The following is a 57,671-nucleotide window of genomic DNA, read 5'->3' as shown; positions in this document are numbered from 1 at the left end:
TAAAATGCAAGAAAGCATAAAAAAACTACAAAATGCAGGGATTGAAGTTTCACTTTTTATCAATCCCTATTTAGAAGATATACAAAAATCTTATGAGTTAAAAGCTACATTTATAGAACTTCACACAGGATATTATGCCAATTTATATAATGCTCTTTTTAGCAATATTTCACACACAGCCTTTGCCCTTAAAGAATTTGCTTTAACCAAAACACAATTACAAGACCTGTTCGAAAAAGAATTACAAAATATACAATCATGCGCTAAAAAAGGCGTAGAACTTGGCTTAAAGGTTTGTGCAGGACATGGATTAAACTATAAAAATGTCACTAAAATAGCAAAAATCAAAGAAATTAGCGAACTTAATATAGGACAAAGCATCATAGCAAGATCAATTTTTACAGGACTTCAAAATGCCATTTTAGAAATGAAAGAACTCATTAAAAGATGAAAAAATTAGCTATTAGTATAGGGGATATAAATGGCATAGGTCTTGAAATTTTAATACGCTCTCATGAAAAGCTTTCCCAAATTTGCACGCCTTATTATTTTATCCATGAAAGCTTATTACAAAAGGCCTTAAAAGCTTTAGATTTAAAGCTTTTCAATGCTAAGCTTGTAAGCTTTAAAGATGATAAAAACCATGAATTTAAATATGAAAAAAGTCAAAATTCCTTAGAAATTTACTCTTTTTGTGCACCTTTAGGATTAAAAGTGGATGAAAATTTTAATATCCAAGCAGGGAAAATAGATGCAAAAAGCGGACTTTATAGTTTTTTAAGTTTTAAGGCAGCAAGCTATTTTGTCTATGAAAAACACGCTCATGCTTTACTAACTTTACCCGTACATAAAAAAGCCTGGGAACAAGCTAAACTTGATTATAAAGGACACACTGATGCTTTAAGGGATTTTTTTAAACAAAATGCCATTATGATGCTAGGCTGTAAAAAGCTTTTTATAGGACTTTTTAGCGAACATATACCCTTATCTAAAGTAAGTCAAAAAATCACTTTTAAAAATTTAAGCATTTTTCTAAAAGACTTCTATAAAGAAACAGGTTTTAAAAAAATCGGGGTTTTAGGGTTTAATCCTCATGCAGGAGATTATGGGGTTATAGGAGGCAAAGAAGAAAAAATCATGCAAAAAGCCATTGCTTTTGTTAATGCTTTTTTATATTCTCAAAAAGATGAGAATTTTTTCAAAAAAGCCTTAAAAGATGAAAATTTACAAAATGACTTACTTTTCAATTTTAAAGGCAAAGGCATATATTTACCCTACCCTTTAGTAGCCGATAGCGCTTTTACCAAAGAAAGTTTAAAATCATGCAAACGTTTAGTGGCTATGTATCATGATCTAGGTTTAACTCCTTTAAAAGCTTTATATTTTGATCAAAGCATCAATGTAAGCTTAAATTTACCCATCATCCGAGTCAGTGTTGATCACGGCACTGCTTTTGATAAGGCCTATAAAAATGCTAAAATCAACACAAAAAGCTATTTTGAAGCAGCCAAATTCGCCTTAGAATTGCCTCCTAAAACTTAAAATAAAAATTTCTAAACACTATAAAATCAAATATCGTAAAATTATAAACTTTCACAACCATCCCTATTTATGGGATAAAAAAATAGCTATTTATTTTTTTTCTGTTATAATTTCCCAAAAACAAAGGAAAATTAATGATTTTTATTGATGCTTGCTTTAAAAAACCTACGCCTTATACCCCTGTTTGGATGATGCGACAAGCAGGAAGATACTTAGCACAATACATGCAAGTAAGACAAGAAGCAGGAGATTTTCTTTCTTTATGCAAAGATTATAAAAAAGCTTCAGAAGTTTCCTTACAACCTGTTGATATTTTAGACGTTGATGCAGCAATTATCTTTTCAGATATTTTAGTAGTTCCGCTTGAAATGGGTATGGATTTGCGTTTTGAAAAAGGAGAAGGGCCCGTTTTTACCAAAGCCATTTCAACCTTACAAGACTTAGAAAGGCTTGAAGATCAAAACGCTCACAAAAAATTATCTTATGTCTATGATGCTTTAAAACTTACACGAGAAAAATTGCCTCAAGATAAAGCTTTAATAGGTTTTTGCGGCAGTCCTTGGACCATAGCTACTTATATAATAGAAGGAAAAGGTAGTAAAAATTATGCAAAATGCAAAAAAATGCTTTATCAAAACCCAGAATTTTTACACCAAATCCTAAATAAACTCACCCAAGTTTTAAAACTTTATCTTCAAGAACAAATCAAAGCGGGTGCAAATGCAATCCAAATTTTTGACAGTTGGGCAAATGCTTTAGAATATGATAAATTTTTTGAATTTTCTTTTGATTATATGCTTGAAATTTCTCATTTCATCAAAACCAAATATCCTTATATACCTGTGATTTTATTCCCTAAAGGCATTAGCGGATATTTAGACAAAATAGATGGTAATTTTGATGTTTTTGGTGTTGATTGGAGCACTCCTCTTGATTTAGCACGTGATAAACTATCACACAAATACGCCCTTCAGGGTAATATGGAACCTTGTAGACTTTATAGCAAACAAGCCATAGAAGAAAGCGTGAAAAATATTGTAAAAACTATGCAAAACAAAGCGCATATTTTCAATCTAGGCCATGGGATTTTACCAGATATTCCTGTTGAAAATGCAAAATATTTTATCAAACTTGTAAAACAAAGTTCATTAAAATGAAAATTCTTTTTGGCCCTGTAAATTCTAGACGCTTTGGAAGATCTTTAGGTATAGATTTAAGCCCTAGTAAAAAACAATGCAATTTTGATTGTGTATACTGCGAGCTTGAAGCTCAAAAACCACAAGCAACACAAGATCAAATCATAGATACAAAACAAATCCTTTTAGAAGTGCAAACCATGCTGAAAAAAAACATAGAATTTGACTTTCTAACCTTTACAGCCAATGGCGAACCTAGCCTTTATCCACATTTAGATGAGTTAATACTATCTTTACGCCAAGTTATAAAGGACAAAAAATTCCTTATCTTAAGCAATGGCACAGCTGTATTAGATCAAAACAAATTCCAAACTTTACTAAAATTAGATGTAGTCAAATTCAGCCTAGACAGTGCTATTGCTAAGACATTTTACCGAATTGATAAAGCTTTGAAAAATATTAATTTAGAAGAAATGATAGAAAAAATGGCAGAATTTAGAGCTGAATTTCAAGGCGATTTAATCATGGAAATTCTTGTAGTTAAAGATCTTAATGATAATGAAGAAGAATTTAAAGCACTCAATCAAGCCTTAAAAAAAATCGCCCCTTTAAGAGTGGATTTAAGCACCATAGACAGACCTCCAGCCTATGCAGTAAAAAAAATAAATGAAGAAAAACTATTAAAGCTTTCTAAGCTTATAGACTCTACGCCCGTATTTTTAACTCAAAGACATTATGAAAACAAAAAACTAAACTTTAACAAAGAAGAATTACTAAAAACCCTTCATTTACGCCCTCAAAGCCACATGGATGTACAAATGACTTTTGATCAAGCTTCTAAAAATCTATTAAATCAACTTATCAAAGAAAAAAAAGTAAAAATCCTTGATTTAGCAGGGGTTCAATTTTATAAAGCTTAAACTTTTGGCAAATATTTCTTAAGCAAATGAACAAAGTCTTTTTTACTCACATCACTTAAAACCTCACTCGCACAATCAAAATCTTTCACATCTTCTTTAGCAAAAAAGACAATATGGCTTTGTGGATACTGCTTTTTATAAGCATGAAGAAAATTTTTCATTCTTTGATAATCTAATTGGACTAAATCATAATCTAATAAAATCAAACGATAAGCCTTTTTGCTTAATTCTTGCTTTAGCTGAACAAAAGAATTAATACATATATTTTTATCACATTGTTTTTGTATGATATTAAAAAACAAAGTTGTATCAAAATCCTTTTGTTTAAAAAGCAATACATTGTTTTCATAAAGCGTTTTAAATTCTAAAATACAAGTTTTATCAAGTTTATTTTGTAAAATATTTTCAAGATCTTTTCTTTCAAAAGGCAAACTTAAAAAATCCTCATAAGAAGCATTGTTACAACGACTCATAATTACAAAATTATAATTTTTCTTTACATTCTCATTTAAAATCTTATCCTTAATAAAAACCAAATGAAAATCATTAACATTAAAGCTCAAATCCTTAAAATATACACTTTCAATCCCAAAATAAGAAAGCGCATTAGCAAGCAAAAAAGCCTCAAGCTCATCATCATTAACTATAGCCACACTCGCTTGAAATTGAAAAATCTTATCATGATTCATACTTTTAGCATATTTAGGCATTTGATGCAGTGCTAAAGCAATTTGCTCACTTTGGAAATTTAAAACATTTAAAATTAAAGTATTGATTTTTTTATCATAATTTTCATCCAAACAAAGCATGGCATGGAATATATTTTTAAACTGGTATAAATTTTCTTCTAATAAATGCAAATAACTTTCTTTTTCATCAGAAATCTTTGCTAAAACTTGTATGGTATTGTCAAATTTTTCTTTTAACAAATCAAGGGTATCTTGTACATTTAATTTTTTTTCAAAATCTAAAAAAGAATTTTGCATAAAAAAAATTTTTTGGTGTATTTTTTCTCTTTGTCTTTTTTGTACAAAAGCTAAGATAAAAAGGCTTAAAGATATAATAAAAACACTAGCAAACATAACTATTTTAAATTGCTCCATGCTATCATCAAGTCTTGAAAAATCAATGCTTAAATACGCTAAAATTATATTAAAAATAAAAATCATTCCTGCTAATAACAATCAATTTTCCTTTATTTTCTGTGTTGCTTTTTTGCCCACAAGCATTACAAGTTCATCAAAATCGGCTTTATATATGGTTTCAAAATTTCCATAATAAGCTAAAAGTTTTTGTATAGTTCCTGCATTAAGCCCTAAATTCATTAGCTTAGAACTTGATAAATCTTGTTTTTTCTTAGTATTTTGATGAAAAGTGATAGCAAAACGGTGCGCTTCATCTCTTAGCTTTTGTAAAAATTGTAATTTCTTATCGTTAATATTTAAAATAAATTCTCCTTTTATAGAATGAATTTTATCCTTAGCTCCCCCTTTAGCTCTATGGGCTTTTGCATCAACTTTTTCTTTAGAAATAGCTAAAACATCAACATTTGCTCCACTACTTGCTAAAATTTCCTTTGCCAAATCAAGCAAAGCCTTTCCCCCATCTATAAGCCATAAATCAGGAGGCGACATTTTATCAAAATCTAAAGCCCTACGCGTTAAAACTTCGCGCATTTGCTCATAATCGTTTTTATATTTTAAATGAAATTTACGGTATTTTGACTTATCACAAACACCTCTTTTATAAGCGACCATAGCTCCCACATTTGCTACACCTTGTAAATGAGAATTATCAAAAATTTCTATATAATTTGGTAAATTTTCAAGTTCAAAATAAGATTTTAATTCTTCTTGTATATTAAAATCACTATTTTTATGTTCTTTTTCTATATTTAAAAGTGCATTTTGAAAAGCTAAATCACAAATTTTCCTTTTCTCTCCTATTTTTGGTATTTTAATGCTGATTTTTTTATCAAACCTTTGGCTTAAAATTTCTTCTAAAAGCATTCTGTCTTCAAACGCTTCATACACATAAATCTTAGAGCTTATCCAAGGGATATCTATGCTAAAATTTTCTAAAATAAGTTGTTTATAAATTTCATTTTTATCCCCTTCTATATTGTTTTTAACGGGAAGGATTTTAGAATTTACGCTAATAATTTTTCCATTTTGTACTACAAAACGCAGGGTAGAAAGCATGGATTTTTCAAAAGCTAAGGCAAAAACTTCAAAATCCTCCAATTTTGCAATATCTATTTCTATTTTAACTTCTAAATCCTTAATCGTAGCAATTTGATCCCTTAACTTAGCTGCTTCTTCATAATTTTCATTCTGAGCTAAAAAAAGCATTTGTTTTTCTAGATTTTTCACTAAAATATTAGGATTTAAAAGTGCGTGTATGGCTTGAGTTAAAATCTCATGATATTTTTCTTTGCTTACACCTTTATTACAAGGTGCAAGACAGCGTGAAATCTGATAAAAAGTACAAGGACTCTTACAGCTTGACTTTTGCTTTAAAGGATAATATAAATAAAGCGCATCCAAAAGTTCTCTAGCACCTTTAAAAAAAGGACCAAAATATTTAATTTTACTTTTTTTTACTAATTTCCTAGTAATTTCAAAACGCGGAAATTCCTCATCAAAATCCACATAAATATAAGGATAAGTTTTATCATCTCTTAATAAAATATTATATTTAGGATGCAATTGTTTTATAAAAGAATTTTCTAAAATCAAAGCATCTGCTTCTGAATTCGTGCTGATAAATTCCAAATGCACAGTTTCTTCTATCATTTTTTGTATTCTTAAAGAATTTCTTGTATTAGCATGCAAATGAGGAGTAAAAGAAAAATAAGATCTTACGCGATTTTTAAGATTTTTAGCCTTACCTATGTATAAAAGCTTTCCTTCTTTATCAAAATACTGATACACGCCTGCACTATTAGGAAGAGTTTTTAATTCATTTTCTAAAGTATTTTTAAGCAAAATTCAGCCTTTTTTATAATCTGTCTTAATTCTTCAAATTTTTGTGCTAAATGAGTCTTTTTAAAAGCATTTTTAAAATTACCATTAGAAAGTTCTAAATAAGCTTCTTGCAACATTTTTGCATTTTGAGTATTTTTATGCATTGCACTAGTATATTTTTGAGAAAAAATTTTCACCTCTTTAATATTAGAAAATCCGCTTAAAGGATATTTTTGTCCGTATGCTTTTATGAGAAATTTAATATAAATTTTGCTATCATCATGATTTAATTCTTGATAAGCTGCTGAATGTAAAGCTATGATGTTTAAAATATGGTTTTTTACATAGATGCGAGCAATTAATTTTTGCTTAGCAAGCGGAAAAGAACTTAAAAAATCTTTACAAAAAAATAAGGTTTTTAAAGGCTTATAATGAGATTTATTCATCAATTCATTAATCACAGCATTAGTGTTTTTAATCATCTTAATGTTATTCATACTTTTCATAAAATGATTTTAACATTTCTTTTCTTAATTTTCTTGTGTGCTTGCGGCTATAAAGGCAATCCTCAATATACAAACTACGAACAAAATGGTTTTTAAAGGCTTATAATGAGATTTATTCATCAATTCATTAATCACAGCATTAGTGTTTTTAATCATCTTAATGTTATTCATACTTTTCATAAAATGATTTTAACATTTCTTTTCTTAATTTTCTTGTGTGCTTGCGGCTATAAAGGCAATCCTCAATATACAAACTACGAACAAAATGGTTCTATAAAAAGCATTAAAAAATACGAACAATTGCACAGGTGGTAAAAATGAAAAAAGCAGATATTTTAGTTTTAGATTTTGGATCTCAATACACTCAACTCATTGCAAGGCGTTTAAGAGAGCAAGGCGTTTATGCTGAAATTTTACCTTTTAATGTCAGTTTAACAGATATTAGGGCAAAAGAACCCAAGGGCATTATTTTAAGCGGGGGACCTGCAAGTGTTTATGCCACAGATGCTTATTTTTGTGATAAAGGGGTGTTTGATTTAGACTTGCCTATTCTTGGAATTTGTTATGGCATGCAGCTTATGGCACACTATTATAAAGCCACAGTAGCACCTGCAGGACATAAAGAATACGGCAAAGCAAGCATACAAATAAAAAAAGATAGCGATTTGTTTAAAAATCTTCCTAAAAAACAAACCGTTTGGATGAGCCATTCAGACAAGGTTGAAAATTTACCTCAAGGCTTTGAAGTTTTAGCCACAAGTGAAAATAGCCCTTTTTGTGTTTTTGGCAACGAAGAAAAAAAATTCTTTGCCCTACAATTTCATCCTGAGGTACAACACAGCGAATTTGGCAAAAATATCTTAAAAAATTTCGCCAAATATGCTTGTAATTGCGAAAGTGTTTGGAATATGGGCTCTTTTGCAAAAACCCAAGCAGAAAAAATTCGCGAAGAAGTGAAAAATGATAAAGTCCTTTGTGCAGTAAGCGGTGGGGTAGATAGTAGCGTAGTTGCTGCACTTTTAGCAAGTGCTATAAAAGATCAAGTTATTGTTGTTTTTGTAGACAATGGCCTTTTAAGAAGTGGAGAAAAAGAACAAGTGCAGTTCATGTTTAAAAATACCTTAGGCATCGATCTTATCAGTATAGATGCAAGTGAAATTTTTTTAAACCGTCTTGCTAATGTCACTGATCCTGAACAAAAAAGAAAGATCATAGGCAATACTTTTATAGAAGTTTTTGAAGAAGAAGCAAAAAAACACAAAGATGTCAAATATCTAGCTCAAGGTACACTTTATACAGATATCATAGAAAGTTCTGTCATAGGAGCTAGCAAAACCATTAAAAGCCATCATAATGTAGGCGGTTTACCTGAAAAAATGAATCTTAAATTAATAGAACCTTTAAAAGAAATTTTCAAAGATGAAGTACGAACTTTAGGACTAGAATTAGGGCTTAATAAAGAAGTTGTATACCGCCATCCTTTCCCTGGACCAGGACTTGCTATACGCATTATGGGTGAAGTTAACTCTACTAATTTAGATCTCTTGCGAAAAGCCGATACGATCTTACTTGAAGAGCTTAGAAGCACAGGTTGGTATGATAAAACTTGGCAAGCCTTTTGCGTACTTTTAAATGTCAAAAGCGTAGGTGTAATGGGAGATAACCGTACCTATGATAATGCAATTTGCATACGCGTTGTAGATGCAAGTGATGGAATGACAGCGACTTTTTCTCACCTTCCTTATGAAGTTTTAGAAAATATTTCGCGTAGAATCATCAATGAAGTAGCAGGGATTAATCGCGTTGTTTATGATATCTCAAGCAAACCGCCTGCAACTATAGAATGGGAATAATGTATGATTTTTTTATAAAAGCTTAGAATTGATTTAAAAGAAAGTTCAAGGAAGAAATATGCATGGAAAAATAGCTATTTATATGGATTCTACAGGACGTGGAACTGTCGCAAACTCTGCTAATACTTTTTTTGATTTCAATCGTCAAATTTGGAATGATAAAAAAAGTATGCCTAGTGTAGGTATGCTTGTAGAATTTAGAACTCTTCTAAGCGAGAATAAATCAGAAGATGGCAAAGCCAATCAAACAAGCAAAACCATTACAAGCATAAAGCCTTCAAAATTTCAAGAATTTAAAGAAGGGGATTTTATCACAGAACATGATTTTTGGAAGACTGATAATGATGATGAATTAGAAGACTTACAAAACTCAAGAAGAAGTGCTTATATAACAGAACTTTATCGAAGCACAGACTTTGATACTATAGAAAAAATTCCCCTTTCTTTTACCATACCTCAAGCCATACAAAAATATTTTGCCCATGAAATTTTGTCTGTAGAAACACTACAAGCTAATCTTCAAGATGAAAAAGAAATTCCTTGCATACTTGATTATTTAATACTAAAAAGATTTTTATTTAAAGCTTATGATACTTTGATTTTTATGGATAATAGTATAGATCAAACCCAATTTAATGTTCTAAAAAGCATTATGATGCATTTAGAAAATTCCTACAAACAAATGACAGCTGACAGAAAGCCTAATATCACGAAAATTTTCCATGAAACCTTTTTATCCTTACAATGCCATTATCAAGCCTTAGTAGCTACTATAGACACTCGCAATAACCGTCTAGCTTCGCTTGAAGCACAAATGAAAACCTTACAATCTGAAATCAATCTTAAAAGCAATGCAAGCAACACCGATCCTGAAAAACTCAAAGCACGCCAAGAAAAACTAGCCAAATTGCAAAAAGAAGCCCAATATTATAAAACAAGTCTTAAAAGACTTAGTGCTATACGGGAAGACTTTTATAAAAAAAATTACAATATTTTTGAAAATGCTTTTAAGCTTTCACGCGAAAAACTCTTTAAAAAAATTGTTACAGGTTTGAATTTATGCGCAACAATAATGGATGTGAAAATTTGGCATTTATCTTTAAAATCTTCAGGCGTGAAAAATTCTTATTTTACTATGAGTAATATAGAAAATTCCTTTTGTTCTATTTCTTTTGCAGAACATTATTTAAGTCGCTTAAATAAATCCTCTTTAAATCCTTTTGATCAAAAACTTTTAGTATATATCCAAAAAATCACAAAAGAACAAAGAAAAAAATTTCTAGTTGTAACTTCAGATCTTAATTTACTTTGTAAATTAAAAATTGAAAACTTTACCCAAAACCCTTACTATCTTGTAAAATACGCACCTAAAAAAGTCAACTATCAATCCTTAATGCGCGATAATACCTTCGATATGGTTTATATTGATGAAAAACATGTTTGGGAAAATGTAGCAGATATTATTTTGCAAGGAAAGCATTTTGATAAATCAGGAAAAACCAAATTTAAACTGATTTAAGACATAGAAATTTAAGCTAAATTAAGTTATAATTTAAAGGCCTAAACAGTTTGTAATTAAAGTGATTCAACACATTTTTATTAACCGCGATCGTGCGATTTACTGTGTTCTGTGGCATCGTTTGAGCTTTGAAAAAAGCGAGAAGTTGCAGCCTTTAAAAATCGCCTAGGGGTTTTCTTTGACTTTTTGGAGTCGATCTTTATAAACGGCTGTTTGGGTTTACAAAGGAGATGTAAATGAAAATAATGATTTTAGGTAGCGGTGCAAGAGAATATTCTATTGCCTTAGCCTTAAAAAGAGTAGATAATAATTTAGAGCTTTACTTCGCTCCTGGTAATGGCGCTACCAAAAGTCTTGGAACCAATTTAAATTTAAAAGATCCCGTAGTTTTAGCAACCTATGCAAAAGAAAAAAATTTCGATCTTTGCATTGTAGGAAGTGAAAGCTTCCTAGCTGAAGGTATTGTAGACATTTTCAAACAACAAGGACTTGCGATTTTTGGACCAAGCAAAGCTGCAGCCATGCTTGAAACTTCAAAATCTTTTATGAAAAGCTTTCTTAAAAAATACCGCATTAAAACAGCCAAATTTTTAAATACCAATGATCTTAACAAAGCAAAAGCCTTTATATACAGCCTCACACCCCCTATAGTAGTCAAAGCTGATGGACTTTGTGCAGGAAAAGGTGTGATTATAGCAAAAACCCATGAAGAAGCTATAGAACAAACCGCTAAAATGCTTAGCGGTGAAAGCTTTGGCGATGCTGGGAAACTCGTTATCATTGAAGAATTTTTAGAGGGATTTGAATTAAGCATTTTTGCCGTTTGTGATGGGAATGACTTTGTTTTACTTCCTGTAGCACAAGATCATAAAAAATTACTTGATAATGATCAAGGACCAAATACAGGTGGAATGGGAGCTTACGCCCCTAGTTCTTTGGCTAATGAAAGTTTACTAAGAAAAATTCAAAAAGACATTATTTTACCGACTTTAGCCGGGATGAAAAAAGAAGGATCTGAATTTTGCGGGGTTTTATTTATAGGCGCTATGATTGTTGGAAATAAACCTTATGTTTTAGAATTTAATGTCCGTTTTGGAGATCCAGAATGTGAAGTTTTAATGCCTTTGATTGAAAATCCTTTAGAACTTATTTTAGCCGCTACACAAAGACGGTTACGACACGCAAAAATCATAATTAAAAAAGAATATGCTGTAGGCGTGGTTTGTGCGAGTAAAAATTATCCTTATGAAAGCTCACCAAAAAGTGAAATCACTATAAATAACATTCCTAAAAACACTCATATTTCTTATGCAGGGGTGAGTTTAGAAGATGAAAAATTAATGGCTGATGGAGGAAGGGTTTTAGTTTGCGTTGGTACAGGCAAAAGCATCAAAGAAGCACAAGAAAATGCTTATAAACTTTGTGATAATGTACACTTTGAGGGAAAACAATTTAGAAAAGATATTGCATATCAGGTTCTTAAATGAAAGAAAATTTGCAAAAGCGTCTTGAACGCGAAAATCTAAAAATAGCAAGCTTTAACAAAAGAGTATTAGCTTTTTTAGTTGATGATATGATGATTTCTTTAATTGTATTTATTATTTTTTATGATCGTTTCATCCAAGCAAAGGATTTATTTGAAACAACTCAAATTATAGGCAATTTTTACCTTGGCTTTATCATACTTCACTTTAGCTATCAAACAATTTTTACTTATCTTTATGGTGCAAGTTTGGGAAAAATATTATGCAAAATCATCATCTTAGATGAGAATCTTTTAGATCAGCCCACTTTGATTCAAAGCTGCATTAGATCAGCCGTAAGACAAGTAAGTTCCATGGTTTTTATGCTAGGGTTTGCTTGGGCTTTAAGCAATGATTTACGCAAGACCTGGGAGGATTATTTAGCAAGGACAATAGTAGTTGATGTGGCGTAAATTTTCTTTACTCTTAGGTTCTAGCATATTCTTAAATGCCGCACAAGTTGATATTTATGCACTAGATGCGAAAAAAGAAGGTGATATTCTTAAAGCAAACAATGATGTTGTTATTTTTTCTGATTTTTATTTCATTACTGCTAATAAAGCGATCTATAATGAAAAAACAGGTGATATTGAGCTGTTTGGTGATGTAAATATTTTAAGAGGACAAAATGAAAGATCCCATTCTGATTATGCTAAAATTAATTTAAATTCCAACCAAGCTTATTTTAAAAATTTCTTTTTTTCTAATAACAATCTTGAAGTATGGTTCCAAAGCAAAAAAAGCCATTTAAACGACAAAATCTTTAAAAGTAAAATTTCAGCAGTTTCAAGCTGCAATGTAGAAGATCCTGACTGGGAAATTCGTTTTTCAGAAGGCTGGCTTAATAGAGAAACTAATTTTGTGCATTTATACAATGCAAAATTATATGTAAAAAATGTCCCCGTTTTTTATCTTCCTTATTTTGGTTTTAGTGCTGATACTCATAGGCGAAGCGGTCTTTTAATCCCAAAAATTGTTTTAAAAAGCAGCGAAGGTTTATACTATGAACAGCCCATTTACATAACCACTAATGAAAATTGGGATCTAGAACTTAACCCTCAAATTAGAACCAATCGTGGCTTTGGGCTTTATTCAACTTTAAGATTCCTTGATTCTCCTTATTCCACGGGGGAATTGAATTTTGGTACTTTTAGGGAAAACACCTCTTATTATCGCGATGAAAATTTAAAAAATCAAACCCATTATGGCATAGAGTTAAAATACTCAAGAGACAATTTAATCAAATCCTTGCTAAGTGATAATTTTCAAGAAGGCTTATGGATAGATGCAAGCTATCTTAATGATGTTGATTACTTAAATCTTGGCAATAGAGATTATCGCGATCTTAACTCGCTTGTAAGTTCTAAAATCAATTATTTCTTAGCTGATGAAAATAATTTTTATGGAGCTTATGCAAGATATTATATTGACACCTCTAAATTAAGCAATAAATCCACCTTACAAGAATACCCTAGCTTTCAATACCATAGATTTTTAAATAATCTTTTTGATGAGCGTTTAAGATATTCTTTTGATGCTTCATTTCATAATTTTTACCGATCAAGTGGAGCTTACGCAAATGAACTTAATTTAGATTTGCCCATATCTTATCATAATGCTTTTTTGGGCGGTTTTTTGCATTTTACCTTTACAGAGAGGTTTTACACTTCTTTTGTAAATTATACTCATGATCCTGAGAAAAATCATGAACATTATTTTAGAAATATCCATGATTTTAATATTTATACTAATCTTTCCAAAGCTTATGATAATTTTTTTCATACTCTAAATCTAGGGATAAATTATGTCTTACCTGGTGCAAAATCAGGTCAAATCACCCAAGATTATCTTGAACAATACGAAAAAGAAAACGAACACACTGATCTTTACGCTGTGCAGTATTTTTATAATAATGAAGGACAAAAAAAGATCAAACACCGAATTTCTCTTGATTATCTAAATAAACAAAATAAATTTTATAAATTTGAAAATCTTTTAACCTATTATCTTAATGAAAATATTAATTTTAATAGCGAAGTACTTTATTCTTATGAACAAGGGCGTTTTACTAATGTCATCAGCCAAATAGAAGCAAATCTTAATTCCAAATTCAACTGGATATTTTCCCACGCTTATCAAAACGATACCTATGGAAAATACAGCTTCATTGGTACACGTGCAAATTATATCGCCACACCTAATTACCATTTATTTGGTGGCATTTGGTTTGATACTCAAAGAGCTCATGCAAATATGTGGGAATTAGGCTATACTTACCAAAGAAAATGCTGGAATTATTCTTTAATGTATAGAGAAAGAATAGATCCACAACTTACAAGTGGAGGTATCACAGCTAAAAACCAAAGCGGAGTTTATTTTATTTTCAACTTCTATCCTTTAGGAGGGGTAAAATATGATTTCTCTTTAACAGAAAATGAAAACAAAATTTAAATTAAGGATGGAAGTTGATAAATATTTTAAAAAATTTTACAAATCTATTATCTGGAAAAAAAGGAAAAACGATGCAATATAGCATAGAAATCAATCGCAATTTAGAAATATTTGACATAGATAAGGTTGCAAAACAAGCCTCAGGTGCTGTTTTAATGAAACAAGGCAAAAGCGTTGTCTTAGCCACAGTTGCAAGAGAAGAAAAACAAGTAGAAGAAGACTTTTTACCCCTAACAGTACAATACATTGAAAAAACCTATGCTGCAGGAAAAATCCCTGGAGGCTATGTCAAAAGAGAAACCAAGCCTAGCGAGATGGAAACCCTAACAGCACGCATTATAGATAGAAGTTTACGCCCTCTTTTTCCAAAAGGCTATGCTTATCCCACACAAATTGTTGTTTTAATCCTTTCTGCTGATCCTAAAGTAGATTTGCAAGTGATGAGCCTAAATGCTGCAAGCATTGCACTCTATCTTAGCGATATTCTTATAAAAGCACCAGTATGTGCCGTTCGCATAGGAAAAATAGATGGCAATTTAATCCTTAATCCAAACAATGAAGAATTTAAAAAAAGCACATTAGATCTCTATGTAGCGGGTATTAAAGATGAACTTTTAATGATAGAAATGAGATCTTTACCTGATCAAAAAAAAGATAATTTAACCATCCAAAACCCTTATGAAAATCAAATCAATTTACAAAACATGAACGAACTTGATGAAGAAGAAATTTTACAAGCCTTAAATTTAGCCCAAAAAGCTATATTAAATGGATCAAATATTTATGAAAAAACCTTTAAAGATCACAGAAAAAATTCTCAAATTGAACTTAAAAATGAAGAAGAATATCCTGAAATTTTAGCCTTCATACAAAATAATTTTCATAAGCAAATCAAAAATGCTATTAACCAAATGGCAAAAAGCGAAAGAGCTAGCGAGCTTAATAAAATCGCTAAAGACATTTTAAAACTTGAAATTGCCAAAGAATGGAACGAAGAAAATGTCTTAAATATTTTAAACAAAATCAAGCGTAATATCATTCGTGCCCAAATTCTTAATGAACAAAAAAGAGCTGATGGCAGATCATTAAACCAAGTGCGTCCTATCAGCATAGAAACAAACATCTTGCCAAATGCCCATGGATCTTGTCTTTTTACTCGCGGACAAACCCAGGCCCTAGTCGTAGCCACTCTAGGCACAGACAATGATGCGCAAATGATAGATTTACTCACAGAAAAAAACCCTATTAGCGAACGCTTCATGGTAAATTACAATTTCCCTAGTTTTTCAGTAGGAGAGGCAAGTCCTATTAAAGCACCTGGGAGAAGGGAATTAGGCCATGGGAATTTAGCCAAAAGAGCACTCTATCCAAGTATAGATGAAAACTGCCCTTATGTTATCCGTTTAGTAAGCGAAATTTTAGAAAGCAATGGATCAAGTTCTATGGCAACTGTTTGCGGTGGATCACTGGCTTTAAGAGCTGCAGGAATTACAAGCTTAAAACTCATAGCAGGTGTGGCTATGGGCTTGGTATTTGAAGACGATAAACACGCTATTTTAACTGATATCATAGGCCTTGAAGATCATGATGGAGATATGGATTTTAAGGTTGCTGGAAGTAAAGATGGCGTGACTGCTTTACAAATGGATATAAAATTAGGCGGAATCGATCAAGAAACACTTAAACAAGCCTTATATCAAGCTAAAGAAGCAAGAATTCATATCCTTAATATCATGGAAAAAGCTGCACAAGAAATCATTGTCAATAAAGAAATATTACCAAAACTTGAACTTTTTAATGTAGATCCTTCAAAAATCGTTGATATCATAGGTCAAGCAGGAAAAACTATAAAAGAAATCATAGAAAAATTCGGAGTTTGCATAGATTTAGATCGCGAAAAAGGCGAAGTAAAAATCACAAGCAATGAAACTGAACAAATAAAAGCAGCAAAAAACTACATTCTAAGCATTACAAATTCTTACAAAAACAATAAAAAGAATTCCAAAGAAAAAGACTTATCCGATTTTGAACTCGGACAAGAATACGAAGGTGCGATTAAAAAAATCACTTCTTTTGGAAGCTTTGTAGAACTTAAAAATGGCATTGATGGTTTATTACATCATTCAAAAACAAAAAATCTCAACCTAAATGAGAATCAAATCTTAAAAGTCAAAATTAGTGAAATTAAAAATGGTAAAATTTCTGTGGATTTATGCGAGTGAGTGATTTTTTAACCCATCCTTTTAAACCTTTTTTCGATAAAGATTCTAAAATTTTAATTTTAGGATCATTTCCTTCTGTTAAATCACGACAAGATGGCTTTTACTACCAGCATCCAAGAAACCGCTTTTGGCCTTTATTAGAAATTCTCTTTGATGTAAAATTAGACAATATTTTTAAACAACAATCTTTTCTTAAAGAAAAAAATATTGCTCTTTGGGATGTGCTTGCAAGCTGTAAAATTAAAAAATCTAACGACAAAACAATAAGCTATGCAAAAGCTAATGACTTAAACCTCATCTTTGATCAAGCAAAAATCAAATCCATCTTTACCACAGGGCAAAGTGCCTATAAATTTTTTCAAAAATTCCATCCTAATTTAAAAGCCACTCCCCTTCCTTCAACTTCGCCTGCAAATTTAAATTTTTCTTTTGAAAAACTTTTACAAAGCTACAAAACACTCAAAGACTCTTTAGAAAAATACTAAAAACATTCTAAAATTTTTAAAAGCTAAAATAAACCATGCAAAGAAATTTTATTGCAATTTTTTACACATTTTATTGTATGATAATTTTACAATTTTAAAAGCACAATTTTCTTTAAGGATAAACAATGAAAAAAATAAGCTTCATATGCTTAGGAAACATATGCCGCTCACCCATGGCAGAATTTATCATGAAAGATCTCATAAAAAAAGCCAATTTACAAAAAGAATTTTTTATAACAAGTGCGGGAACCTCAGGCGAACACGACGGAGAAAGCATGCATCCTGGCACTAAAAACAAACTCCTAGCTTTTAATATCGATCATCAAGGTTTTATAAGCAAAAAACTCACTCAAAAACTTTGTGATGAAAGTGATTTTTTAATCACTATGGATAATTCTAATTTTAAAAATGTTCAAACAAATTTCAATAACACTCAAAACAAACTCTTAAAAATCACTGATTTTACCCCTGATTTAGCTTACAATGAAGTACCTGATCCTTGGTATAGTGGAAATTTCGATGAAACTTATGAAATTTTATCTTTAGCTTGCAAAAACTTGCTAGCTTTTTTACAAAAATAAATTCAAGCTAGACTTTTCAATTACTTCTTGTTTACTTTTTAAGCTTATACTTCTTCATGAACCAAAATAAAACATTCATAAGAAAAACTCCTTAAAATTATAGCCTAGCTTTAATCCCTTTAGCTAGGTTTTATTTAAACATTGTTTAAGATTTAAAATTTTTATCATTTTAAGTACCTCTTAAGAAAAAACTCTGAATTTATGTGCTACAATTACGATGTTTTATTAATTTTTAACAAGGAGAATTCTCATGAAACTAGTTAAACTTAGTTTAGTAGCAGCTCTTGCTGCAAGTACTTTTTCAGTAGTAAATGCTACTCCACTTGAAGAAATAATCAAAGATATTGATGTATCAGGAGTATTAAGATACAGATATGATACAAGTAACGCCTGGAGCAAGGAAAACTATGGTTCTGGTATATCTGGAAAACAAGATCATAAATACAAAGCACAAGTAAACTTCAATGCTGCTATAGCTGATAACTTCAAAGCTTTTATTCAATTTGACTACAGCTCGCAAGATGGTGGGTATGGTGAAGATAGCATTAGTAATACAAGCGATACTTTACAAGTTCGTCAATTATATTTAACTTATACCAATGAAGATGTGGCTACACAATTAATCGCAGGTAAACAACAACTCAATACCATTTGGACTGACAATGGTGTTAGCGGTTTAGTAGGAACTGGCGTTAAAGTAATAAATAATAGTATTGATGGTTTAACTTTAACGGCTTTTGCAATAGACAGCTTCAATGAACAAATACCAGATACAATTACAATTAAAAAAGATAGTGCATCATCAGGCGGTACATTTAATATCAGTAAAGGAAATGTAAATGGTGATAGCGATATCAGTCCTGTTTTAAATTGGGATAAAAACATTTACGGTGGTGCAGCTATTGCTTCTTATGATTTCTTAGGTGGACAATTTAATTCACAATTATGGTTAGCCTATATGAATGATAATGCTTTTTTATATGCTTTAGATCTAGCCTATAATACAACTATTTTTGATGGAATTAACTGGACTCTTGAAGGTGCTTATTTAGGAAACTCTTTAGATAATAAACTTAAAAAATTCCAAAACAATGAAGCAGCAAATGGTAACTTCTTTGCTTTGCGTGGCACTATTGAAATAAATGGCTGGGATGCAAGTCTTGGGGGTTTATACTATGGTGATAAAGATAAAGGTACCATAACCACAATAGAAGATCAAGGTAATCTTGGTTCTTTATTAGCAGGTGAAGAAATCTTCTATACTCAAGGATCTAATTTAAACGGTGATCTTGGTAGAAATATTTTTGGTTATGTAACAGCTGGCTATACTTTTGATGAAACTGTTCGTGTAGGTGCTGATTTTGTATACGGTGGAACAAAAACTACTGATAATAGTGGTGGTACAAAATTAGAAGCAGTTGCAAGAATTGATTATAAATATTCTCCAAAACTAAACTTCTCAGCATTTTATTCTTATGTAAATATCGATATGGATCCTCAAGATACTCATAAAGATGCTGTAAGACTTCAAGCTCTTTACAAATTCTAAGAGTTATTTAACTTCAAAGCGGGATAAATATCCCGCTTTACTTTTTATACCATATAAATTATAATCAAATTAAGACTTAAACCAATTAGCAATCTTTTCAAAAAGGCCTTTTTGTTCTTGATGCATGCCGTCTTTTATACCAAAACTTTCACTAAGTTTTTCCAAAAGATCTTTTTGCTCTTCATTTAAAGAATTAGGGAATTTGATAGCAATTTGAACAATCTGATTTCCTATGCGAGAATTATGTATGTCTTTAACTCCTTCTTTTTCAAGCACAAATCTTTGTCCGTCTTTTACTCCTTTAGGTAAATTTAAAGTCGCCTCTCCTCTTATAGTAGGGACTTTAATACTTTGTCCTAAAATGGCTTGGGTAAAGAAAACTGGAAATTCTATATAAATATCATCATTATCTCTTATAAAAGTATCATCTTCTCCAGCAATGATTTTAACATACATATCACCCCTACTTGCATTTTTTAAAATATTGCCTTTATTATTCACACGAAGCTTCATGCCTGTATCCACACCTTCAGGGATATTAAGCTCTATGCTATCTTTATTTTCATTATAACCTAAACCTTTGCAAACATCGCATTTTTCACTCGCACTTTCTCCGCTTCCTTGACAATCAGGACAAGTTTGTGCAAAGGTAATAAAACCTTGAGAAACGCCAATTTGACCTCTACCTTTACATTTTGGACAAGTTTGCATTTTTGCATCTTTAGCACCTGTTCCATTACAAGCTTTACAAGAACACTTATAACTAAACTCTACATTTTTTTTACAGCCAAAAATTGCTTCTTTAAAACTCAATTTTAAATTTATTATAAAGTCTGAAGGGATTTTTTCATCATTTGATTTTCTTTTGCGACGCGATGATGAACCAAAACCATCACCAAAAAAGCTAGAAAATAAATCTCCTAGATCTTCAAAACCATCAAAGCTTGAGTGATGAGATCCAAATCCACCGCCTTTTAAAGCATCCTTGCCATATCTATCATAAATAGCACGCTTTTCATCATCACTTAAAACCTCATAAGCTTCATTGATAAGTTTAAATTTATTTTCAGCTTCTTTATTGCCTTGATTTCTATCAGGATGGTATTTTAAAGCCATTTTTCTATAAGCTTTTTTTATGGTTTCTTTATCAGCACTTTGTGTGATTTCTAAAATTTCATAATAACTTATTTCCACATTATTCCTTTAAAAATTTAAAAATTTCACATTAGAATTTTAATTTTAAAAATTCAAAAACCTAATTTTAGCAAAAATATAACCAATAATTTATCAAATTTTAAATAAAATTATGTAAAGATTATAAAATTACCTAATTTTATAAGGATAGCAAAATGATTAACGTGTTGATGATAGAAGATAATCCTGATTTTGCGCAATTATTGTCTGAGTATTTAGCTCAATTTAATATTAAAATTACAAATTTTGAAGATCCTAAAACTGCCCTAAATGTAGGCGTACAAGGCTATGGGTGTTTAATACTAGATTTAACTTTACCAGGAATTGACGGTCTTGAAGTTTGTAGAGAAATCAGACAAAAAAGTAATATTCCTATTATTATCTCATCAGCTAGAGGTGATTTAAGTGATAAAGTCGTAGGACTTCAAATCGGCGCTGATGATTATTTGCCAAAACCTTATGATCCAAAAGAAATGTATGCAAGAATTATGAGTCTTATTCGTCGTACCAAAAGAATCGAACATTCTAGTAATGAAAATATTAATTCTGCTTTTAAGATCGATGAAAGAAGACATGAAATCACTTATCAAGATAAAGTCTTAACACTCACTCCTGCTGAGTATGAAATTCTAGAATACCTCATCCAACAGCACGGATATAGTGTTTCAAGAGAGCAATTAGTAAGTCGCTGTAAAAATTTAAAAGATAAAGATTCTAAAAGCCTTGATGTTATCATTGGACGTTTAAGAGTTAAAATTGGCGACAGTTCAAAATCTCCAAAACATATCTTTTCTGTTCGAGGTATAGGTTATAAACTCATAGGATGACAAAAAATTATTCTATTTATACTAAATTAGTCATTCTACTTATCATTATCTTCTTAGTTTGTGTACTTTTTATCGTGCTTTTGAAAATAGAAGGGAACACTTACAATGAAGAAGAAAGATTAAAACAAGAAAGTCTCATAAAAGCCTTGTCTTTATCCTATGAAAATAATATCTCTACCCAAATGGAAACTTATCTTAATGATAATGACTTTGATATCTTGCAAAATCCTAATTTCATACAAATCATAAGGAATAATGGGCAATTACTCTTTAAAGAAGAGAAAAAATCATGTATTTTCTCTTCTTTAAAATATCACAGTAATCTTTATCTTGATATTCAATGTCAAAACTTTAACGCCCTATATAAAAAAAATGCTAGCAATCAATTTTACAATCTTTTGTTGATTGGTTTTTTTTCCTTTTCTTTACTAGTTATATTTATGTATTTTTCTATATTAAAATCTCTAGAATTACTAAAAAAACTAAAAAAACAAGTCACAGAAGTTGAAAACGGCAAACAAATCGACTTTTTAGACTATCAAGAAGATGAAATAGGCAAAATCGCTTTTGAATTTCAAAAAGCCTTCAAAAAAAATCAAGAATTAATAGAATCAAGACAGCTTTTTTTGCGTACCATTATGCATGAGCTTAAAACGCCCATAGGCAAAGGAAGAATCATCTCTGAAATGGTAAAAGGAGACAAGCAAAAAGAACGCTTGATTAATATATTTTTACGTATGGATTCTTTAATCAATGAAATCGCTAAAATTGAAAATTTATTCTCAAAAAATTATAATCTAAACTTTAAACCCAGTCGTTTTAGTGCTATACTTCAAGAGGCCAAAGAACACCTTATGAGAGATGATTTAAACAAAATAGTAAAAGTTGATTTAAAATATGATGCATTGATCAATGTTGATATGGAAATTTTCTCTGTCATTTTAAAAAATTTGATCGATAATGCATTAAAATACTCAAACAATGGCACTTGTGAACTTTTTTGCTGCAAAGAGTGCTTTACAGTAAAAAATCCAGGAGAACCCCTAGAACAACCTATAGAATATTATCTTGAAGCATTCACACGAGAAAAACACACTCAAGTAAAGGGTATGGGATTGGGGCTTTATATAGTTTCAGAAGTGTGCAAATTGCATAATTTTGATTTAATTTATTTTTACGATGAAGGCAAACATTGTTTTAAAATTTTTTTTGGAGATAAAGAAAAATAATGCTAGGCAAAGGATTAGAAAAATTTAATGAACTGGTTGAAAGCTTTGCAAATTTACCTACTATAGGTAAGAAAACTGCGATAAGACTTGCCTATCACCTTTGTATTAATAACCCAAGCCATGGCATGAAACTCGCACATAATATAGAAAATGCCCTACGCTTTACAAAACTTTGTGATCAATGCGGTGCTTTAAGTGAGAATGAACTTTGTGAAATTTGTAGCGATGATCAAAGAAATAAAAATATCTTATGCATAGTTGAAAGCCCTAAAGACATACTAACACTTGAAGAAAGCAAAAGCTACAATGGACTTTATTTTGTCCTAGATGAACTTAAAGAAGAAAAACTTGAAAAATTAAAGCAAATCATACTTAAATTACAGATAGCAGAACTCATTTTCGCACTAACACACAGTATTAATTCTGATGCGACTATATTTTTTATAGAAGATCGTTTTAAAGATTTGAATTTATCATTTAGCAAAATCGCACAAGGAATCCCTAGTGGAGTAAACTTAGAAAATGTAGATTTAATTTCTTTAAATAAAGCTATGAATTTTAGAACTAAAATTTAATTATTTTTATACGAAATATCTGCTAATTCTTGCAAAGAAAAATGAGCTATTCTTTCATAAGAAAAACCCTGCTTACCCAAAAAATCAAGCAAAGTTTTTTCCATCAAAGCAGCACCCTTTATAATCTCATCTGAAAGCTTAAAACTCATTGCTTCAATGCGTTTTGGCACACAGGCTAAAATATGTGTTTTTGGTAAATCTCCGGCAAGTTCCATGTATTGCAAAGTTTGAAGCATTTCTATTTCATGAGCACTCCCACTCCAAGTGATTTTATTAGGCATAGCATCATAAGGAAAGAAAAAAACATCTCCTATATTTGCATCATATGCATCAATACAATCTAAAACTACAAGTCTATCATATTTAGCAATGATATAGCTAAGCTGTAAAGCTAAAGTACCTCCATCGACAAAATCTAGAGTAAAACTAGCATGTGTGAATTTATAATTTTGTTGAATTTGTTTGCAAAGATGAACACCTAAGCCTTCATCTGCAAACATGATATTACCTATTCCAAGGATTAAAAATTTCAATGTTTTTCTTCTTTGACAAATTTATATCCGCTAATGATAGCATCCATAGCACCATCTTTGCCTTTAACAGCATTAAAAATTGCCATATAAATATGTACTGGCACAAAAATCATCACCACCCACATTAAAATTCTATGATAAGTCCTCACATCAGCCAAACCACCCATAGCTACCTCAAGGGGTCTTAAAACAGAGTATAAAAGTCCACCCAAACCCTCATGGTAAGTATGAGTATAAAGAATAAGTCCTGTTAAAATAATACCCAACATTACAAGATAAAAGAAAAAATAAGTCATAAATTGCAAAGGATTATAAACCCCTTTTAAATGCGGATGCTTTCCTAAAAACATATAAAATTTGATTTGTTTTATCCATAATGAAATATTAAAAATATCCCATACGCTTCTACGTTCTTTTACACTCACTTTGTCGCAAAAAAACAAATAAATTTTAAAAACAATACAAGCTATTAAAACAAATCCCACCGCCTGATGCACCAAACGGTATTTTGCTTGCATGAAATTAACAGGTTCACCATTGCTAATAGGGCTTTGAAACACATAAGAAAGATAATATCCTGTCCCGATTAAAATCACTATAGCAACAGCTCTTATCCAATGTGTCAAGCGCAAACCTATGCTAAATTCATACTCAGCTTTTCTTTGCAATTTTTTTTCCTCATTTTGCATGAAAGCCTCCTTATAAATTGACATTTACTTTATATTCACTTAGATTATTACCCCTTGTATCCATTACATGCACCGCACAAGCAATACAAGGATCATAAGAGTGAATTTTTCTAATGATTTCAAGAGGCTGTTTGACATCAAAGATTTTAAGACCTATCAAACATTGCTCATAGCTTCCGCCTATCCCTTTAGCGTCTTTTGGACTAGCATTCCAAGTAGAAGGCACAACAGCCTGCCAGTTTTTAATCACTCCATCTTTAATCCTACACCAATGACTAAGCGTTCCGCGTGGGACATGTCCCATATAACGACCTTTATATTCTTTAGAATTATCAATCACATAAGGTGCACAAGTACTCTGATCTATTTTTAAATTTTCTACCAGATTATGAAAAGCTCTTAAAGTATTATTAGCTACGATTTTAGCTTCTATACAGCGTGCAGCTGTTCTTCCAAGTGTACTAAAAATAGCATTTAAAGGAAGTTGGGTTTGACTTAAAAACTCCTCTACTACAGGCACAACATTTTTATTATTTTTAGCATAATTTACAACAATATTAGCCAAAGGTCCTACTTGCATAGGATTTCCCTCATAACGTGGAGCTTTAATCCAACTATATTTGCCTTTGGTATCAAAAACCTTAGAATGCACTGTATTTCCATGATGATCTATGCTATCACCCTCTATAAGTCCTGTATAATTTGGATTTGTTTTACCATCATAAGGATGAAGAGGTTCATTATCAGCATACCAAGAATGCGTTGCTTCCTCAGTAATCTTATCTTCTTGTACCTCATGAACTTTACTTAAATCTCCATTTTTAATAATACCGCTTTCAAAAAGCCATTCATCTCTTCCTAATTGGAATTCTTTAAAAGTATAAAGATTATTTACTCCAATATCATTTAAAACACTTGCTTCTTGAGCATAGGCTCTACCTGCCATTACAAGATCAGGGTAATAAGCACGGTTAACAAAGTCTTGCACTTCTTGAAATTTCACCATATACTCACCCATTCTTGCAGGATCAAGCAAATCCATAACACAAGTTACCCCGCCCACAGTCAAACTCTGAGGATGAGGGTTTTTAGCACCAAAAATTGCCATACATTGAGCAATAATTCTTTGAATTCTTAAACACTCAAGATAATGCGAAAGAATAATTAAATTTTGTTCTGGAGTAAAACAATAAGTTGGATGCCCATAATAAGCATTTGCAAAAGGTCCCAAATTACCCTTATCAACAAAAATTTTAAGTCTTTGTTGCACTTCAAGCAATTTATCTGCACCTGTTGCATAAGGATTAGCAATGTATTTAAAAGCCTCATCGCTTGCTTTTTTAACATCTGCACTTAAAGCACTTACAACATCCGCCCAATCAAGTCCATGAAGCTGATAAAAATGTACTATATGATCGTGTAAAAAAAGTGCTGCATTCATCAAAGTTCTAGTTAAAAGTGCATTAAGAGGAGGGGTAATGCCCAAAGCGTTTTCAACTGCAACTATACCTGCTTTATAATGTGAAAAAGTACAAACTCCACAAATTCTTTGCGTCATAAAACCAGCATCTCTTGGATCGCGTCCTTTAACGATAGTCTCAATACCACGCCACAAAGTAGAACCCGCATAAGCTTCTTTAACTACATTATTATCATCAACAACTACTTCAACCCTTAAATGTCCCTCAATTCTTGTAATGGGATCTACGATAATTTTTTGACTCATTTTATTCCTTATCTTTTTGCATCGAAGATATAACTGCGTGTGCTGCAATAGCAACCCCTGTAAGGGTCAGTACTCCTATGCCGATTTTATCTGAGACACTGTCTGCACCTAGCCCAAAAACAGTATCAAATTTACGGCTTGCCATAGGCTCTTCAAAAGGCCCCATGGTATCCCAAAAATTAGGTTCAGAACAACCTATACAACCATGTCCTGCTTGAATAGGCCAAGAAGTGTGCTGATTAAATCTTTCTCTAGAACAATTATTAAAAGTATAAGGTCCTTTACAACCAACCTTATAAAGACAAAAACCTTGTTTTGCACCCTCATCACCAAAAGCATGGACAAATTCACCCGCATCAAAATGCCCTCTTCTTTCACAAAGATCGTGGATTCTTAAGCCATAAGCCCATTTAGGTCTATTATAAACATCAAGTGCAGGTAATTGACCAAATAATAAATAATGAAGCACATTGCCTACTATATTTTTCTCACTTGGAGGACAACCTGGCACATTAATAACAGTTTTGCTTGTTACTTTGCTTAAAGGCTGTGCATTGCTTGGATTAGGTCTTGCAGCTTGGATCCCGCCAAAACTCGAACAAGTTCCTATAGCAAAAATTGCCAAAGCATTCTCACTCGCCATTTTTGAAAGCTCATAACCTGTTGTTCCATGCGGTCCTATGGTTAGAAAATTCTCTGTATCGCCCATAGGGATACCGCCTTCAACCATTAAAACATATTTATTTTTATATTTTTCAATAGCACTTTGTAAATTTTCTTCAGCTTGCCAACCTGCTGCAGCCATAACTGTTTCATGATATTCTAAAGAAATATAATCAAAAATCAAACTATCAATAGTAGGAGTATCAGTTCTTAACAAACTCTCACTACAACCTGTACATTCAGCCATATGAAGCCATATTACAGGAAGTCTGTCTGCAAGCTCAGCTGCTTTTACCACCATAGGAGTCAAACTTGCAGGTAAGGCCAAAAATGCTGTCATGGCTCCTGCCCATTTCATAAAATCCCTTCTTGAAAAACCCGACTTTTCTAATGCATTAGCAATGCTACCATTGTCTTTTAAAGAAGGAAGCTTCTCAAGCTCCGATAAACGAAGCTCTATTTGACCATAATCAATCATTATATTTCCTTTATGATATGAAATTTTATTCTTTAATGATAAAACAAAGCAAGTTAAAATAAAGTTAAAAATCTACTTTTATAAATAAATATTAGCAATATCTTTAAATTAATCTTAATTATAAGCCTTTTTTAAGCTTACGTATTAAAAATCTTGCAGGATGGATGGCATGAATGTATTTTTTCTGTAAAAATAAAGGCTCATTATTAATCAAAGCACATAAATATCTTGCTGTTAAGACACTAGTGCTAAATCCTCTTGATCCATGAGCAAAATTAAAATATAAATTCGGCAAAGCCTTTGCTTGTTTTTGAACTTTGCCTTTTGTCCACAATAAAGCTTTATATTCTTTTTTATAAAATGCCTCATCATAAGCATTGCCTGCTATAACAAAACGATCGCTTGAATAAGATCTAAAACCCACTTTAGAACCTATGATTTTTAAATTACAATCTTTTCCTATAAATTCAAATATATTTTCAATATTTTTTCTATCATCCTCATCTTTAGCATCCCAACTTTGATCAAACCTATCATAACTAGCTCCAATAACTTGCAAATCGCCTTTTCTAGGACAAATATAAGCCTTTGAAGATAAAGGAACTTCAGTATCTAAAAAAGGCTTAAGATGCGTGACTTGACCTCTTATTTTGCTTAATTTCATTCCATCATAAAAAATAAAATCTTTTGCATCCGCACCCATAGCATAAACTAAAGCAGCATAATGATTTTTTACGCTATGATTTTTAAATTTCAAAGTAAAAAGCTCCTCTTTAAAATCATAAGCTTCAAACTCATATCCAAAATATATTTTTACATTACTTTTTTCAAAAAGTTTTTCAACCAATGCATAGGGAAAAATAGCTCCACCATCTTCTAAAAAAGCCTCATTAGCTGAAATTTTAAATAAAACATTTTCTTTTTGTGCATTAAATCTTTCTTGCATCAAAGCATTGTGTGCAAACTCAATCACACCCTTTAATTTTAAATCCAAAATTTGTCTATAAAAACGACTTGCCTCGATAAAAGAAAGTTCTGAAAATTCCCCTAAAACCACCTTAGGTTTTAAAATCAAAGAACTCAAAATCCCACTTTTATTACCACTAGCCCCTTGACCCAATGCTAAATTTTTCTCAAAAACATCAATCTCAAATCCTCGTAAACTAAGCTCATAAGCCAAAGTAGCAGCCGCAATACCTGCACCAATAATAGCTATTTTTTTAGTTTTTAAAACCGAAGGAATTCTTGAAAAATAAGCCTCTTTATCTTCTAATTTGATTTCTTTTTCCAAAAAAGCTTCAATCATTTCTCTTTTCTTAAAACCTTTGATTTTTTCAACTCTAAAACCATATTTTTTTAAATTTTTTTGCAAGAAGCTTGCCGAAGAAAAGGTACGAATTTGAGTATTCTTTTTAGAAAGTCTGGCTAATTCAAAAATTAAATTTTCATCAAACATTTGCGGATTTTTACTTGGCGAGAAACCATCTAAATACCATACATCAGCTTTAAAATCCAATTCTTTTAAAATACTAATATCATCAAAAACAAGATCTAAAAAACAATCTTTAAAATAAAAACGATAAATTCCTTTTTTAGCCTTAGGATAAAATTCTAAAAAGGGCTCTAAAAATTCTTTAAATTCTTCATAAAATCCCAATCTTTTGTAAATTTCTCTAAGCTTTTTTTGATCAATATAAAAAGCCTCTATACTAATATAAAAAAGCTTTTTAGGACGCTGACTAACTTCACTTTCTAAAAAACGCTTCAAAGTGAGAAAAAAATTCAAACCTATACCAAAACCACTCTCAGCAATGACAAAATTCTCTTCATCTTTCCATTTAAAAGCATGAGTATAAACAAATTTACTTTCATTTAAACCCTCTTTAGAATTAAAGTAAAAATCATCAAAATCTAAAGAAAAAGGGGTGTTATCCTTAAAAATTATATTTGCTTTTTTCATCGGTTATTATAAAAATAGCTTTCCACTCCATCAGCAATGCCCTTAACTAATAAATCTTGAAAAGCTTTACTAGCAATTCTTTTTCCCTCATTAGGATGCGTAATATAGCCTATTTCAATTAAAATCGCAGGCATTTGTGCACCCACTAAAACCCAAAATGGTGCTTCTCGTACCCCACCATCAACAATTTTATATTTTTTACGCGTTTGAGTGAGTATATTTTTTTGCACATCAATAGCAAGCTTGTTAGAAGCAACAATCTTTTCACGGTTTAAAAAATTTAAAATACTTTGTTTTGAAAAATAATTAATTTCTTCAAAATCTCCTTGATTTTCTTTTTCGGCGGCCTTTTTACTTCTTTCACTTCTTGCAGGACTTAAAAAGAAAGTTTCAACACCTTCGCTACTTTTTATTTTTTTAGCATTAGGTGCTGCATTAGCATGGATAGAAATAAATAAATCAGCCCTTTTATCATTAGCATATTTTGTTCTATCACGTAAATTAATAAATTTATCTAAACTTCTGGTATAAAGTGGTTTATAGCCACGCTTTTGAAGCTCTAAACCAAGCTTTAAAGCTACGCTTAAAACTATATCCTTTTCTTTTAAATCTCCTTTTTTATCGCTTAAAGCTCCACTATCTTTACCTCCATGACCCGCATCAATCACCACAATTTTCCCTGATTTATAATTTGTATTTAAGCTTTTATTTGAATTTTTATTAAGACTTTGGTGTGTTTTTTTATTATTTATTTGCGTATCAAAGCCCAAAACAAGGCTTTTACTATCTTGATTTTTTAAAAATTTAAATTCTTTAGGTGCACTTAAAACCACTCGGACTGTATTAGGATTATATTGTGCAATGGTAATTGCATTTTGCCCAAAAACAAAGCTTTGCTTATTGCCTTTTAATACCGCTTTAAAGCTAATAGCATATCTAAAAAAATTCTTTTCTTTAATATTTAATACCGTGATATCTTTTTCATCTAAATCATTGCTTAAATTTAACCTTACAGCATTTGAAATTTTGTCTACGCTTAAAACATACAAGGATTTTTGATTATCTTTTTTTACTTGCTTTTGCGTTGGTAAAACCTTAGCTTTAGACTCTGTTTTTTCAACTTGTTTTTTATTTAAAATACTCTTATTTTCTTTACTAGCTTGTTCTATGATTGATTCTTTTGAAAAAATTAATTTTTCTTCTTTAAAAGTTATATTAATAGGAATTTTTTCTTTAGCATAAAACACTATGCGTATGGTTTTAGGATTAAATTGAGAGATCACCAAACGACAATCCTCAAATTGAAATTCTTGCTTGCTTCCTTTTAAAATTCCATCAAAATCGCTGATAAAACGATAATTTCCTTTTTGATTTAAAGCAAAACTTTTTAATTTATCTTTATCTAAATTCCTGTTAAGCTCTAATTCAATGCCTTGATGGATTTTCTTAGATTTTAAAACATAAATTAGAGTATTATCTTCAAAAATATTATCTTTTTGATTTGTTTTATTATTTTCTTTTTTTTGGCTTGTTTGCACTGTATTTGAAGTTTGAAGATTTGATTTTTGAGTATTTTGTGCTTTAACATCTTTAAGAACAACTTTTCTTAAAGCATCAATGCTAGCCTCACTAATACCACTTTCTTTAAGTTCACTAGCATAAGATTTATCATCTAAATTTAAGGATTTAGAACTAATAATCAATCTTTTTAAAATTTCAATTTTAGCTTTTTCATCTTCATTGATAACACTTTGTATGTAAAGAATTTTAAGCTGACGATGAAATTGAAGCTGTGATTCGCTTTTAGAAACTATAAAATTTTTATCAAAATTAGCAAGCTCACTTTCATAAGCTCCTAATAAAAAGGTGAAAAAAAATACTAAAAATGTAAAAATTTTAGCCATTATTCGCCATTAACTAATTTATCCATGAGTTCTTTAACGCTAATAAGTTTATCCAAACGATAGCCATTTGCACCTGTAAAAAAAAGACCTGTTTCTTTTTTACCCGACCATGCATCAAAAAGCCTATCTGCTATACAATATCCTACTTTAGTGGCTTCTTTTCCGCGTCCACAAGGCGCTACACAATTGCTTATACAATTAATCTTTGGCCCTATTCTTTTATCAACTAAATTTAAAAGATTAGTTCTTACTCCTCTTGCAGGATAACCTACAGGTGATTTTATAAGCTCAATATCTTCTTCTTTGCACGCAAGTAAAACATTTTTAAATTCTTCACTTGCATCGCATTCAAAAGTACCTATAAAACGTGTCCCCATTTGCACACCACTAGCACCTAAAGATAATACTTTTTCAATATCATTTTTATCCCAAATTCCGCCTGCAGCAATCACAGGGAAAGCACCCCAATTTTTCACTTCTTCAACCACAGGTACAATTAAATTTTCAAGCTGATAATTTGGATCTAGACATTGTTCATAAGTAAAGCCTTGATGACCTCCACTTTTTGGCCCTTCTAAGACTACTGCATCAGGCAAACGATTATAACGACTTTGCCATCTTTTACAAATGATTTTTAAAGCCTTTGGTGAAGAAATAATAGGTACTAAAGCCACATCAGGAAAATCAGCTGTAAATTCAGGCAAATTAGTAGGAAGTCCTGCACCTGAAACAATGACATTAAAACCTACTTCGCAAGCATCACGTGCAATCCTTGCATAATCATTACTAGCACATAAAATATTGCATCCTAAAGGCCTATCACTACAAAGCACTCTTGCATTATCAATTAAAGCTTGCAAACCTTTGCGAGAATAAAAATTTTCACTTCCATAAGGCTTAGCATTTAATTCTTTATTCGCATACTTTCTCTCTTCATAATATCCTGTCCCTACAGAAGAAATGATTCCAAGTCCTCCATTTAAAGAAACAGCAGAAGCAAGTTTATGCCAACTTATGCCCAACCCCATTCCTCCTTGAAAAATGGGATATTTTATAGTATGTTTTCCTATTTTTATGGGTTTTAAATTCATGCTTTTACCTTTAATTTTGCAAATTTTCTTTTGCCTACTTGCAAGATATATTCGCCTAATTCTAAATGCATTTGATCATCACAAATCTTTTTAGAATCAACACTCACTGCATTAGCATTGATACTTCTTCTTGCAGCTGAAGTAGAATTCTCTAAACCACATTCAACCAAAGCCTTAGCAAGCCAAATTTTCCCTTGCACTTGAAATTCCAACACTTCGCTTGGTAAAGCATTTTGAGAATGCACCCTGTCAAATTCAGCTTGTGCACTGCTTGCCTCTTCTTTAGAATGAAAACGCTCTATGATTTCTAAAGCCAAATTTTCTTTAGCCTTTTTAGGATGCAAAACACCTTGCTTAATGTCTTCTTTCATCTTAGAAATTTCTTCTAAGCTTTTTTGACTTAAAAGCTCATAATACCTAAACATCAACTCATCACTAATACTCAAGATTTTAGCATACATATCATTAGCTTTTTCTGTAACACCGATATAATTATTTAAACTTTTACTCATTTTATGTACACCATCTAAACCTTCAAGTAAAGGCATCATAATCACAGCTTGTTCTTTGCCTGTATTATAAACTCTTTGAAGTTGTCTTCCCATTAAAAGATTGAATTTTTGATCCGTTCCACCCATTTCAATATCGCTTTTTAAAACTACACTATCATAGCCTTGAAGCAAAGGATATAAAAACTCGCAAATAGAAATGGGATTTTGCTCTTTAAATCTTTTGGCAAAATCATCGCGTTCAAGCATTCTAGCTACACTAAAAGTCGAAGTAAGCTCTACTATACCTGCTGCTCCAAGTTCATTAAGCCATGTTGAGTTTAATTTAATTTGGGTTTTTTCTTCATCTAAAACTTTAAAAACTTGGGTTTGATAGGTTTTTGCATTGATTAAAACCTGATCTTTATCAAGCTTTTTACGCGTTGCATTTTTTCCACTAGGATCGCCTATTTGCCCTGTAAAATCACCGATTAAAAACTGTACAATAGCCCCATTTTTTTGCAAAAAAGCCATCTTTGTTAAAACCACACTATGACCTAAATGCAAATCAGGTGCTGTAGGATCAAAACCTGCTTTTACAAAAAAATTCTCACCTTTTTCATAATAATTTTTAATCAATGCTTTTATTCTTTCTTCATCGATAATCTCTGCACAACCACGTTTTATCTCTGCTAATATTTTTTCTATATCCATATTTTAAACCTTTTTATTTAAGCCTCTTTATAAGCATCATTTAAAGATGTAAAATCTAAAATCTTACAACGCGATTTTAATCTATCTTTAACGCTGTCTGGGTTGATATTATCTGGAATTTCCATTGTTATTTCAAAATAATCTAGCACTGAATTTAAATCGCTTGATAAATTAATAGTTAATAAATTTATTTGCATTTTAACTAAAAATGCTAAAAATTCCGCTAAAACGCCTTTTTTATTTTCTAAGGAAAAAATCAATTTATAAGATTTAGGAATATTAGAATTCCATTTGATAAAAACCATATTCTGATTATTATCTATCATTTTATCTGCTCTATCACAAAGCTTATGATGGACTACAACATTACCCCCTTTAACAAAGGCTAACATAGCATCTCCTCTTTTTGGATGACAACAAAAATCAAAATCTACATTAGCAATTTTATGATTAGAATATAAAGTAAAATTTCCTATTTTTTGTTCTTTAATCTCATATTTATCAAACCAATACGATTTTTTAGCATATTTTTTAAGCCCATTGACTATATCTTTTAAATACGCACTATCAGTTGCTACCTGCCTAATGCGTCTGCCTAAATTTTCTTTTTCTATCCAATTTTCAATTTTTTCCTTATCCACACCAAAAATAAAACTCAATATATTAATAGCACTTGCTAAATTAATTTCTCTGATTTTTTGTTTGCAAAATTCTCTTATACTTGCCTTAGCTTTTCCTGTTTTAACACTATCAACCCAAGAACAACGATAAAATTTATCATGAGAAGTGACTACACGCACTATATCACCATTCTTAAGCTCAGTTAAAAGAGGTACTTTAATACGATTTACATAAGCACTTTTAGCATGAAGTCCGACTTTAGTATGCACCTCATAAGCAAAATCAAGAACCGTAGCTCCTCTTGGCAAGGTAAAAATTTCTCCTTTAGGAGAATAAACAGCAATATCTTCAACATAAAGGCTGTCCTTAGCATACTCGTAAAGCTCAATAGCATTATAATCTTCAGCATTTTCAAGATTATTAACACTTTGCATAGAAATATCTGTCAGCCAATCAAGACGAGGTGCGACAACACTGCCATCTTCTTTATATTTCCAATGTGCTGCTATACCAAATTCAGCAATTTTATGCATATCAAAAGTTCTAATTTGTGCTTCTATAATACTTTTAGCATCAAAAAGAGTAGTATGGATAGTTTGATAACCATTTTGTTTTGGCAAGGCTATATAGTCTTTAAAACGCGAAACTAAAGGATTAAAATTCGTATGTAAAATCCCTAAAGCTAAATAACAATCACTTATCTTTTCAACTAGAATTCTCACCCCAAGTAAATCAAGCACCTCTTCAATACCTATGCCTTTTCTTTGCATTTTAAGATAAATAGAATAACTATGTTTAATACGTTTTTGGATTTCAAAACTGCCTTGTCTAAAACCATTGCTTAAAAATAAAAGCTCTATTTTAGAAATAAATTCATTTAAGCCTAATTGCATTTCTTGGTTATTAGAATTAATATAATTATCTATAAGTTTATATTCTTCTGGCATAAGGTATTTAAAACTCAAATCTTCTAGATAATTTTTTATACTTGAAATACCAAGCCTATGGGCAATGGGAGCATATACAACCAAGGTTTCTTCGCTGATTCTTTTTTGCTTATCTTCTCTTAAGATATCAAGAGTAAGCATATTATGCAATCTATCGCATAATTTAACAATCAAAACACCCACATCTTCAATACTGGCTAAAAGCATATTTCTAAAAGTTAATGCTGATTTGGCTAAACCCTTTGTAGACTTTGATGAAACTAAATTATCTTCTCTAATTTCTATAATTTTAGTAAGCCCTAAAACGAGTTTTAAAACCTCAAATCCAAACTGTTCTTTAAGTTCTTCTTCAGTACAATCTGTATCCTCAATCACATCATGCAACAAAGCGGCTAAAATAATGCTTTTATTTTCACTTAAAAACCCAACAAGGGTTGCTACTAAAATAGGATGCACAGCATAAGGCTCTCCGCTTTTTCTAAATTGACCCTCATGATACAATATACAGCAATCTACAGCTTTTTCAAGGGCAGCATCACGGCCACAAATTTCAAAAAGCAAATCTTTAGCAAGCTCTAAATCTTTGCAATTTTTTACATTATCGATTAATTGTTCAAGCAATAATTCTTCATCGACTGTTTTCAACTAAGCCCTCTAAAGTAATTTTATTTTCTGCAATTTCATATAAAGCTATATCTGCGAGTTTGTTTTTGTTTTTGTCAAAATCAACTAAAGGTGTAGCCCCATTTGCTAACTGCTCTGATCTTTTTGCCACGACTAAGGCAAGACGATATCTGTCATTATCCATTCTTTCTAAAGCTTTTGCGGCTATTTCTTCTATTCTTTTATCCATGTTTTCTCCTTAATTGTTTTTAACGATTGAACAAAGGCTAGTATCACCTTGTATAATTTTAAGCAAATTTCCTTCTTTAAACATATTGCAAACGACAATAGGAAGTTTATTATCCTTAGCTAATGCTATAGCTGTATCATCCATTACTTTAATATTATCTTGCATAGCCTGATCATAACTTAAAGTGTTTAAAAATACTGCATCGTCAAACTGATTGGGATCTTTATCATAAACCCCATCAACCTTAGTAGCTTTTATAACCATATCTGCATCTATTTCCACAGCTCTTAAAATAGCTGTTGTATCGGTAGTAAAGTAAGGATTACCTGTTCCTGCTGCAAAAATCACAACACGGCCTTTTTCTAAATGCCTTTGCGCTCTTCTCATAATATAAGTTTCACAAAATGCTTCCATTTGGATAGCGCTTTGAACTCTTACTTCAAGCCCATAACTTTCCAAAGCCTCTTGAATAGCAATAGCATTAATAACCGTAGCAAGCATACCCATATGATCCCCACTTGTTCTTTTAATCAATCCTCCTTTAGCAGCACTCACTCCACGGATAATATTTCCACCCCCTATTACAATGCCCACTTGTATTTGGTTTTTTATAAGTTCTTTAATTTGTGAAGCTATAAATTTTAAAATAGAATTTTCTATACCAAAGCCATGCTCACCTGCTAAAGCCTCTCCTGAAAATTTTACTAAAATTCTTTTTCGTTCTTGCATTCTTTCTCCTTATTTAACTTCAAATTATATTTTAAATTGCATTAAATTTAGCTAATTTAAACTGATAAGCTCTAAAGGATTAATATGAAAATTTTTTTGAGTGACTTCAAAAGTAAGATCATTTTTTATTCTGCCCACTACAGCACCTTTTTTGATATTTTTTCCAACTTTAATATTAGGTGCAATCTTATTTAAATGTGCATATATAGTATGTATACCATTATCATGCTCTACAATAACAACGCGATCTAGCATGCTAGTATCTTTAGCAAAAACTATTTTTCCATCCAATACATTTTTCACAATTGCATCACTTTTGTTGCTTCTTAAAACCACATTTTCATTAAAAATTTTAATATTATAAATAGGATCAATATAATTTCCAAATTTTTGCTTTACGATAAAAGAATCCAAAGGTGCTATAGTCTTTTTTCCTGTATAACGTTTCACCGAACTTTCTTGATAACTTGAACCTAATTGTCTGATTGGTTGATTGTTTTTTGTGATTTTAACATCCTTTTTATCCAAATTTTTATTTTTTTCATCTCTGATAATTTTAAGTTGATTTAAAGTTTGTCTTAACTCTTCTTGTTGAGCTTGCAAATTATCAAGTTTTTTCATATATATAGCACGGTCGGTTTTTTGTTTATTAATTTCATTGAGTTGTTTTTGCTTTAACATTTGAAGTTTAGCCAATTGTGTATTATAGTTTTTAAGACTATCATTAATTTTTTTAATTTGAACTTGCTTATCATCAATAAGCCTACTTACCCCTTCATAATCCTTAGAAATCTTAAAAATTTCCTCATTTAAAACCTTATTTAAATTCTCTAAAATTTCAAAAGCCATAAAGCTTTCCTCACTTTCAATATAACCTTGAGGAATAGGTAAATCATAAACAAAATCTTTAGCCATTAATGCTACAAGCTTTCCTTCCATATTTGATTTACTCTTTAATAAATCTTTATTTTGACTAGCAAGGGTATTTAGTTCTTGATTTTGAGCTTTAACACTAGATTCGAGTTTTGAAGTTTGAAAATTCAAATTTTCAATTTGCAAACTTAAATCCTTCAAACTTTTTTCACCACTTAATATATCATTAGCTAGATCTTCAAGCTTCTTATTTAACTGTTCTTGTATGCGTTTATTTTCTTCTAAACTTTTGGTTTTTTCATTTATAGCATCGGCTAGACTTTGGTGTATAAATAAAAAAAAATAAGAAAAAATAAGAACGATTTTTCTCATTTTTTCACCCTAAACATAACTGAATTAACACATAATAGACAAATCAATAAAGTCACTAGAAAAATCAAACTTAAATGCAATACAAAATTAATAGGTGGAAGAACTATATCTAAAATTTTAAAATTTTCTTCAATAATATAAAGATCAAAAATTTGAGTAAAAAAAGCAAGCAAAATAACAAAAGCAATAAAACAATCCACAACGACTATTTTATAAAGCATAAAAGATCTAAACCAAAATGGCGCTCCAAACAAACACATAATTTCAATACGTTCAGTATGCTCATAAAGCCAAATTCTCATTTGTTTTAAGAATAAAATAAAAGCAAGCAAAATAATAATGCATAAAAATAACCAAAAGATCAATTTCACCAAAATAAGCAAAGAATATATTTTCTCATGGGTTTTAGAAAAGGTTTCAACCTTAGTAATACCTACGATATTAAGCAAATGACTTTTTATAGAATTTAATTCATTTTGATTGGGTAAAGTCTGCAGCTTTAAACTATAAAATTTTGGCAAAGAATCCTTTAAAACTTTTAAATTTTTTTCAGAAATATCATTTTTTAGACGTTCAATTAAATTTTTAGGATCTAAAGATTCAAGCTTGGAAAAAAAAGGTATTTTGCTTTTTAAAATATTTTGATCAAGTTCTATTTTACTCACAATTATAATATTATAATCCTTATTTGCAAGCTCTTCATAATGCTTTAATGTCGCATTAGTAATCAAAATAAACTCAAAAGCAAACATCATAAAAAGCAAAGGTAAAATCAAAGATAAATGTGTCTTAAAAAATTTCATTCATTGTTCCATTTTCTATATTAAAACGACGATAATCAACTCTTAAATTGCTAGGAATTCTATGAGTAACCACTACAACACATGTTCCTAATAATTCTCTAGCAGATTTTAAAAGAGTCCAAATAATATCAGAAGAATATTCATCTAAATTTCCTGTTGGTTCATCACAAAGCAAAAGCTTAGGATTATGTGCTAAAGCTCTTGCCATAGCAACACGTTGTTGTTCTCCACCGCTAAGTTGATTAGGCAACTTATCAGCTTTAAAAGTCAAATTTACATGCTTTAAAAGCTTAGCAGCCTGATTACGACACACCTTTTTACTATAGCCTTTTATCATCAAAGGAAGCATGACATTTTTTTCTACATTATATTCTTGCACAAGCTTATAATCTTGAAAAATAATCCCGATTTTTTGACGTAATTTTAAAAGCTCTAAATTTCCAATTTTTTTCAAAGAAGATCCGCACACCTCAAGCTTACCAGAAAGAGGTGCTAAATCCCCGTAAAAAGACTTCAAAAGTGTGCTTTTACCGCTTCCACTTTTACCTGTAATAAACACAAAATCATCATCTTTAAAAGCAAAACTTGCTCCTTTAATAACTAATTCATCATAACCTAAAGCAAGTTTAGTTGCTTGGATTAAATTAGGCATTCTGTTTCCTTAAGTTTCCTTTTTTATTTTTAAATTATGCTTTATTTTTACTTAATTTTTAAGAAAATTATGCATTATGAAAGCAAACTTTTATAATTTCTTTTAACTCATTTATTGCTTTAATATTTTCTTGAATTTTAAACGGTTCTTTAAACACAAAATTTATGGTATTGCTTAAATGCAAATAACAATGTTCAGGTTTATTAAAGGCTCCAAATGCAAGTTTTAAAAGCAAATTCTCACCTTGTTTATATAGGTTTTGAAAGTGTAAAAAAAAGTCTTCTTTTTTTATAGTTTTATTATAGAAATTTTGTTCTATTAAATTTAAATCCTTTTTAGAAAGTTCAATAGATGAAAAACCCCATTCTTCTGGTTGATAAACCTTATTTTCTTCATCAATATCCCATACCCAAAGATCGTATATATTTTTTTCTTGTCTTTTCCATCTATCCTCATATTTGCTTGAAATCTCTAAATTTTGATTTTTTTTAAGACTTAATTTTGGAGAAGGGAAAGTTAAAAACTCATTTAAAGCAAAATGAAAATATTCCAAACTATCTGTTCTAAGCTCAAAACGACCCGTATGGGTTAAAACCCTAGCACACTCTTTGCAAAATTCCTTACTTATAACCCGTCTGTGGGGTTTTTTCTCCCAAGGGACAGGAAAATGCAAAAAAATCCTTTCTACTGATTTTGATTTTAAAACGCTTAATAACAACCTAACATCACTTTGCATTAATAAAACATTGTTGATATTATGCACCTTAAGAAGCTTAGCAACCTGAGTTAAAGCAGGATTATAAATCTCAACACCCAAAATCAAAATATCAGGATTTTCCTTTGCTTGATAAAGCAAATGTCTCCCTGATCCAAAACCTATTTCTATATAAATTTTACCATGAAGTCTAGATAAAAGTTCATCAAAATCATTAACAATAAAAGGCGTTTTTTCAACCAAAGCATTATTTTGAAATTTAAAAGCTTCATTGATAATGCCTTCACAAAAATTTTCTTTAAAAATTTTTAAAGCTTTTTGCAAATAGTCTATTTTACAAGGCTTTGCATGTTTATCACCCTTAATGATAAAACCATGTGCCACTCTTTTAATCTGTAAAAAAAAGCTTTCTTCTTCAATCTTTGTATAAACAAGACTCACATTGTTATTTTGAGCAGACCAAAGAAAACCTAATCCATCTTGATAATAAGGCAAAGTTAATTCTTTGATCTTTTGAGTTTTAAAATTTGGCACTATTGGGCTGCCTTAACTTTACTTGAAGGCTTAGAACGAAGTCCAACTGCATCAATAGCAATAACCTCATAGCTATATTCTACCCCAGGCAAAGCTTTTATATCTTTTAATTGTTTTTCTTTAATGCCTTTAAAAACTATATTTTCTTTTCCACCATAACGCCTGATTTCATACTCTACTGCTCTAGTATCGTTATCACTCCATTCTAAATTAATCCCCTCGTTTGTAATTTGTGCTAAAACAATACTAGGAGATAAAGGATTATCCAAAGTCTTACCTTCTACCCCTTCTTTTGGCATAGGACTTTCAAGACCATCTTTATCTACCATAGTCACTTTATAATATTTGCTTTTACCAGTACCTTCTACTATATCTTCATAAGTATTTTTATCCGTCTTTGCTAAAACGCTATAAGGAAGAAAACTCGAACTAGTAGAATAAACCTTATAATAAGCAAAGTCTTTATACTCAGGAGCATCCCAAGTTAAAACAATTTTATTAAAACCATCTGCACTGGCATTTAAATGTACGATTTGAGGAGGCAAGGCTTTGCTTTTAGAACTTACTACTTGACTAGGTTCGCTTTTTACCCCATCAAAACTTACAGCAATAATCCTATAGCTAGAATTTTCATCATATTTTAAATCACTATCTATATATTCAGCATTTAAGCGATTTTTCACTTCTGCAATTTTTTTAAATTCTCTATCATTGCCTTTTGATCTTTCTATAATATAAGAATCAACTCTTAAATCAGGATGCGGACGCCAAATCAATTTAATACGATTGGGTAAATTAGTGATCGCTTGGATAAAAGGAATAGCTTCAAGTCTTGAAGTAGTACTTGCTTCTATAATCTTACCATCCTCAGAAATTTGACCTTGATCATTGAAACTTTTCATCATATAGTGGTATTTAGTAGCAGGCTGTAATTTTGTATCCACATAATGGGTTTGGTATTTATCTTTAATCACACCAACAAGTTTAAAATCAGGATTTTCATCACTTAAACGGTATAAATAAAACCCCTTAACATTTTCATGATATAAAGGATCCCATTCAAAAGCAATATTGCTCATATCACTAAGGGTTTTTAAATTTTCAATCTTTGGCAAACTTTCATTGACTGCAAACTTTTCATTTAAACCCGAAGAATTCATTTGTGATACACTACAAGCACTAAACAAAAGAGTTAAAAAACTCAAGCAAATACTTAAGTGAAATTTTTTCATCATTTTCTCCTAAATTGATTTGATTTAACATGATATTTTTAAAATCTTGCATTAAAGGCGCTTTAATAAAAAGTTGTTCTTTTGTTATAGGATGGATAAAATACAAAAAATAAGCATGCAACATTATCCTACAATCATACTTGCCTTTATATCCATATAAAGCATCACCCAAAATATGCCTATTTAAACTCGCTAAATGTGCTCTGATTTGATGCGTTCTTCCTGTAAAAAGCTTAGCTGCTATTAAAGCTAAAGCTTCAGTTTTTGCTATATTGATAAAGGCAGACTTTGCACTTTTACAAAATTTATTTTCTTTATCTATAGCTATTTTTTTAAGCGCATTAGAAGAAGAACGCATTAAAAATTTCTCCACTATAATTTTATCTTCTTTTAGTGGCAAATCAATTAACGCAAGATAAATTCTTCCCATACTTTTATCTACAAGCTGTTCACTAAGCCTTTGATGGGTAAAATTATTTTTGGCTATAAGTATGGCCCCGCTTGTATCTTTATCCAATCTATGCACAAGACCCGCTCTTGTTTGCCCTCCTAAATCAGATAAAGTGTATTTTTTCCCTATCAGCCAATCTACCAAAGTCGCATTTTTAACACTGCTTGCACCATGAACCACTAAATTTGAAGGTTTATTTAAAACAAGTAAATCTTCATCTTCATACAAAACATCAATCTCAAAATCAACCTCAAAACAAGGCTTTGCATCCTCACACAATGCTAAAACTCTAATAACAATCTCATCACCATTTTTAAGTTTAAATGAATTTTTATTTTCAATTGTGCCATTAATTTGCACACAATCTTTTTTAATCAGTAAAGCAATTTGATTACGACTTTGATTTAATTTCTTAGCCAAATACACATCAAGTCTTGAATTTTCATCTGCTAAAAAAGTTTGCATTTTTTCCTTACTAAGGTTTTAAAAATTTAAAATTTTAGTTTATAATTATAGCTTTATATTACCAATTGAAGGCAAATTTTGTTTACATTAGATAGAAGAATTTTAACCCATTTTGATTACATGCAACCCATTTTATTTTTACCCATCATTCTTGCTTCGTTTTTTCTAATCTTTGAAGCAAATCCATTTTTAGCAGAAAAACAGCTTGTTTACACATGTGTAGGGATGTTTGCTTTCATGATTTTTTTCTTTTTTCCTATAAGGAAATTCATTTGGATTATTCCTGTGGCTTATTGGATTAATATATTTTTGCTTTTAAGCGTTGATATTTTTGGGGTTGAAAAACTAGGGGCTAAAAGATGGCTTGAAATTCCTTTTACGCATTTTACAATGCAACCTTCTGAAATTTTTAAACCTAGCTTTATTTTAATGCTTGCTTATCTTATCTACCAAAACCCTCCTCCAAAAAATGGATATAAACTCAAACAATTCATAAAACTTAGCTTTTATATCATCTTACCTTTTTTACTAATTGCAAAAGAACCTGACTTAGGAAGTGCTATGGTTTTATTATTAGTAGGTTTTGGGGTTCTTTTTATCATGGGGGTTCATTATAAAATTTGGCTAAGCATTATTATTGCTATAAGCGTTAGCTCTCCTATAGTTTATGCCCATCTTTTAAAACCTTATCAAAAACAAAGAATTCATGATTTTATTTCTGAAAAACCAAGCTATCAAGTAGCACAATCTATGATAGCTATAGGCAATGGGGGTTTAACCGGCAAATCTCAAGATGAAGCGACTCAAACCCATTTTAAATTCTTACCCATTTCAACTAGTGACTTTATTTTTGCTTACATGATAGAAAGATTTGGATTTATTGGGGGCTTGACTTTAATTATATTTTATATTCTGCTGATTTTTCATCTGCTTAGTTTAAATTATAAACTTAAAGACGATTATTTTGCTAGAGTTGCTATCAATTGTGTTGCTTTGTTTATTTTCATTTATACTGCTGTTAATATTTCTATGACTATAGGCTTTGCACCTGTAGTTGGCATTCCCTTACCATTTTTTAGCTATGGAGGAAGTTCTTTTACTATTTTTATGATTTTTTTTGGAATTTTACAGCATTTAATCACTTTTAGATATTTTTGGAAAGATATTAAGGCTAAATAAAATATTTTTAAGTATTAATAAGATACAATTTTATCTTTTAACTTAATGAGAGGATTTATAGCTCAGTTGGTTAGAGCAACCGGCTCATAACCGGTTGGTCGCAGGTTCGAGTCCTGCTAAATCCACCATCTTTTTTCAAACTTGATAAAATTTCACAGTGTTTTCATAATAGAGTGCTTTTAAAACTAGCAAAATGGATTATCTTCAAGATACTTTGTTTGGGAAGCAAAAAATTAACTCATTAAAAAGAATAAGAAAGATAAAAAATTAAATGGTGGTTAGAGGCAGAATCGAACTGCCGACACGCAGATTTTCAGTCTGCTGCTCTACCGACTGAGCTATCCAACCAGCATTTAAAAAGTAAAAATATAATTGTATCTTTTTTTCTTTAATTTAAGTTTAAATATAAGAATAAAATTTTATTTCCCTTAAAGTTTTAATAAGATAGAATACCCTTTTAGATCAATACAAATGGGATTTTTTTGAAACAATTTGGACTAGATAGACGTACTTTTAAAATTTTACTTACTGGTTATATTATAATTGCTTTATTTGGTTCTTTATTATTATATTCAAACTGGGCACACACAAGCCCTATAAGTTTTTTAGACGCATTTTTCACAAGTACTTCTGCTGTAAGCATGACAGGCCTTATTGTAAAAAACACTGCTCTTGATTTTACTTTAGCCGGACAAATCATCATTTTAGCTTTAGTACAAATTGGCGGATTAGGATACATGGGCATAGGGCTTTTTGTTTACATACTCATACGCAAAAAAGTAGGCTTTAACGCAAGAAATTTACTCAAAGAATCCCTGCTTTATCCCTCTATGGATGGCTTATTTAAGTTTTTTAAAAAAGTCTTGCTTTTTATTTTCATTATAGAATTAATAGGTGCTATATTACTTACTATGCGCTTTGCTTTAGAAATGAATTTTGAAAAAGCCTTATGGTTTGGGATTTTTCATTCTATTAGTGCTTTTAATAATTCAGGATTTACCATTTTCGAACATGGATTTGCAGGATATAAACACGATATTGCGATCAATTTAATCATTACTTCTTTGATTATTATTGGAGGACTTGGTTATTTTGTTTTAGTAGAATTGTATTTTTTCCAAAGAAAAAAATTACAAAATTTAAGCATACACACCAAAATAGTCATCGTAGCAAATATTTTCCTTATCATTTCTTCAACACTTATTATTTTTGTTTTTGAATATTCTAATCCCAAAACCATAGGGCTTTTTTCATTTTTTGATAAAATTTTAAGCTCCTATTTTACAGCCATTAATTACCGTACTGCAGGGTTTAATACCCTAGATATAGGATATTTACATGATGCAAGCTTGTTTTTTGGATCTTTATTTATGGTAATTGGAGGTGCACCTGGAGGAACAGCTGGAGGCATGAAGATAACAACAGTAATGGTTTTATTACTCTATGCTTATTGGAGTATACGCGATGGAAGGGTGAGAATTTTTGGATATGAAATTTCAAGAGAAACCATATCAAAAGCTTTCATTATAGCTGTTGGATCAGCAGTTTATATAGTTATAGCTGTGATCTTGCTTTCTTTATTAGAATCAAAATTTGATTTTATAGCCTTACTCTTTGAAACCTCTTCAGCTTTTGCAACTGTAGGAATTTCAGTAGGAAATGGTGAGTCTTTGTCTTTGTGTGCTTTATTTAGCGAACCTAGTAAAATTATTATTATCATTATGATGTTAAGCGGAAGAATAGGTGTTTTTGCCTTTTTACTCTCGGTATTTAAACAAGATAAAGCAATGCACCTTAAATTCCCTGAAGGAAAAGTCAATTTATAAAAGAAGGTAAAAATCATGAAAAATTTAAATTACGGAATCATAGGACTTGGGAAATTTGGTTCGGTTGTAGCTGATGAACTCATTGCTGGAGGACACACTGTCATAGTAGCAGATAAAGATGAAGAAACCTTAAAAAATATACAAAATCCACCCAGTTATGCTTATATCTTAGATTCTACAAATATTTTAGCCTTAAAAGAAGCAGGGTTTCATGATGTTGAAGTAGTCATTGTCAGCATAGGAGAAAATGTCGAAAAATCCATCCTCACTCTCATGGCGCTTAAAGACATAGGGGTTAAAAATATCATTGCTAAAGCAACTTCAAATATCCATGGACAAATTCTTTCTAAATTAGGTGCTACAAAAGTCATTTATCCTGAAAAAGAAAGTGCTAAAAGACTTGTAAAAGAATTTTTAACCAAAGATGCTGATTATGAAGTCTTTGATCTTTCAGCAAACACCATACGTGCTATTAAAATCAATATAGATGAAAAATTAGCCGGAAATTCTTTAAAACACGTAGCACAAAATATGAAAGTCATTTCATATAAAAAATTAAACAGTGACTGGGAAATACTTCCTGATCTAGAAACTACAACAGTATATAGCGGGGATGTTGTCATATTGCTTGGAACAGTTAAAGAGCTTAAAGAATTTGAACATTAATCAAACAAGATTTAAAGCCTTGCAAGCTTTGATAAAACGTTTTAAAGCTAGTTTTTCCTTAGTAGAAATCTTATAGTAAATCACCTCATCTAAATAATATTTTATATCTTTTATATTTAGATTTCTTGTTTTAGCATAATTTTGAAGTATATAATGAGGGATTTTAATCTTTATTTTAAGAAAATTCTTAAACATTTTTTCATATAAAATTTTCTTTTGTGCACAAGAAAATCTCGCAAAAACAAAAGGCAAAGCTGTTTTTTCATGCCATTTTGCACACAAATCTACATAATTTAAAGGGTATTTTAAATAAAGCTTTAAAGCCTTATCGCCTATAATCACCCTGCCTTCTTGTTTTAAAATCTTAGCTAAAGCATTTGAAGTTGCAGAACTTGGATCTTGAGAAGTTAAGGTGTTTTTTTCTACTAAAACACTAAAAACCCTTTTATTAGCACAAATACCTAAATCTAAATTTTTATATTTTTTTCTAGCACTTTCTATACTTGAAATGATAGCAGCATCGATCCTTTTATAAAACAAATCCTTATTTAATTTACTAGGAACTCCCTTTTTATACTCCATACTTGCTTTATAACCATTAGGCAAGGGGTATTTTTTAAGGTAAATATGCAAAGGCAAAAGATTAATATAATCAATTTTTCCAAAAATCATAGCTATTAAAAAGTAGTAATACCTTCCTTAAATATTTAAATTTTAACATAAATAAAACTATTAGCTTTTAAACACCAAAAAGCTTTGTTTATTTATCTTATCTATGAAAAATAATTTTTATAAAAATTATTTTTCATTTTAAACTTTCAAAATAAGCCTGTTTATCAAAATTCTTAATCTTGGCAACCTTGTCTTTTACAGCAGCTGCTGCTACAGCTGTGCTTACAACTGCTTTTACCCTTTCATCAAAAGGCTTTGGTATGACATATTCTTTTCCAAATTCTAAAGTGCTTAAATTATAAGCTTTTTTAACCCCATCACTAACAGGCAATTTAGCCAAAGCCGCCAAAGCTTCAGCAGCAGCTATTTTCATATTTTCAGTAATTTTGCTTGCTCTTACATCCAAAGCCCCACGAAAAATAAAAGGAAAACCTAAAACATTATTAATTTGATTTGGATAATCACTTCTTCCTGTTCCTACAATAGCATCTTTTCTAAGACTATTTACTTCCTCAGGCATCACTTCAGGAATTGGATTTGCTAAAGCAAAGATTACAGGATTTTTTGCCATACTTAAAATCATTTCATCATCAAAAATTTTAGGCGCACTAAGCCCTAAAAAAACATCAGCACCCCTAAGAGCTTCTTTTAAAGTTTTTTCTTTAGAATCTACAGCAAATTCAAGCTTTTGAGAGGTTAAATCTTGTCTTTGTTTAGAAACCACACCCTTACTATCAACTAAAATAATATTTTCTACGCCTAAATTTCTATACATCTTTGCACTTGCAATACCCGCAGCACCAGCACCACTTACAACCACTTTAATGTTTTTAAATTTTTTACCACTAATTTCCATAGCATTAATAAGTCCTGCAGTTGAAATTATAGCCGTTCCATGCTGATCATCATGCATCACAGGAATCCCAAGATCTTGCAAAGCTGCTTCAATATCAAAACATTTAGGTGCTGCAATATCTTCTAAATTTATCCCACCCACAGTTGGTGCTAAAGCCCTGCAAAAAGCTACAATCTCCTCCACACTATGGACATTTATTTCTATATCATAAGCATTTACATTAGCGAATTTTTTAAACAAACAAGCTTTACCTTCCATAACAGGTTTTGACGCTTGTGCACCTATATTTCCAAGCCCTAAAACCGCCGAACCATCGCTTACAACAGCCACTAAATTGGCTTTATTAGTATAAGTATAAGCTAAATCTTCATCTTTAACAATTTCAAGACATGGCTGTGCAACCCCAGGACTATAAGCTAATGATAAATCATGACTTGTATTCATTGCCTTACTTGGTATAACATCAATCTTTCCACCCAAATGATATTTTAAAGCTTCTTCTTTCCAATCCATTTTATTTTCTCCTACAATTTAAAAAATTCTCTATCCTGTTTTTACATTCTTGCACACCTAAAAACTCTAATACTTCAAAAATACTAGGACTAACGCTATTACCTGTTAAAGCTATACGCATAGCTTGTGCTAAATCTTTTAATTTTGCTTGTCTTTTATCTAAAAATTCATTGGTAAACTCTTCAAAATCTTTACTTGTTTTTTGATTTTCAAGAGTATTGGCAAAAACACAAAGTAATTCTAGATTATCTTCATTGATGAATTTTTTAACCGCATTTTCATCATAATTTTTTGGTGCATTTATTATATTTTTTGCACCCTCTATAATATCATGCAAAGTCTTAGCACGTTCTCTTAATAAATCTAGTAAAAAACCTGCTTTTTCATAAACAGACAAATCAAAACCTAACGCTTTAAGCTGGCGATTAATTTCTTCAAAAGGCAAAGTTTTAATATAATGTGCATTAAGCCATTGAAGTTTTTTAAAATTATAGCAAGAAGCACTTTTATTGATATGATAAGGTTCAAAAAGCCTTTTAAGCTCTTCTAAAGAAAAAATTTCATCATCACCATGACTCCAACCCAAACGCACAAGAAAATTCAATAAAGCCTGAGGCAAAATTCCCATTTGTTTATATTCCATAACATCAGTAGCTCCATGTCTTTTTGAAAGCTTTTTGCCATCTTCGCCATGTATCATAGCCACATGAAAAAAATGAGGAATTTTAAAACCCAATGCCTCATAAAGTACGATTTGCTTAGGAGTATTAGAAAGATGATCATCCCCTCTAATGATATGGCTTACTTGCATTAAAGCATCATCAACCACAACAGTAAAATTATAAGTAGGAGTGCCATCACTTCTAGCTATGATAAAATCATCTAAAATATCTTCAACTTTAAATTTTACCTCACCCTTTACCCCATCTGTAAAAGCAATTTCACCTTTTTGAGGGGCTTTAATACGCACAACAGGCTTTATATTTTGAGGTATAACACCCTTAAAATCCCTATATCTGCCATCATACCTTGGACGCTGTTTTAATGCTTCTTGTTGCGCACGCATTTGATCAAGTTCTTCTTTACTCATATAGCAATAATAAGCCTTGCCTTCATCCAAAAGTTTTTTTATATATTGTCTATAAATATCAAAACGTTCAGATTGGTAAGTGACTTCTCCATCATATTCTAAACCACACCATTTAAAAGCTTCTATGATAGCTTCGGTGGCTTCTTTAGAATTCCTTTGTAAATCTGTATCTTCAATACGAAGCAAAAAATCACCCCTATTTTTTCTCGCATATAAATAATTATAAAAAGCTGTTCTAAGTCCCCCTATATGCAAGTACCCCGTCGGACTTGGAGCAAAACGCGTTATAAGTTTTTCGTGCATTTTTTGCCTTTTCTTAAATTTTTATTGATATAATGCGATATTTATACTTAAATAAAGGTTTGAAATGAAAAAAATTTTATTGAGTTTTGCATTTTTTGCAAGTTTAGCCAGTGCAAATACTATCAATGCTATAGCTGTAGTTGTAGATAAAGAACCTATCACGACTTATGATATACAACAAACCATGAAAACACTCCAAGTTGATAAAAATAAAGCCTTAAAGATACTTATTGATGAAAAAATGGAAAGTTCTCAAATGAAACAATTAGGCGTTGTTGTAAATGATTTAGAACTTGATGAAGCTATTAATAAAATGTTAATGCAAAATAAAACCACTTTAAACGCTTTTAAAAACGATTTAAAATCTAAAAACAAAAGTTATGAACAATTTCGTGCAAATTTCAAAAAAGATTTAGAAAAAAGAAAGCTTTATGATAAAATCGCAAACATGTTTAAAACTGATTTTAGTGATGATGGATCAAAAAAATTTTTCGAACAAAACAAAGATAAATTCACTTTTTACACACAAATTGATGTTAGCATTTATAAGGCTAATAATGCACAAACCTTAGAAAATATCAAAAATACAAAAAAAACATTGATCAAAGCACAAAAAGCTTCTTTAAATATCAATAATACCGATCCAAGACTCTTAGGACTTTTATCCCAAATTCCTAATGGGGATTTTTCTCCTGTTTTAAATGCAAAAAAAGGCTATGAACTCTATGAAGTTCAAAATAAAAATGGGGGGCAAATTCCTGATTTTGAACAGATCAAAAATGAAGTTTTAAATGCCTACATTAATGAACAAAGACAAAATTTTATACAAGATTATTTTGACAAACTTCGTTCCAAAATCAACATAGAATATTTAAGATAAAAGTATTTCCCTTTAAAAAGGGAAATTAATGTCTTGCAAGATAATTAGTATCGTAATTATTATTGATAAAATCAGGGTTTTCCATCATGGAAAGATGAAATTCTTTAGTAGTTTTAATCCCACTTACAATCAACTCATCCAAAGCCACTTTCATTTTAGCAATGGCTTTATCGCGATCTTGCGCCCAAACCACAAGCTTTCCTATCATAGAATCATAATAAGGCGGCACACTATAATCTTGATAACAATGGCTTTCCATTCTGACATTACGTCCTGCTGGAGGGATGTATTTAGTAATTTTACCTGGGCTTGGCAAAAAGGTTTTAGGATCTTCAGCTGTAATCCTACATTCTATAGAATGCCCATGAAGTTTGATACTCTCTTGAGGAGGTAAAGCACCACCTTCTGCAACTTTTATCATTTCTTCTATAATATCAATACCACTTACCATTTCACTCACACAGTGTTCAACTTGTAAGCGTGTATTCATTTCGATAAAATAAAAATCTAAATTCCTATCCACCAAAAACTCAAAAGTTCCCGCACCCTCATAACCTATAGCCTTAGCAGCCTTAATAGCTGTTTCATGAAGCCTTGTGCGGGTTTTTTCATCAAGTAAAATTGCAGGAGATTCTTCAATAAGTTTTTGATGACGCCTTTGCATAGAACAATCTCTTTCACCTACATGAATCACATTACCAAAACTATCGCCTATAATTTGCACTTCAATATGACGTGGATTTTGGATATATTTTTCCATGTATATGGTCCCATCACCAAAAGCTGTCATAGCCTCACTTTCAGCAGACCAATACGCTTTGTCAAGGTCTTTTTCACTTTCTACCACGCGCATACCACGACCTCCACCACCTGCAGCAGCCTTTAAAATCACAGGATAGCCGATTTCTTTGGCTAATTTCTTTGCCGCTTCAGCCCCTGCTAAGGCCCCATCACTTCCTGGAATCACAGGTACACCTGCTCTTTGCATAACCTGTTTGGCTTTGGATTTATCACTCATTAAATTCATAGCTTCAACACAAGGGCCAATAAATTTAATATTATGTTTTGCACAAATTTCAACGAAATTTTGATTTTCGCTTAAAAAGCCATAACCTGGAAAAATAGCATCCGCTTCTGCAATTTCAGCTGCAGTAATAATGGCTGGGATATTTAAATAGCTTTCAGAACTTCTTGCCTTGCCTATACAAATACTCGCATCAGCATATTTAAGATAAAGCGCATCTTTATCCGCTTCAGAATACACACAAATCGCTTTTTTACCCATTTCTTTGATGGTTCTTAGGGCACGAAGTGCAATTTCTCCACGATTAGCAATCAATATGCTTTTAAGTTTCATTTTATAATTTCTCCACAGAAAATAAAGGCATTCCAAATTCCACAGGTTGACCATCAGCTACTAAAACTTCAGCGATCCTACAATCAAATTCTGCTTCAATTTCATTCATAATCTTCATCGCTTCAATAATTGCAATAACATCTCCTTTTTTCACAGTGCTACCTACTTTTACAAAAGGAGTTGCTCCTGGACTTGGCGCTTGATAAAAAGTTCCAACCATAGGGCTGTTTATACACGGTTTATTAGCTTTTGTATTTTGACTAGGTTGAGCTTCATTAACTACGCTTACATTAATAGGCTGTGGTGCTGGAGGACAAACGGGCGCTGAAACATCACAACACATATCCCTTTCAAGTTCTATTTCAAAACCATCTTGTTCTTTGATTTTGATTTTACTGATATTTGCTTCAGCAAAAAGATTTACCAACTCTTTAATTTCTTCTTTTGTCATAAAATTCTCCTACAAAATTTAAGAACTTAATCTTGTATTATATAAAAAAACTTGGAATTTAAGTTTAAAAAATCAAAAAATCACAAACAATATAGAATTTTAGGTTATAATTCAAAAATAAAATCATTCCTAAAATATTAAGGTTAAAAATGGGTTTAAAAGCAGATAATTGGATAAGAAAAATGGCTTTAGAACACGAAATGATAAAACCATTTTGTGAAGCCAATATAGGCAAAGGTGTTGTAAGCTATGGGCTTTCAAGCTATGGCTATGATATACGCGTAGGGCGTGAGTTTAAAATTTTTACCAATGTCAATTCTACAGTCATAGATCCTAAAAATTTTGTGGAAGAAAATGTAGTGGATTTTGAGGGAGATGTTTGTATAGTGCCTGCGAATTCTTTTGCTTTAGCTAGAACTATAGAATATTTTAAAATGCCTGATGATGTTTTAGCTATTTGTCTTGGCAAAAGTACCTATGCAAGATGTGGAATTATAGTAAATATAACCCCTTTTGAACCTGGTTTTGAAGGACATATTACCATAGAAATTTCAAATACTACACCTTTACCTGCAAAAATTTACGCCAATGAAGGCATAGCACAAGTGCTGTTTTTCCAAGGTGATGAAAAATGCGATACAACCTATAAAGATAAAAAAGGCAAATATCAAGCTCAAACAGGTATTACCTTACCAAGGATTTTAAAGTAGGAATACTTATTGCTTGAACTTAAGATAAAGATAAATTTCGCAAAGGAAGGCATCATGTTTAATGGAAAAAATATCTTAATCACAGGTGGTACAGGATCTTTTGGAAAAACTTATACCAAAGTATTATTGCAAAACTACAAACCCAACAAAATCATCATCTATTCTCGCGATGAACTTAAACAATTTGAAATGGCAAGCGTTTTTAATGATACTTGCATGCGTTATTTTATCGGGGATGTAAGGGATAAAGAACGCTTAAGCACAGCTATGCGTGATGTGGACTTTGTCATACATGCTGCTGCAATGAAGCATGTACCCATTGCTGAATACAACCCTATGGAATGTATAAAAACTAATATCCATGGTGCACAAAATGTTATTGATGCTTGCTTTGAAAATGGGGTTAAAAAATGCATTGCACTTAGCACAGACAAAGCATGCAATCCCATCAATTTATATGGGGCTACCAAACTTGCAAGCGATAAGCTTTTTGTCGCTGCAAACAATATAGCAGGCAATAAACAAACACGCTTTAGTGTTACAAGATATGGAAATGTTGTAGGTTCAAGAGGATCGGTGGTACCTTTTTTTAAAAAACTCATTAGCCAAGGAGTAAAAGAACTCCCTATTACAGATGCTAGGATGACGCGTTTTTGGATTTCTCTTGAAAATGGGGTTAAATTTGTACTGAGTAATTTCAAAAAAATGCATGGGGGAGAAATTTTTATCCCAAAAATTCCTTCAATGAAAATCACTGATTTAGCCCACGCCCTAGCCCCTAATCTCACACAAAAAATCATAGGTATAAGAGCAGGAGAGAAACTACATGAGATTATGATTTCAAGTGATGATAGCCATTTAACTTATGAATTTGAAAATTATTATGCTATTAGCCCTAGTATTAAATTTGTAGGCAAGGATAATGATTTTAGTATCAATGCTTTAGGTGAAAAAGGACAAAAAGTAAAAGATGGTTTTTCTTATAGCTCAGATAACAACCCCCAATGGGCAAGCCAAAAAGAACTCTTAGATATTATCAATCATACAGAGGGTTTTTAATGCTTAGTTATTCTCATCAAAATATCGATCAAAGTGACATTGATACACTTGTAAAAGCCCTAAAAGAAGACATTTTAACAGGGGGTAAAAAAGTCGATGAATTTGAACAAGAACTTTGCAAATATATAGGGGTAAAATACGCTTGTGTATTAAACTCAGCAACTGCAGCCCTTCATCTTGCTTATACTATTTTAAATGTAAAAGAAAAAACCATATTAACCACCCCTTTAACCTTTGCAGCTACAGCTAATGCAGCTTTAATCGCAGGAGCTAAAATCGAATTCATTGATATCAAACACGATGGCAATATCGATGAAAAAAAACTAATGCAAAGACTGCAAAAAGACAATTCTAATATAGGAGCTATTAGTGTGGTGGATTTTGGAGGAAATAGCGTTGAAATGGATGAAATTTCAAGTCTTGCTAAAAGTTATAATATTCCTTTAATTGATGATGCAAGTCATGCTTTAGGTTCAGAATATAAAGGTGAAAAAGTAGGCAAAAAAGCAGATCTTTCAATCTTTTCTTTCCATCCTGTAAAGCCTATTACGACCTTTGAAGGCGGAGCTATTATAAGCGATAATGAAGAACTTATAGCCAAAGCAAAACTTTTAAGAAGTCATGGTATAGTCAAAAAAAGACTTTGGAATAGCGACATGGTAGAACTTGGTTATAACTATCGCTTAAGTGATGTTAGCTGTGCTTTAGGAATCAATCAACTTAAAAAACTAGATAAAAATCTTGCCAAACGCGAAGAAATAGCTCAGTTTTATGATAAAGAATTTGAAAAAAATCCTTATTTTTCCACTATAAAAATCAAAGATTATAAAAAAAGTTCAAGGCACTTATATCCTATTTTATTATTTCATGAATTTTATTGCCAAAAAGAAGAACTTTTTCAAAGCCTCATTGATAAAGGCATAGGTGTGCAAGTGCATTATAAGCCTATTTATGAGTTTAGTTTTTATAAAAAACTTTTAGGCAATATAAGACTTGAAAATGCGGATAATTTTTACAAGGCTGAACTTAGCATACCTTGTCATCAACAAATGCATTTAAAAGATGCCCAATTTGTAAAAGACACTTTATTAAGTACACTTGAAAAACTTAAAAAGAGTTATTGTGGATAAATTAGATTTTCAAAGTAAGGATTTTAAAAAAACAAGCAAGACTATGTATGAGCTTGTTAAAAAGCTTTTTCCTATTTCTAGAAGCATCACAGGAAAAGGCTTTAAAGACAGTTTAGAAATTTTAAGCGAAACACTTGGAAACAATATAATCCAAATGCATTCAATTAAAAGTGGTACCAAAATTTTTGACTGGGTGGTCCCTGATGAGTGGCATATAAATGATGCTTTTATTATCACTCCTAATGGAAAGAAAATTTGTGACTTTAAAAAGCATAACTTACATATCTTAAATTATAGCAAAGCTGTCAATAAAGAAATTAACCTTAAAGAACTTCAAAAACACCTTTACTCTATAGAAGAAATGCCTGATGCCATACCTTATGTTACAAGTTATTATAAAAGGCGTTGGGGATTTTGCATTACACATAATGAAAGAAAAAAACTCAAAGAAGGAAAATATAAGGTTTTTATCGATGCTAAACATGATAAAAAAGGGGTTTTAAACTATGCAGACTTCATTATCCCAAGTACACAAAAAACAAAAGATGAAATTTTAATCTCTACTTATCTTTGCCATCCCTCTATGGCAAATAACGAACTTAGCGGACCAGTTGTAGCAATTTTTCTAGCTAAATGGCTTTTAACTCTAAAAGAAAGAAAATATAACTACCGTTTCGTCATTATCCCTGAAACTATAGGATCTATAATTTATCTTAGTAAACACTTAACGCACCTACAAAAACATGTCAAAGCCGGTTTTGTGCTTTCGTGTTTAGGTGATGATAAAGCTTATTCACTCATCCAAACCCCACAAGAAAACACTTTAAGCGATAAGGTAGCTTTACACACACTTAAGAACAAGGAAAATTTCAAAAATTTCAGCTTTTTGTATCGTGGAAGCGATGAAAGGCAATACAATGCCCCTCTTGCTAATTTGGGTGTTGTAGGCATATGTCGTACTAAGTACCATACCTACAAAGAATATCATACTTCTAAAGATGATTTAAATTTAGTTTGCCCCAAAGGTTTAATGGGTGGACTTAAAGCCATGCAAGAAATAATTTTAAACCTAGAAATTAATGCTATTTATAAAAATACTATTATTGGTGAACCTAATCTTGGTAAAAGAGGACTCTACCATACTCTTAGCACAGCTAATGATATTCCTTTAGCTTGCAATTTCCTAGCTTATTGCGATGGTAAAAATGATATTATAGACATAGCCAATATTTTAAATATACAAGCTTATGAGTTAAAAGAACTATTGGAAAAAACTTTAGAATATAATCTTTTAAACATAACTCATTAAATTTTGAGCATTGTTTTCTTTAATATCCCTAGCAATTACCTTATATGCTTTTGATAGATCAATTTTTTTTAATATAAAGATTTTCAAATTTTCTTAATTCCATAACATCTTCTTCTATGAAAAGATTTTCTAAGCCATTAATATCAGTTAAAACCCCATCTTTACGTACAAACATATCATAAGTTTTCATTTGCATATGCCTCATTTCATCAATGATATAATGCTTTAAAACTCTTATTAAAACAATAATCAACTTTCAAACATTCTTCAACATAGTGTACAAAAGTAAAAGAGTCTTGTAAAGGCAAATCCACAATAATCATTTTTGCATTATTCTTATGCATTAAAGCAAAAGGAGAATTATTATCAAATGCTCCCTTATTTTCAAGTGCAATTAATTGACTTTGTAGCTTACCAACAACAGCAAATGAATAAATAGGGTGCTTTGTCCTTCTAAAATCATTTCTTTTAAGAGCTATATTACCTAAAACTCCAGTTTGAGATTTAGAATTTAAAATATCACATGTCAATCCTTTGCAAAAATCCCAATTAAAAGTATGTATAGCCAAAGTGTCTTTTTTAGCACATCTTTCTACGAATAAATCTAATAACTGTTCTAAAATTTGTTTTTGTGCTTTTCTTTCTTTTTGCAATAAATGTATTAAATTTCCTGTAAACAATATAAAATCATCTTCAAATATTTCCAAAACATTTAAAAATTTTTTCAACATTTTCATTAAACCTTAAAATATATTTTTTTATAATTGTATAATAGAAGTAATTATAAGGGTCTTAGTCCTAATGATAACCCACATTTATGATTTTTTACAAAAAAGCGTGGATAAATATCCAAATAAAAAATTATTTGTTGAATTTAATGGAAAATATATTAGCTATAAAAAATTCCATTCTATGAGTGAAAAACTTGCCAGCGAAATCTTAAGGCAATTAGCTTGCGAACATACCACACAACTTCCTATTTTAATTATTTTACCTAAAAGTATTGATTGTTTGATTTCTTTTTTTGGAGTGGCTTTAAGTGGAAATTTCTACACCATACTTGATGAAAAAACTCCCAAAGAAAGAATAAAAAAAGTTA

General features: G+C 30.9%; 54 protein-coding genes and 2 tRNA genes (1 of these 56 running past the window's edge). 26 read left to right on the top strand and 30 right to left on the bottom strand.

Translation table 11 applies throughout. The features are described from left to right. From GRQ01_RS01110 to GRQ01_RS01095, 4 genes are all read left to right on the top strand, one after another. Window positions 1-451 carry the 3' portion of a pyridoxine 5'-phosphate synthase gene (locus GRQ01_RS01110; RefSeq protein ID WP_158334015.1) on the top strand. The gene continues 323 nt to the left of window position 1, outside the view, so the window shows 451 of its 774 coding nt (coding positions 324-774); the start codon falls outside the window, past its left edge; the stop codon is at window positions 449-451. Next, entirely contained in the window at window positions 448-1,542 is a 1,095-nt protein-coding gene (gene pdxA / locus GRQ01_RS01105; RefSeq protein WP_158334014.1) for a 4-hydroxythreonine-4-phosphate dehydrogenase, read from the top strand. The genes GRQ01_RS01110 and pdxA overlap by 4 nt, the downstream gene beginning before the upstream one ends. A gap of 134 nt (window positions 1,543-1,676) precedes the next feature. Next, complete coding sequence (gene hemE, locus GRQ01_RS01100) at window positions 1,677-2,699, top strand: uroporphyrinogen decarboxylase (protein WP_158334013.1); 1,023 nt, start codon at window positions 1,677-1,679, stop codon at window positions 2,697-2,699. Next, entirely contained in the window at window positions 2,696-3,598 is a 903-nt protein-coding gene (locus GRQ01_RS01095; protein ID WP_158334012.1) for a radical SAM protein, read from the top strand. Before hemE ends, GRQ01_RS01095 begins: the two co-directional genes overlap by 4 nt. Here GRQ01_RS01095 and GRQ01_RS01090 read toward each other — a convergent pair. Genes GRQ01_RS01090 through GRQ01_RS07775 form a run of 4 tightly spaced genes read right to left on the bottom strand, consistent with a single transcriptional unit; the run spans window position 3,595 to window position 7,241 of the window. Further along, the gene (locus GRQ01_RS01090) at window positions 3,595-4,782 is read right to left on the bottom strand and encodes a hypothetical protein (protein WP_158334011.1); all 1,188 of its coding nucleotides are present in this window, start codon (window positions 4,780-4,782) and stop codon (window positions 3,595-3,597) included. The genes GRQ01_RS01095 and GRQ01_RS01090 overlap by 4 nt on opposite strands. Beyond that, window positions 4,783-6,585, bottom strand: coding sequence for an excinuclease ABC subunit UvrC (gene uvrC / locus GRQ01_RS01085; protein WP_158334010.1), 1,803 nt, complete (start codon window positions 6,583-6,585; stop codon window positions 4,783-4,785). It abuts the gene before it with no gap. Further along, entirely contained in the window at window positions 6,567-7,070 is a 504-nt protein-coding gene (locus GRQ01_RS01080) for a hypothetical protein (protein ID WP_158334009.1), read from the bottom strand. Before GRQ01_RS01080 ends, uvrC begins: the two co-directional genes overlap by 19 nt. Before the next feature lie 24 nt (window positions 7,071-7,094). Further along, the gene (locus tag GRQ01_RS07775; RefSeq protein ID WP_193699206.1) at window positions 7,095-7,241 is read right to left on the bottom strand and encodes a hypothetical protein; all 147 of its coding nucleotides are present in this window, start codon (window positions 7,239-7,241) and stop codon (window positions 7,095-7,097) included. A 146-nt stretch (window positions 7,242-7,387) separates the two neighbouring features. On the opposite strand from GRQ01_RS07775, the gene guaA reads away from it, so the two are divergent. From guaA to GRQ01_RS01030, 9 genes are all read left to right on the top strand, one after another. Then, entirely contained in the window at window positions 7,388-8,923 is a 1,536-nt protein-coding gene (gene guaA / locus GRQ01_RS01070; protein WP_158334008.1) for a glutamine-hydrolyzing GMP synthase, read from the top strand. Between the two features lie 58 nt (window positions 8,924-8,981). Continuing rightward, the gene (locus GRQ01_RS01065; protein ID WP_158334007.1) at window positions 8,982-10,442 is read left to right on the top strand and encodes a GumC domain-containing protein; all 1,461 of its coding nucleotides are present in this window, start codon (window positions 8,982-8,984) and stop codon (window positions 10,440-10,442) included. A gap of 236 nt (window positions 10,443-10,678) precedes the next feature. Beyond that, the gene (gene purD / locus GRQ01_RS01060; RefSeq protein ID WP_158334006.1) at window positions 10,679-11,929 is read left to right on the top strand and encodes a phosphoribosylamine--glycine ligase; all 1,251 of its coding nucleotides are present in this window, start codon (window positions 10,679-10,681) and stop codon (window positions 11,927-11,929) included. Further along, window positions 11,926-12,378: an RDD family protein gene (locus tag GRQ01_RS01055; protein ID WP_158334005.1), complete on the top strand. Its 453-nt coding sequence runs from the start codon at window positions 11,926-11,928 to the stop codon at window positions 12,376-12,378. The genes purD and GRQ01_RS01055 overlap by 4 nt, the downstream gene beginning before the upstream one ends. Continuing rightward, a complete protein-coding gene (locus GRQ01_RS01050; protein ID WP_158334097.1) occupies window positions 12,368-14,416 on the top strand; it encodes an LPS-assembly protein LptD in 2,049 nt (682 codons plus the stop codon). Before GRQ01_RS01055 ends, GRQ01_RS01050 begins: the two co-directional genes overlap by 11 nt. 71 nt (window positions 14,417-14,487) lie before the next feature. Continuing rightward, entirely contained in the window at window positions 14,488-16,638 is a 2,151-nt protein-coding gene (locus tag GRQ01_RS01045; RefSeq protein WP_158334004.1) for a polyribonucleotide nucleotidyltransferase, read from the top strand. Continuing rightward, on the top strand, window positions 16,635-17,123 hold the full coding sequence (locus tag GRQ01_RS01040) for a DNA-deoxyinosine glycosylase (RefSeq protein WP_203121123.1): 489 nt from the start codon (window positions 16,635-16,637) through the stop codon (window positions 17,121-17,123). The genes GRQ01_RS01045 and GRQ01_RS01040 overlap by 4 nt, the downstream gene beginning before the upstream one ends. 125 nt (window positions 17,124-17,248) lie before the next feature. Continuing rightward, complete coding sequence (locus tag GRQ01_RS01035; protein WP_158334002.1) at window positions 17,249-17,704, top strand: low molecular weight protein-tyrosine-phosphatase; 456 nt, start codon at window positions 17,249-17,251, stop codon at window positions 17,702-17,704. Between the two features lie 250 nt (window positions 17,705-17,954). Then, window positions 17,955-19,253 carry a major outer membrane protein gene (locus GRQ01_RS01030; protein ID WP_158334001.1) on the top strand — a complete coding sequence of 433 codons (1,299 nt, stop codon included), beginning with the start codon at window positions 17,955-17,957 and terminating at the stop codon, window positions 19,251-19,253. Window positions 19,254-19,322: 69 nt separating this feature from the next. On the opposite strand, the gene dnaJ is transcribed toward GRQ01_RS01030, so the two are convergent. Further along, window positions 19,323-20,447, bottom strand: a complete 1,125-nt coding sequence (dnaJ, locus tag GRQ01_RS01025) for a molecular chaperone DnaJ (protein WP_203121121.1) — start codon at window positions 20,445-20,447, stop codon at window positions 19,323-19,325. 155 nt (window positions 20,448-20,602) lie between these two features. Here dnaJ and GRQ01_RS01020 point away from each other — a divergent pair, with 155 nt between their 5' ends. Genes GRQ01_RS01020 through recR form a run of 3 tightly spaced genes read left to right on the top strand, consistent with a single transcriptional unit; the run spans window position 20,603 to window position 23,078 of the window. Continuing rightward, window positions 20,603-21,274, top strand: a complete 672-nt coding sequence (locus GRQ01_RS01020; RefSeq protein WP_158334000.1) for a response regulator transcription factor — start codon at window positions 20,603-20,605, stop codon at window positions 21,272-21,274. Continuing rightward, window positions 21,271-22,503 (top strand): ArsS family sensor histidine kinase, encoded by a 1,233-nt coding sequence (locus GRQ01_RS01015; RefSeq protein WP_158333999.1) that lies wholly within the window; start codon window positions 21,271-21,273, stop codon window positions 22,501-22,503. The genes GRQ01_RS01020 and GRQ01_RS01015 overlap by 4 nt, the downstream gene beginning before the upstream one ends. After that, window positions 22,503-23,078 carry a recombination mediator RecR gene (gene recR, locus GRQ01_RS01010; RefSeq protein WP_158333998.1) on the top strand — a complete coding sequence of 192 codons (576 nt, stop codon included), beginning with the start codon at window positions 22,503-22,505 and terminating at the stop codon, window positions 23,076-23,078. The genes GRQ01_RS01015 and recR overlap by 1 nt, the downstream gene beginning before the upstream one ends. On the opposite strand, the gene GRQ01_RS01005 is transcribed toward recR, so the two are convergent. From GRQ01_RS01005 to GRQ01_RS00925, 17 genes are all read right to left on the bottom strand, one after another. Continuing rightward, complete coding sequence (locus GRQ01_RS01005) at window positions 23,075-23,611, bottom strand: HyaD/HybD family hydrogenase maturation endopeptidase (protein WP_158333997.1); 537 nt, start codon at window positions 23,609-23,611, stop codon at window positions 23,075-23,077. The genes recR and GRQ01_RS01005 overlap by 4 nt on opposite strands. After that, entirely contained in the window at window positions 23,608-24,300 is a 693-nt protein-coding gene (cybH, locus tag GRQ01_RS01000) for a Ni/Fe-hydrogenase, b-type cytochrome subunit (RefSeq protein WP_158333996.1), read from the bottom strand. Before cybH ends, GRQ01_RS01005 begins: the two co-directional genes overlap by 4 nt. Before the next feature lie 10 nt (window positions 24,301-24,310). Further along, window positions 24,311-26,026 carry a nickel-dependent hydrogenase large subunit gene (locus tag GRQ01_RS00995; RefSeq protein ID WP_158333995.1) on the bottom strand — a complete coding sequence of 572 codons (1,716 nt, stop codon included), beginning with the start codon at window positions 26,024-26,026 and terminating at the stop codon, window positions 24,311-24,313. A 1-nt stretch (window position 26,027) separates the two neighbouring features. Next, the gene (locus GRQ01_RS00990) at window positions 26,028-27,167 is read right to left on the bottom strand and encodes a hydrogenase small subunit (protein WP_158333994.1); all 1,140 of its coding nucleotides are present in this window, start codon (window positions 27,165-27,167) and stop codon (window positions 26,028-26,030) included. Window positions 27,168-27,285: 118 nt separating this feature from the next. Then, window positions 27,286-29,127 carry a bifunctional tRNA (5-methylaminomethyl-2-thiouridine)(34)-methyltransferase MnmC2/FAD-dependent 5-carboxymethylaminomethyl-2-thiouridine(34) oxidoreductase MnmC1 gene (gene mnmC, locus GRQ01_RS00985; protein ID WP_158333993.1) on the bottom strand — a complete coding sequence of 614 codons (1,842 nt, stop codon included), beginning with the start codon at window positions 29,125-29,127 and terminating at the stop codon, window positions 27,286-27,288. Next, complete coding sequence (locus GRQ01_RS00980; protein ID WP_158333992.1) at window positions 29,124-31,031, bottom strand: N-acetylmuramoyl-L-alanine amidase family protein; 1,908 nt, start codon at window positions 31,029-31,031, stop codon at window positions 29,124-29,126. The genes mnmC and GRQ01_RS00980 overlap by 4 nt, the downstream gene beginning before the upstream one ends. Beyond that, window positions 31,031-32,122: a nitronate monooxygenase gene (locus GRQ01_RS00975; protein ID WP_158333991.1), complete on the bottom strand. Its 1,092-nt coding sequence runs from the start codon at window positions 32,120-32,122 to the stop codon at window positions 31,031-31,033. Before GRQ01_RS00975 ends, GRQ01_RS00980 begins: the two co-directional genes overlap by 1 nt. After that, window positions 32,119-33,324: a tyrosine--tRNA ligase gene (gene tyrS / locus GRQ01_RS00970; protein ID WP_158333990.1), complete on the bottom strand. Its 1,206-nt coding sequence runs from the start codon at window positions 33,322-33,324 to the stop codon at window positions 32,119-32,121. Before tyrS ends, GRQ01_RS00975 begins: the two co-directional genes overlap by 4 nt. Window positions 33,325-33,341: 17 nt before the next feature. Beyond that, entirely contained in the window at window positions 33,342-35,537 is a 2,196-nt protein-coding gene (locus tag GRQ01_RS00965) for a RelA/SpoT family protein (RefSeq protein ID WP_158333989.1), read from the bottom strand. Further along, window positions 35,521-35,745: a DNA-directed RNA polymerase subunit omega gene (locus tag GRQ01_RS00960; RefSeq protein WP_158333988.1), complete on the bottom strand. Its 225-nt coding sequence runs from the start codon at window positions 35,743-35,745 to the stop codon at window positions 35,521-35,523. The genes GRQ01_RS00965 and GRQ01_RS00960 overlap by 17 nt, the downstream gene beginning before the upstream one ends. Before the next feature lie 9 nt (window positions 35,746-35,754). Continuing rightward, entirely contained in the window at window positions 35,755-36,474 is a 720-nt protein-coding gene (pyrH, locus tag GRQ01_RS00955) for a UMP kinase (RefSeq protein ID WP_158333987.1), read from the bottom strand. Between the two features lie 51 nt (window positions 36,475-36,525). Then, window positions 36,526-37,719: a murein hydrolase activator EnvC family protein gene (locus tag GRQ01_RS00950; protein ID WP_158333986.1), complete on the bottom strand. Its 1,194-nt coding sequence runs from the start codon at window positions 37,717-37,719 to the stop codon at window positions 36,526-36,528. Then, window positions 37,716-38,522, bottom strand: a complete 807-nt coding sequence (locus GRQ01_RS00945; protein ID WP_158333985.1) for an ABC transporter permease — start codon at window positions 38,520-38,522, stop codon at window positions 37,716-37,718. The genes GRQ01_RS00950 and GRQ01_RS00945 overlap by 4 nt, the downstream gene beginning before the upstream one ends. Next, window positions 38,509-39,174 (bottom strand): cell division ATP-binding protein FtsE, encoded by a 666-nt coding sequence (locus tag GRQ01_RS00940; protein WP_158333984.1) that lies wholly within the window; start codon window positions 39,172-39,174, stop codon window positions 38,509-38,511. The genes GRQ01_RS00945 and GRQ01_RS00940 overlap by 14 nt, the downstream gene beginning before the upstream one ends. 67 nt (window positions 39,175-39,241) lie before the next feature. Continuing rightward, a complete protein-coding gene (trmB, locus tag GRQ01_RS00935) occupies window positions 39,242-40,423 on the bottom strand; it encodes a tRNA (guanosine(46)-N7)-methyltransferase TrmB (RefSeq protein WP_203121118.1) in 1,182 nt (393 codons plus the stop codon). Further along, complete coding sequence (locus GRQ01_RS00930) at window positions 40,423-41,658, bottom strand: fibronectin type III domain-containing protein (protein ID WP_158333983.1); 1,236 nt, start codon at window positions 41,656-41,658, stop codon at window positions 40,423-40,425. The genes trmB and GRQ01_RS00930 overlap by 1 nt, the downstream gene beginning before the upstream one ends. Continuing rightward, entirely contained in the window at window positions 41,603-42,571 is a 969-nt protein-coding gene (locus GRQ01_RS00925) for an RluA family pseudouridine synthase (protein ID WP_158333982.1), read from the bottom strand. The genes GRQ01_RS00930 and GRQ01_RS00925 overlap by 56 nt, the downstream gene beginning before the upstream one ends. 78 nt (window positions 42,572-42,649) lie before the next feature. On the opposite strand from GRQ01_RS00925, the gene GRQ01_RS00920 reads away from it, so the two are divergent. Both GRQ01_RS00920 and GRQ01_RS00915 read left to right on the top strand, forming a co-directional pair. Beyond that, a complete protein-coding gene (locus GRQ01_RS00920; RefSeq protein WP_158333981.1) occupies window positions 42,650-43,750 on the top strand; it encodes an FtsW/RodA/SpoVE family cell cycle protein in 1,101 nt (366 codons plus the stop codon). Window positions 43,751-43,801: 51 nt separating this feature from the next. Further along, window positions 43,802-43,878, top strand: a tRNA-Ile gene (locus GRQ01_RS00915). A 144-nt stretch (window positions 43,879-44,022) separates the two neighbouring features. On the opposite strand, the gene GRQ01_RS00910 is transcribed toward GRQ01_RS00915, so the two are convergent. Continuing rightward, window positions 44,023-44,098 (bottom strand) — tRNA-Phe (locus tag GRQ01_RS00910). Window positions 44,099-44,232: 134 nt separating this feature from the next. Between GRQ01_RS00910 and GRQ01_RS00905 the strand changes: the two genes are divergently transcribed. Together GRQ01_RS00905 and GRQ01_RS00900 are read left to right on the top strand one after the other, a co-directional pair. Continuing rightward, window positions 44,233-45,576: a TrkH family potassium uptake protein gene (locus GRQ01_RS00905; RefSeq protein WP_158333980.1), complete on the top strand. Its 1,344-nt coding sequence runs from the start codon at window positions 44,233-44,235 to the stop codon at window positions 45,574-45,576. Window positions 45,577-45,591: 15 nt separating this feature from the next. Then, a complete protein-coding gene (locus GRQ01_RS00900; protein ID WP_158333979.1) occupies window positions 45,592-46,242 on the top strand; it encodes a potassium channel family protein in 651 nt (216 codons plus the stop codon). Here the strand turns inward: GRQ01_RS00900 and GRQ01_RS00895 are convergent, their stop codons facing one another. From GRQ01_RS00895 to gltX, 3 genes are all read right to left on the bottom strand, one after another. Further along, window positions 46,243-46,914, bottom strand: a complete 672-nt coding sequence (locus GRQ01_RS00895) for an MqnA/MqnD/SBP family protein (protein ID WP_158333978.1) — start codon at window positions 46,912-46,914, stop codon at window positions 46,243-46,245. Between the two features lie 133 nt (window positions 46,915-47,047). Then, window positions 47,048-48,283, bottom strand: coding sequence for a malic enzyme-like NAD(P)-binding protein (locus tag GRQ01_RS00890; protein WP_158333977.1), 1,236 nt, complete (start codon window positions 48,281-48,283; stop codon window positions 47,048-47,050). Window position 48,284: 1 nt separating this feature from the next. Further along, a complete protein-coding gene (gene gltX, locus GRQ01_RS00885; RefSeq protein ID WP_158333976.1) occupies window positions 48,285-49,676 on the bottom strand; it encodes a glutamate--tRNA ligase in 1,392 nt (463 codons plus the stop codon). A 64-nt stretch (window positions 49,677-49,740) separates the two neighbouring features. On the opposite strand from gltX, the gene GRQ01_RS00880 reads away from it, so the two are divergent. Next, the gene (locus GRQ01_RS00880) at window positions 49,741-50,556 is read left to right on the top strand and encodes a peptidylprolyl isomerase (protein WP_158333975.1); all 816 of its coding nucleotides are present in this window, start codon (window positions 49,741-49,743) and stop codon (window positions 50,554-50,556) included. 25 nt (window positions 50,557-50,581) lie between these two features. Here GRQ01_RS00880 and GRQ01_RS00875 read toward each other — a convergent pair whose 3' ends face one another. Both GRQ01_RS00875 and accB read right to left on the bottom strand, forming a co-directional pair. Next, the gene (locus GRQ01_RS00875) at window positions 50,582-51,913 is read right to left on the bottom strand and encodes an acetyl-CoA carboxylase biotin carboxylase subunit (protein ID WP_158333974.1); all 1,332 of its coding nucleotides are present in this window, start codon (window positions 51,911-51,913) and stop codon (window positions 50,582-50,584) included. A gap of 1 nt (window position 51,914) precedes the next feature. Beyond that, on the bottom strand, window positions 51,915-52,364 hold the full coding sequence (accB, locus tag GRQ01_RS00870) for an acetyl-CoA carboxylase biotin carboxyl carrier protein (protein ID WP_158333973.1): 450 nt from the start codon (window positions 52,362-52,364) through the stop codon (window positions 51,915-51,917). A gap of 149 nt (window positions 52,365-52,513) precedes the next feature. Here accB and dcd point away from each other — a divergent pair, with 149 nt between their 5' ends. Genes dcd through GRQ01_RS00850 form a run of 4 tightly spaced genes read left to right on the top strand, consistent with a single transcriptional unit; the run spans window position 52,514 to window position 56,572 of the window. Beyond that, on the top strand, window positions 52,514-53,074 hold the full coding sequence (dcd, locus tag GRQ01_RS00865) for a dCTP deaminase (RefSeq protein WP_158333972.1): 561 nt from the start codon (window positions 52,514-52,516) through the stop codon (window positions 53,072-53,074). A gap of 54 nt (window positions 53,075-53,128) precedes the next feature. Continuing rightward, on the top strand, window positions 53,129-54,133 hold the full coding sequence (gene pseB / locus GRQ01_RS00860) for a UDP-N-acetylglucosamine 4,6-dehydratase (inverting) (protein ID WP_158333971.1): 1,005 nt from the start codon (window positions 53,129-53,131) through the stop codon (window positions 54,131-54,133). Beyond that, window positions 54,133-55,263: a UDP-4-amino-4,6-dideoxy-N-acetyl-beta-L-altrosamine transaminase gene (gene pseC / locus GRQ01_RS00855; RefSeq protein WP_158333970.1), complete on the top strand. Its 1,131-nt coding sequence runs from the start codon at window positions 54,133-54,135 to the stop codon at window positions 55,261-55,263. The genes pseB and pseC overlap by 1 nt, the downstream gene beginning before the upstream one ends. Beyond that, the gene (locus GRQ01_RS00850) at window positions 55,256-56,572 is read left to right on the top strand and encodes a DUF4910 domain-containing protein (RefSeq protein WP_203121115.1); all 1,317 of its coding nucleotides are present in this window, start codon (window positions 55,256-55,258) and stop codon (window positions 56,570-56,572) included. Before pseC ends, GRQ01_RS00850 begins: the two co-directional genes overlap by 8 nt. Before the next feature lie 58 nt (window positions 56,573-56,630). Here the strand turns inward: GRQ01_RS00850 and GRQ01_RS07735 are convergent, their stop codons facing one another. Both GRQ01_RS07735 and GRQ01_RS00845 read right to left on the bottom strand, forming a co-directional pair. Further along, a complete protein-coding gene (locus GRQ01_RS07735) occupies window positions 56,631-56,762 on the bottom strand; it encodes a hypothetical protein (RefSeq protein WP_265331896.1) in 132 nt (43 codons plus the stop codon). A gap of 19 nt (window positions 56,763-56,781) precedes the next feature. Then, window positions 56,782-57,303, bottom strand: coding sequence for an AAC(3) family N-acetyltransferase (locus tag GRQ01_RS00845; RefSeq protein ID WP_193699204.1), 522 nt, complete (start codon window positions 57,301-57,303; stop codon window positions 56,782-56,784). 70 nt (window positions 57,304-57,373) lie between these two features. On the opposite strand from GRQ01_RS00845, the gene GRQ01_RS00840 reads away from it, so the two are divergent. Then, window positions 57,374-57,671 (top strand): AMP-binding protein (locus GRQ01_RS00840; RefSeq protein ID WP_158333968.1); only part of this gene is annotated, 298 nt, incomplete at its 3' end.

The organism is Campylobacter bilis, assembly GCF_016806695.1.
GTDB classification, from domain to species: Bacteria; Campylobacterota; Campylobacteria; order Campylobacterales; family Campylobacteraceae; genus Campylobacter_D; species Campylobacter_D bilis.
The sequence above is the reverse complement of the archived record's forward strand: the minus strand, read 5'-3'. Positions and strand labels throughout refer to the sequence as shown.

Excerpts from the sequence above, each read along its gene's own strand:
- GRQ01_RS00925 (WP_158333982.1), bottom strand. The coding sequence starts at position 42,571 with ATGCAAACTTTTTTAGCAGATGAAAATTCAAGACTTGATGTGTATTTG.
- purD (WP_158334006.1), top strand. The coding sequence starts at position 10,679 with ATGAAAATAATGATTTTAGGTAGCGGTGCAAGAGAATATTCTATTGCC.
- GRQ01_RS01065 (WP_158334007.1), top strand. The coding sequence starts at position 8,982 with ATGCATGGAAAAATAGCTATTTATATGGATTCTACAGGACGTGGAACT.
- GRQ01_RS00895 (WP_158333978.1), bottom strand. The coding sequence starts at position 46,914 with ATGATTTTTGGAAAAATTGATTATATTAATCTTTTGCCTTTGCATATT.
- dcd (WP_158333972.1), top strand. The coding sequence starts at position 52,514 with ATGGGTTTAAAAGCAGATAATTGGATAAGAAAAATGGCTTTAGAACAC.
- GRQ01_RS00990 (WP_158333994.1), bottom strand. The coding sequence starts at position 27,167 with ATGATTGATTATGGTCAAATAGAGCTTCGTTTATCGGAGCTTGAGAAG.
- GRQ01_RS01045 (WP_158334004.1), top strand. The coding sequence starts at position 14,488 with ATGCAATATAGCATAGAAATCAATCGCAATTTAGAAATATTTGACATA.
- hemE (WP_158334013.1), top strand. The coding sequence starts at position 1,677 with ATGATTTTTATTGATGCTTGCTTTAAAAAACCTACGCCTTATACCCCT.
- GRQ01_RS00845 (WP_193699204.1), bottom strand. The coding sequence starts at position 57,303 with ATGTTGAAAAAATTTTTAAATGTTTTGGAAATATTTGAAGATGATTTT.
- GRQ01_RS01080 (WP_158334009.1), bottom strand. The coding sequence starts at position 7,070 with ATGAAAAGTATGAATAACATTAAGATGATTAAAAACACTAATGCTGTG.
- GRQ01_RS01035 (WP_158334002.1), top strand. The coding sequence starts at position 17,249 with ATGAAAAAAATAAGCTTCATATGCTTAGGAAACATATGCCGCTCACCC.
- GRQ01_RS00880 (WP_158333975.1), top strand. The coding sequence starts at position 49,741 with ATGAAAAAAATTTTATTGAGTTTTGCATTTTTTGCAAGTTTAGCCAGT.
- cybH (WP_158333996.1), bottom strand. The coding sequence starts at position 24,300 with ATGCAAAATGAGGAAAAAAAATTGCAAAGAAAAGCTGAGTATGAATTT.
- GRQ01_RS00940 (WP_158333984.1), bottom strand. The coding sequence starts at position 39,174 with ATGCCTAATTTAATCCAAGCAACTAAACTTGCTTTAGGTTATGATGAA.
- GRQ01_RS07775 (WP_193699206.1), bottom strand. The coding sequence starts at position 7,241 with ATGAATAACATTAAGATGATTAAAAACACTAATGCTGTGATTAATGAA.
- GRQ01_RS01050 (WP_158334097.1), top strand. The coding sequence starts at position 12,368 with ATGTGGCGTAAATTTTCTTTACTCTTAGGTTCTAGCATATTCTTAAAT.
- pdxA (WP_158334014.1), top strand. The coding sequence starts at position 448 with ATGAAAAAATTAGCTATTAGTATAGGGGATATAAATGGCATAGGTCTT.
- GRQ01_RS01095 (WP_158334012.1), top strand. The coding sequence starts at position 2,696 with ATGAAAATTCTTTTTGGCCCTGTAAATTCTAGACGCTTTGGAAGATCT.
- guaA (WP_158334008.1), top strand. The coding sequence starts at position 7,388 with ATGAAAAAAGCAGATATTTTAGTTTTAGATTTTGGATCTCAATACACT.
- GRQ01_RS00960 (WP_158333988.1), bottom strand. The coding sequence starts at position 35,745 with ATGGATAAAAGAATAGAAGAAATAGCCGCAAAAGCTTTAGAAAGAATG.
- GRQ01_RS00900 (WP_158333979.1), top strand. The coding sequence starts at position 45,592 with ATGAAAAATTTAAATTACGGAATCATAGGACTTGGGAAATTTGGTTCG.
- GRQ01_RS00975 (WP_158333991.1), bottom strand. The coding sequence starts at position 32,122 with ATGAATTTAAAACCCATAAAAATAGGAAAACATACTATAAAATATCCC.
- GRQ01_RS00945 (WP_158333985.1), bottom strand. The coding sequence starts at position 38,522 with ATGAAATTTTTTAAGACACATTTATCTTTGATTTTACCTTTGCTTTTT.
- GRQ01_RS01055 (WP_158334005.1), top strand. The coding sequence starts at position 11,926 with ATGAAAGAAAATTTGCAAAAGCGTCTTGAACGCGAAAATCTAAAAATA.
- pseB (WP_158333971.1), top strand. The coding sequence starts at position 53,129 with ATGTTTAATGGAAAAAATATCTTAATCACAGGTGGTACAGGATCTTTT.
- gltX (WP_158333976.1), bottom strand. The coding sequence starts at position 49,676 with ATGCACGAAAAACTTATAACGCGTTTTGCTCCAAGTCCGACGGGGTAC.
- GRQ01_RS01030 (WP_158334001.1), top strand. The coding sequence starts at position 17,955 with ATGAAACTAGTTAAACTTAGTTTAGTAGCAGCTCTTGCTGCAAGTACT.
- GRQ01_RS01015 (WP_158333999.1), top strand. The coding sequence starts at position 21,271 with ATGACAAAAAATTATTCTATTTATACTAAATTAGTCATTCTACTTATC.
- GRQ01_RS07735 (WP_265331896.1), bottom strand. The coding sequence starts at position 56,762 with ATGAAAACTTATGATATGTTTGTACGTAAAGATGGGGTTTTAACTGAT.
- pyrH (WP_158333987.1), bottom strand. The coding sequence starts at position 36,474 with ATGCAAGAACGAAAAAGAATTTTAGTAAAATTTTCAGGAGAGGCTTTA.
- GRQ01_RS00875 (WP_158333974.1), bottom strand. The coding sequence starts at position 51,913 with ATGAAACTTAAAAGCATATTGATTGCTAATCGTGGAGAAATTGCACTT.
- GRQ01_RS00930 (WP_158333983.1), bottom strand. The coding sequence starts at position 41,658 with ATGATGAAAAAATTTCACTTAAGTATTTGCTTGAGTTTTTTAACTCTT.
- tyrS (WP_158333990.1), bottom strand. The coding sequence starts at position 33,324 with ATGGATATAGAAAAAATATTAGCAGAGATAAAACGTGGTTGTGCAGAG.
- GRQ01_RS00995 (WP_158333995.1), bottom strand. The coding sequence starts at position 26,026 with ATGAGTCAAAAAATTATCGTAGATCCCATTACAAGAATTGAGGGACAT.
- GRQ01_RS00950 (WP_158333986.1), bottom strand. The coding sequence starts at position 37,719 with ATGAGAAAAATCGTTCTTATTTTTTCTTATTTTTTTTTATTTATACAC.
- GRQ01_RS00890 (WP_158333977.1), bottom strand. The coding sequence starts at position 48,283 with ATGGATTGGAAAGAAGAAGCTTTAAAATATCATTTGGGTGGAAAGATT.
- pseC (WP_158333970.1), top strand. The coding sequence starts at position 54,133 with ATGCTTAGTTATTCTCATCAAAATATCGATCAAAGTGACATTGATACA.
- GRQ01_RS01020 (WP_158334000.1), top strand. The coding sequence starts at position 20,603 with ATGATTAACGTGTTGATGATAGAAGATAATCCTGATTTTGCGCAATTA.
- GRQ01_RS00980 (WP_158333992.1), bottom strand. The coding sequence starts at position 31,031 with ATGGCTAAAATTTTTACATTTTTAGTATTTTTTTTCACCTTTTTATTA.
- mnmC (WP_158333993.1), bottom strand. The coding sequence starts at position 29,127 with ATGAAAAAAGCAAATATAATTTTTAAGGATAACACCCCTTTTTCTTTA.
- accB (WP_158333973.1), bottom strand. The coding sequence starts at position 52,364 with ATGACAAAAGAAGAAATTAAAGAGTTGGTAAATCTTTTTGCTGAAGCA.
- recR (WP_158333998.1), top strand. The coding sequence starts at position 22,503 with ATGCTAGGCAAAGGATTAGAAAAATTTAATGAACTGGTTGAAAGCTTT.